The organism is Agarilytica rhodophyticola, from assembly GCF_002157225.2.
Classification (GTDB): Bacteria; Pseudomonadota; Gammaproteobacteria; order Pseudomonadales; family Cellvibrionaceae; genus Agarilytica; species Agarilytica rhodophyticola.
In genome coordinates this window covers 288,356-346,026 of the sequence record NZ_CP020038.1, presented here as the reverse complement: position 1 = coordinate 346,026, position 57,671 = coordinate 288,356, and the positions used below count along the sequence as shown (strand labels likewise).

At 40.1% G+C, this 57,671-nt stretch carries 51 protein-coding genes and 1 riboswitch (2 of these 52 running past the window's edge); of the genes, 19 read left to right on the top strand and 32 right to left on the bottom strand.

Annotated features, from left to right (window positions below; translation table 11 throughout):
* A protein-coding gene (locus BVC89_RS01480) for an amidohydrolase family protein (RefSeq protein WP_086929529.1) crosses the window boundary here: on the top strand, positions 1 to 2,133 show its 3' portion. It extends 1,212 nt beyond the left edge of the window; 2,133 of the gene's 3,345 nt are visible here — the last part of the coding sequence; the start codon falls outside the window, past its left edge; it ends in the stop codon at positions 2,131 to 2,133.
* A gap of 64 nt (positions 2,134 to 2,197) precedes the next feature.
* On the opposite strand, the gene BVC89_RS01475 is transcribed toward BVC89_RS01480, so the two are convergent.
* The 5 genes from BVC89_RS01475 to BVC89_RS01455 all read right to left on the bottom strand — a co-directional run bounded on the left by BVC89_RS01475 (position 2,198) and on the right by BVC89_RS01455 (position 8,137).
* Positions 2,198 to 2,593, bottom strand: a complete 396-nt coding sequence (locus BVC89_RS01475; protein ID WP_086929528.1) for a roadblock/LC7 domain-containing protein — start codon at positions 2,591 to 2,593, stop codon at positions 2,198 to 2,200.
* Positions 2,594 to 2,603: 10 nt separating this feature from the next.
* Positions 2,604 to 3,140, bottom strand: a complete 537-nt coding sequence (locus BVC89_RS01470; protein ID WP_086929527.1) for a GTP-binding protein — start codon at positions 3,138 to 3,140, stop codon at positions 2,604 to 2,606.
* Between the two features lie 5 nt (positions 3,141 to 3,145).
* Positions 3,146 to 3,874 (bottom strand): BLUF domain-containing protein, encoded by a 729-nt coding sequence (locus BVC89_RS01465; RefSeq protein ID WP_086929526.1) that lies wholly within the window; start codon positions 3,872 to 3,874, stop codon positions 3,146 to 3,148.
* A 49-nt stretch (positions 3,875 to 3,923) separates the two neighbouring features.
* On the bottom strand, positions 3,924 to 4,292 hold the full coding sequence (locus tag BVC89_RS01460; RefSeq protein ID WP_245929280.1) for a hypothetical protein: 369 nt from the start codon (positions 4,290 to 4,292) through the stop codon (positions 3,924 to 3,926).
* 908 nt (positions 4,293 to 5,200) lie between these two features.
* A complete protein-coding gene (locus BVC89_RS01455; RefSeq protein ID WP_087684104.1) occupies positions 5,201 to 8,137 on the bottom strand; it encodes a ricin-type beta-trefoil lectin domain protein in 2,937 nt (978 codons plus the stop codon).
* A gap of 604 nt (positions 8,138 to 8,741) precedes the next feature.
* Between BVC89_RS01455 and BVC89_RS01450 the strand changes: the two genes are divergently transcribed.
* Positions 8,742 to 9,113 (top strand): VOC family protein, encoded by a 372-nt coding sequence (locus BVC89_RS01450; RefSeq protein ID WP_216825070.1) that lies wholly within the window; start codon positions 8,742 to 8,744, stop codon positions 9,111 to 9,113.
* A 26-nt stretch (positions 9,114 to 9,139) separates the two neighbouring features.
* Entirely contained in the window at positions 9,140 to 9,865 is a 726-nt protein-coding gene (locus tag BVC89_RS01445; RefSeq protein ID WP_086929523.1) for a helix-turn-helix transcriptional regulator, read from the top strand.
* Here the strand turns inward: BVC89_RS01445 and BVC89_RS01440 are convergent.
* Positions 9,862 to 10,269 carry a rhodanese-like domain-containing protein gene (locus BVC89_RS01440; RefSeq protein WP_086929522.1) on the bottom strand — a complete coding sequence of 136 codons (408 nt, stop codon included), beginning with the start codon at positions 10,267 to 10,269 and terminating at the stop codon, positions 9,862 to 9,864. The two genes, BVC89_RS01445 and BVC89_RS01440, sit on opposite strands and share 4 nt — an antisense overlap.
* Before the next feature lie 120 nt (positions 10,270 to 10,389).
* Between BVC89_RS01440 and BVC89_RS01435 the strand changes: the two genes are divergently transcribed.
* From BVC89_RS01435 to BVC89_RS01420, 4 genes are read left to right on the top strand one after another with little or no spacing between them, the layout of a single operon-like run.
* Positions 10,390 to 11,346, top strand: a complete 957-nt coding sequence (locus BVC89_RS01435; protein ID WP_086929521.1) for a GlxA family transcriptional regulator — start codon at positions 10,390 to 10,392, stop codon at positions 11,344 to 11,346.
* A 30-nt stretch (positions 11,347 to 11,376) separates the two neighbouring features.
* On the top strand, positions 11,377 to 11,982 hold the full coding sequence (locus tag BVC89_RS01430) for a glutathione S-transferase (protein ID WP_086929520.1): 606 nt from the start codon (positions 11,377 to 11,379) through the stop codon (positions 11,980 to 11,982).
* Between the two features lie 36 nt (positions 11,983 to 12,018).
* A complete protein-coding gene (locus tag BVC89_RS01425) occupies positions 12,019 to 12,708 on the top strand; it encodes an alpha/beta fold hydrolase (RefSeq protein ID WP_086929519.1) in 690 nt (229 codons plus the stop codon).
* Between the two features lie 36 nt (positions 12,709 to 12,744).
* On the top strand, positions 12,745 to 13,512 hold the full coding sequence (locus BVC89_RS01420) for a polysaccharide deacetylase family protein (RefSeq protein ID WP_245929278.1): 768 nt from the start codon (positions 12,745 to 12,747) through the stop codon (positions 13,510 to 13,512).
* Positions 13,513 to 13,531: 19 nt separating this feature from the next.
* Here BVC89_RS01420 and BVC89_RS01415 read toward each other — a convergent pair whose 3' ends face one another.
* The 6 genes from BVC89_RS01415 to BVC89_RS01390 form a co-directional block, all read right to left on the bottom strand.
* Complete coding sequence (locus BVC89_RS01415) at positions 13,532 to 14,551, bottom strand: LPP20 family lipoprotein (RefSeq protein ID WP_158657737.1); 1,020 nt, start codon at positions 14,549 to 14,551, stop codon at positions 13,532 to 13,534.
* 22 nt (positions 14,552 to 14,573) lie between these two features.
* Positions 14,574 to 15,869 (bottom strand): COG3014 family protein, encoded by a 1,296-nt coding sequence (locus BVC89_RS01410; protein ID WP_086929516.1) that lies wholly within the window; start codon positions 15,867 to 15,869, stop codon positions 14,574 to 14,576.
* Positions 15,870 to 15,946: 77 nt separating this feature from the next.
* Positions 15,947 to 16,555 (bottom strand): penicillin-binding protein activator LpoB, encoded by a 609-nt coding sequence (locus tag BVC89_RS01405; RefSeq protein WP_173780721.1) that lies wholly within the window; start codon positions 16,553 to 16,555, stop codon positions 15,947 to 15,949.
* Positions 16,556 to 16,559: 4 nt separating this feature from the next.
* Complete coding sequence (locus BVC89_RS01400) at positions 16,560 to 17,132, bottom strand: LPP20 family lipoprotein (protein ID WP_158657736.1); 573 nt, start codon at positions 17,130 to 17,132, stop codon at positions 16,560 to 16,562.
* A 329-nt stretch (positions 17,133 to 17,461) separates the two neighbouring features.
* Positions 17,462 to 17,878, bottom strand: a complete 417-nt coding sequence (locus BVC89_RS01395; RefSeq protein ID WP_086929514.1) for a GNAT family N-acetyltransferase — start codon at positions 17,876 to 17,878, stop codon at positions 17,462 to 17,464.
* Positions 17,879 to 17,984: 106 nt separating this feature from the next.
* Positions 17,985 to 18,629 carry an FMN-binding negative transcriptional regulator gene (locus tag BVC89_RS01390; protein WP_086929513.1) on the bottom strand — a complete coding sequence of 215 codons (645 nt, stop codon included), beginning with the start codon at positions 18,627 to 18,629 and terminating at the stop codon, positions 17,985 to 17,987.
* Between the two features lie 178 nt (positions 18,630 to 18,807).
* Between BVC89_RS01390 and BVC89_RS01385 the strand changes: the two genes are divergently transcribed.
* The 4 genes from BVC89_RS01385 (at position 18,808) to BVC89_RS01370 (ending at position 23,371) form a co-directional block, all read left to right on the top strand.
* Positions 18,808 to 19,266: a YaiI/YqxD family protein gene (locus tag BVC89_RS01385; RefSeq protein ID WP_281260979.1), complete on the top strand. Its 459-nt coding sequence runs from the start codon at positions 18,808 to 18,810 to the stop codon at positions 19,264 to 19,266.
* A 165-nt stretch (positions 19,267 to 19,431) separates the two neighbouring features.
* Complete coding sequence (locus tag BVC89_RS01380; protein WP_173780720.1) at positions 19,432 to 19,860, top strand: type 2 periplasmic-binding domain-containing protein; 429 nt, start codon at positions 19,432 to 19,434, stop codon at positions 19,858 to 19,860.
* A gap of 14 nt (positions 19,861 to 19,874) precedes the next feature.
* A complete protein-coding gene (locus tag BVC89_RS01375) occupies positions 19,875 to 21,029 on the top strand; it encodes a porin (protein WP_086929512.1) in 1,155 nt (384 codons plus the stop codon).
* Between the two features lie 248 nt (positions 21,030 to 21,277).
* The gene (locus tag BVC89_RS01370) at positions 21,278 to 23,371 is read left to right on the top strand and encodes a hypothetical protein (protein WP_086929511.1); all 2,094 of its coding nucleotides are present in this window, start codon (positions 21,278 to 21,280) and stop codon (positions 23,369 to 23,371) included.
* 74 nt (positions 23,372 to 23,445) lie between these two features.
* Here the strand turns inward: BVC89_RS01370 and BVC89_RS01365 are convergent, their stop codons facing one another.
* The 6 genes from BVC89_RS01365 to BVC89_RS01340 form a co-directional block, all read right to left on the bottom strand.
* The gene (locus tag BVC89_RS01365; RefSeq protein ID WP_086929510.1) at positions 23,446 to 24,198 is read right to left on the bottom strand and encodes a choline/ethanolamine kinase family protein; all 753 of its coding nucleotides are present in this window, start codon (positions 24,196 to 24,198) and stop codon (positions 23,446 to 23,448) included.
* A complete protein-coding gene (pnuC, locus tag BVC89_RS01360) occupies positions 24,195 to 24,899 on the bottom strand; it encodes a nicotinamide riboside transporter PnuC (RefSeq protein ID WP_245929403.1) in 705 nt (234 codons plus the stop codon). The genes BVC89_RS01365 and pnuC overlap by 4 nt, the downstream gene beginning before the upstream one ends.
* Positions 24,900 to 24,901: 2 nt before the next feature.
* Positions 24,902 to 25,153 (bottom strand): YkoF family thiamine/hydroxymethylpyrimidine-binding protein, encoded by a 252-nt coding sequence (locus BVC89_RS01355; RefSeq protein ID WP_086929509.1) that lies wholly within the window; start codon positions 25,151 to 25,153, stop codon positions 24,902 to 24,904.
* A 52-nt stretch (positions 25,154 to 25,205) separates the two neighbouring features.
* A complete protein-coding gene (locus tag BVC89_RS01350; protein WP_245929276.1) occupies positions 25,206 to 27,392 on the bottom strand; it encodes a TonB-dependent receptor in 2,187 nt (728 codons plus the stop codon).
* A gap of 106 nt (positions 27,393 to 27,498) precedes the next feature.
* Positions 27,499 to 27,614: riboswitch (TPP riboswitch) on the bottom strand.
* A 68-nt stretch (positions 27,615 to 27,682) separates the two neighbouring features.
* Positions 27,683 to 28,063, bottom strand: coding sequence for a hypothetical protein (locus tag BVC89_RS01345; protein WP_158657735.1), 381 nt, complete (start codon positions 28,061 to 28,063; stop codon positions 27,683 to 27,685).
* A 162-nt stretch (positions 28,064 to 28,225) separates the two neighbouring features.
* A complete protein-coding gene (locus BVC89_RS01340; RefSeq protein WP_086929506.1) occupies positions 28,226 to 28,732 on the bottom strand; it encodes an Lrp/AsnC ligand binding domain-containing protein in 507 nt (168 codons plus the stop codon).
* A gap of 116 nt (positions 28,733 to 28,848) precedes the next feature.
* Here BVC89_RS01340 and ald point away from each other — a divergent pair, with 116 nt between their 5' ends.
* Positions 28,849 to 29,970, top strand: coding sequence for an alanine dehydrogenase (gene ald, locus BVC89_RS01335; protein ID WP_086929505.1), 1,122 nt, complete (start codon positions 28,849 to 28,851; stop codon positions 29,968 to 29,970).
* A gap of 127 nt (positions 29,971 to 30,097) precedes the next feature.
* On the opposite strand, the gene BVC89_RS01330 is transcribed toward ald, so the two are convergent.
* The 5 genes from BVC89_RS01330 to BVC89_RS01305 all read right to left on the bottom strand — a co-directional run bounded on the left by BVC89_RS01330 (position 30,098) and on the right by BVC89_RS01305 (position 40,248).
* Positions 30,098 to 31,645 carry a hypothetical protein gene (locus BVC89_RS01330; protein WP_086929504.1) on the bottom strand — a complete coding sequence of 516 codons (1,548 nt, stop codon included), beginning with the start codon at positions 31,643 to 31,645 and terminating at the stop codon, positions 30,098 to 30,100.
* 89 nt (positions 31,646 to 31,734) lie between these two features.
* On the bottom strand, positions 31,735 to 32,742 hold the full coding sequence (locus tag BVC89_RS01325; protein ID WP_086929503.1) for a hypothetical protein: 1,008 nt from the start codon (positions 32,740 to 32,742) through the stop codon (positions 31,735 to 31,737).
* Positions 32,743 to 33,086: 344 nt separating this feature from the next.
* Positions 33,087 to 37,856: a hypothetical protein gene (locus BVC89_RS01315; protein ID WP_086929501.1), complete on the bottom strand. Its 4,770-nt coding sequence runs from the start codon at positions 37,854 to 37,856 to the stop codon at positions 33,087 to 33,089.
* Positions 37,857 to 38,152: 296 nt separating this feature from the next.
* Positions 38,153 to 38,659 carry an Lrp/AsnC family transcriptional regulator gene (locus tag BVC89_RS01310; RefSeq protein WP_086929500.1) on the bottom strand — a complete coding sequence of 169 codons (507 nt, stop codon included), beginning with the start codon at positions 38,657 to 38,659 and terminating at the stop codon, positions 38,153 to 38,155.
* A 221-nt stretch (positions 38,660 to 38,880) separates the two neighbouring features.
* Positions 38,881 to 40,248 (bottom strand): aminotransferase family protein, encoded by a 1,368-nt coding sequence (locus BVC89_RS01305; protein WP_086929499.1) that lies wholly within the window; start codon positions 40,246 to 40,248, stop codon positions 38,881 to 38,883.
* A 553-nt stretch (positions 40,249 to 40,801) separates the two neighbouring features.
* On the opposite strand from BVC89_RS01305, the gene BVC89_RS01300 reads away from it, so the two are divergent.
* The 5 genes from BVC89_RS01300 (at position 40,802) to BVC89_RS01280 (ending at position 47,732) form a co-directional block, all read left to right on the top strand.
* Positions 40,802 to 42,016 carry a hydrolase gene (locus tag BVC89_RS01300; protein WP_086929498.1) on the top strand — a complete coding sequence of 405 codons (1,215 nt, stop codon included), beginning with the start codon at positions 40,802 to 40,804 and terminating at the stop codon, positions 42,014 to 42,016.
* A gap of 76 nt (positions 42,017 to 42,092) precedes the next feature.
* On the top strand, positions 42,093 to 43,100 hold the full coding sequence (locus BVC89_RS01295) for an arginine N-succinyltransferase (protein ID WP_086929497.1): 1,008 nt from the start codon (positions 42,093 to 42,095) through the stop codon (positions 43,098 to 43,100).
* Between the two features lie 15 nt (positions 43,101 to 43,115).
* Positions 43,116 to 44,573, top strand: coding sequence for a succinylglutamate-semialdehyde dehydrogenase (astD, locus tag BVC89_RS01290; RefSeq protein ID WP_086929496.1), 1,458 nt, complete (start codon positions 43,116 to 43,118; stop codon positions 44,571 to 44,573).
* Entirely contained in the window at positions 44,570 to 45,904 is a 1,335-nt protein-coding gene (astB, locus tag BVC89_RS01285; protein WP_086929495.1) for an N-succinylarginine dihydrolase, read from the top strand. Before astD ends, astB begins: the two co-directional genes overlap by 4 nt.
* 292 nt (positions 45,905 to 46,196) lie before the next feature.
* On the top strand, positions 46,197 to 47,732 hold the full coding sequence (locus BVC89_RS01280) for an OmpA family protein (RefSeq protein WP_086929494.1): 1,536 nt from the start codon (positions 46,197 to 46,199) through the stop codon (positions 47,730 to 47,732).
* Between the two features lie 65 nt (positions 47,733 to 47,797).
* Here BVC89_RS01280 and BVC89_RS01275 read toward each other — a convergent pair whose 3' ends face one another.
* From BVC89_RS01275 to BVC89_RS01235, 9 genes are all read right to left on the bottom strand, one after another.
* A complete protein-coding gene (locus BVC89_RS01275) occupies positions 47,798 to 48,580 on the bottom strand; it encodes a carbon-nitrogen hydrolase family protein (protein WP_086929493.1) in 783 nt (260 codons plus the stop codon).
* Positions 48,581 to 48,684: 104 nt separating this feature from the next.
* A complete protein-coding gene (locus tag BVC89_RS01270; protein ID WP_086929492.1) occupies positions 48,685 to 49,362 on the bottom strand; it encodes an SCO family protein in 678 nt (225 codons plus the stop codon).
* A 4-nt stretch (positions 49,363 to 49,366) separates the two neighbouring features.
* Positions 49,367 to 50,308: a heme o synthase gene (cyoE, locus tag BVC89_RS01265; RefSeq protein WP_086929491.1), complete on the bottom strand. Its 942-nt coding sequence runs from the start codon at positions 50,306 to 50,308 to the stop codon at positions 49,367 to 49,369.
* 39 nt (positions 50,309 to 50,347) lie between these two features.
* Positions 50,348 to 50,698, bottom strand: a complete 351-nt coding sequence (locus tag BVC89_RS01260) for a cytochrome C oxidase subunit IV family protein (protein ID WP_086929490.1) — start codon at positions 50,696 to 50,698, stop codon at positions 50,348 to 50,350.
* A 53-nt stretch (positions 50,699 to 50,751) separates the two neighbouring features.
* A complete protein-coding gene (locus BVC89_RS01255; protein ID WP_086929489.1) occupies positions 50,752 to 51,432 on the bottom strand; it encodes a heme-copper oxidase subunit III family protein in 681 nt (226 codons plus the stop codon).
* An 18-nt stretch (positions 51,433 to 51,450) separates the two neighbouring features.
* The gene (locus BVC89_RS01250) at positions 51,451 to 52,131 is read right to left on the bottom strand and encodes a cytochrome c oxidase subunit 3 (RefSeq protein ID WP_086929488.1); all 681 of its coding nucleotides are present in this window, start codon (positions 52,129 to 52,131) and stop codon (positions 51,451 to 51,453) included.
* A gap of 15 nt (positions 52,132 to 52,146) precedes the next feature.
* Positions 52,147 to 53,901, bottom strand: a complete 1,755-nt coding sequence (locus tag BVC89_RS01245; protein ID WP_086929487.1) for a cytochrome c oxidase subunit I — start codon at positions 53,899 to 53,901, stop codon at positions 52,147 to 52,149.
* Positions 53,902 to 53,997: 96 nt separating this feature from the next.
* A complete protein-coding gene (locus BVC89_RS01240; RefSeq protein WP_086929486.1) occupies positions 53,998 to 55,350 on the bottom strand; it encodes a c-type cytochrome in 1,353 nt (450 codons plus the stop codon).
* A 234-nt stretch (positions 55,351 to 55,584) separates the two neighbouring features.
* On the bottom strand, positions 55,585 to 56,139 hold the full coding sequence (locus tag BVC89_RS01235) for an NAD/FAD-utilizing enzyme (protein WP_086929485.1): 555 nt from the start codon (positions 56,137 to 56,139) through the stop codon (positions 55,585 to 55,587).
* 1,162 nt (positions 56,140 to 57,301) lie between these two features.
* Here BVC89_RS01235 and BVC89_RS01230 point away from each other — a divergent pair.
* Positions 57,302 to 57,625 (top strand): (2Fe-2S)-binding protein, encoded by a 324-nt coding sequence (locus BVC89_RS01230; protein WP_086929484.1) that lies wholly within the window; start codon positions 57,302 to 57,304, stop codon positions 57,623 to 57,625.
* Positions 57,603 to 57,671: the beginning of an NAD(P)/FAD-dependent oxidoreductase gene (locus BVC89_RS01225; protein WP_158657734.1), read on the top strand. Its footprint extends 1,368 nt past the window's final position; only the first 69 of its 1,437 coding nucleotides appear in the window; the start codon lies at positions 57,603 to 57,605; its stop codon lies off the right edge, out of view. The genes BVC89_RS01230 and BVC89_RS01225 overlap by 23 nt, the downstream gene beginning before the upstream one ends.

The window sequence follows — 57,671 nt, the reverse complement described above, 5'->3', positions numbered from 1 at the left end:
AATATCAGAACAGGTAAAGTGAAACGTTTAACAAATCAGAACCAACATGATGAATACTACCCTCGCTATTCTAACGATGGAAAGAAAATCGTCTATACCACTTGGAATGATGAAGATCTCGGCTCGATACGTGTAGTATCGTCTCGTGGCGGGAATGGCAAAATCATTAGTAAAAACCCTGGACATTATCTTGAGCCAAGTTTTTCAATCGATGGTAAAATGGTGACCTATAGAAAAGCTACAGGTGGTTATCTACTAAGTCCTAAGTGGTCTGTAGAGCCTGGTCTTTATGTAAATGACCTGGCAAGGAAAACACATACAAGAATAACCAAAGATGGCTTTGCGCCGCATTTCGCTGGAGATAACTCACGTGTATTTTTTACTACTAAAGTTTCTGGTACTGCCTATCCAGAAACACAGTTAGTCAGTGTAAACCTCAACGGAAAAGACAGGAAAGAACATCTTTACGGCGCAGACAAAGTCAGCGAATACCGTCTTTCTCACGATAGAAAATGGATTGCATTTGTCTATCAATATAATGCCTACATAGCTCCTTATACGGATACAGGCAAACGCCTAAAAATAGGCCCTAAAGAAAAATCTATTCCAGTAAAACAGGTATCGAGTAGAGCAGGGGAGTATCTTACGTGGCATCCGAATAATGAAACATTAAGCTGGTATCACGGCCCTTATTATTTCGAACGCAATTTACAAGATGCTTTCAATTTTATCCCAGGCTCACCTGAAACATTACCCGAGCCAGTTAAGAATGGTTTGAATTTATCATTTAAGCAGAAAGCTGATAAACCCTCAGGCTATAAAGCAATTGTGGGCGGTAAAGTCGTTACTATGCGCAACGCAGATCAAGAACAAGAAGTTATTGAAAATGCGGTTATTGTTATAAAAGACAATAAAATTGAACGCGTAGGAAAGGCAGAAGAAATACAAATACCTAAAGGAGCTCAAGTTGTAAACGCGGAAGGCAAAACGGTAATTCCAGGACTTGTGGATACCCATGCCCACGGCCCAATGGGCAGTAATGAAATTATCCCACGACAAAACTGGACCCAGTACGCTAACTTAGCTTTCGGTGTGACAACTATTCACGATCCTTCAAACGATACTACCGAGATTTTTTCTGCCGCCGAAATGCAAAAAGCAGGTTTAATTGTGGCGCCAAGAGTCTTCTCCACAGGTACAATTTTGTATGGTGCAGAAGCATTAGGCTATAAAGCTATTATTAATAGCTATGAAGATGCCCTATATCACCTACAGAGACTAAAAGATGTGGGGGCAATTTCTGTTAAAAGTTACAACCAACCACGACGAGATCAAAGACAACAAGTACTTGCAGCCGCGCGTGAACTAGAAATGATGGTTGTACCTGAAGGGGGCGGGAAGTATCAACAGAATATATCTATGCTTGTCGACGGTCATACGGGCTTAGAACATTCGTTACCTATTGCCAAAGGTTATGATGATTTAACCAAATTATGGTCTGCAACGAAATTCGGATACACTCCTACTTTTGTTGTTTCTTACGGTGGACTATCGGGCGAGGAATACTGGTACGATCGCACTGAAGTATGGAAAAATGAAAAGCTTATGCGTTATACACCAAACTTCTCAGTAGATAGTCGCTCTATTCGCCGTCAAACAGCTCCGGATAATCAATACAATCACTTTGAGGTTGCCAGCTACGCAAAAACACTGCGCGATAATGGTGTTGGCGTACATATAGGTGCTCACGGACAACGCGCAGGTTTGGCCGCTCACTGGGAGCTTTGGATGATGGAACAAGGGGGGTTCACACCTTGGGAGGCGTTACGAGGCGGTACGATCGACGGCGCTAAACATTTAGGTATGGACAAACAAATTGGCAGTATCGAAGCAGGCAAGGCCGCTGACTTAGTCATCATTGATGGCGATGTCTTAAGTGATTTACGCCTAAGTGAAAAAGTGGAATACACCATTATTAACGGCAGAGTTTACGAGTCGGACTCAATGAATGAGCTGGGCAGCAAAACAAAACGTTCGCCATTGTTTTTTGAGCAGGATAACGAAACCTTTATGCCGAAGGAAACTGCAGAGGCTTACGAAGAAAAATCCCACCGATATCACTGGGTCCATTAACAGACCCAAGAACAGAAGCGTTATTCACCACTCAGGTGGATAACGCCTCTATTTATTCTTTGATTTATTCTTTGATCGCAGAAATATCATCAGATAAACGCTTGATAGCAAATCGGGCTGTTGCCAACATCATATCGGCTTTAACAGCAATAGCGAGCACACAAGATAAATGTAAGTAACGAGTGCTAATAAACAAAATATGACCACCAGCGGTTTCTACTGTTGTCATTTGAAATTCTTGCTTAATAATTTTTTTAGCAGAAGCATTGCTCAAAGAACATAAAGAGCTAGCAATAGCTGCAACTTTATCTGATTCAATATCAAGCGTTTTGGCTGCAAAAGTCTTGATGCTAAAACCGTCCACAGTGCACAAACTAATTAATTGAATTTCACTGTGGCTAGCAGCTAATTTTTTTATACAATCAAGTAATTCAGGCTTTATTGTAATTTTGGTCTTCATGGTAAAGTAATTAACTAGAATATTTATTTATTGCATTAAAAGAGTGTAAGAGGCTCATGGCTGATGTTTTGTTTCTTGCATCAATATTTATAATAGGAGCAACTATATGGTGATGGTCTAGCATAGAGCGAATCTCGACTCCCAGAGCAACCAAATCTTCTTTATCTGCATTTTCACAGTGAGTAATACCGACAACACATGCCGTTTTCATTTTATGAGGGCAGAAAAATGACAATAGTTTATCTAGATTATTATAATTTGGTGATTCACCGAATTTGATAAGAAACAAGATTCCCCATAGTGACGTATTAACAAACTCCCAAAGGAAAGAATAACGTTCTTGGCCAGGAACCCCATACAGACCTAAGGCGGTATCATCCCCCAAGGTAATACGACCGTAATCAATACCAACCGTAGTAAATTGTTTGCCAATATCAATACTAGACTCAGCTTCTGTTTGAAGGGGGCTAATTTCACTTAGAGTATTAATGAGCTCCGTTTTACCTGCACCAATTTCTCCTACAATAGCCAGCTTTTTATAATTCATTCACCTTATCCAAGCCGCAAAAAATTCTTCATTTTTGAGTAAAAACTATCTGACGTGCTTGAGTGGCTATAATTTTGTTTATTAACAATACTACTCACACGTAAAATATCCAATGTATCGAACTGTTCTAAAATACCATCAAGTTCGTTTTTATTGCCGAATTCACCACTATTTACAATATCATCATAGGCGTGAGAACCGCTGGTTAAACGAGCACTCAATTCGATGACACCGGGAGATTGTTCGATATGATTGAAATCCGGCCAGGATATGAGCGTTATATGCTTACCGTCATATGAACTTTTATGGAATTCTTGATGGGGAAGAGACAAATCGTAAAAGGTATTAAGTAAGGAGAGTTGTTGGTTAGAGAATTTAGAAATAACACTCGAATACTTAGTAATAAACCTTTCAATCTCTTTATCTTTTTGTACAAGCGTCACTAAACGCATGCTTTTTTTCGCAAAAGACCTTTGCGAAATATCCATATCAATTAGCGTATGAATATCACTGTGACGTTTATCGGCCAGAATATTACGATAGAGTTGGTTAACTTCATTGTTACCACCTTCTATAATTTGAAGGTAAAAACTATTTTTAAATGCTAAAACACCCGTAATATCAAAACGCGAATTAAACTTACGAGCTCTCATATAAATATCTGAGAGCCCTTCAGGCACTGCTACACCATTTTTTTTACTAACAACCCTGCTGATATACATTATACATTTCATGGCTCATCCTTACATTAACAGTACCCATTGTTGGAGCCTAGCCTACTTGCTATATCGTCATATTTGCCTCAATTGACTTAACCTTATGACGAGCCAGAGCAAGATTAGATTTAACTTTATCAAGAACAAGATAAATGAATATACCTTCATGCTTCGCAGCTGGACGAATGATATGAAATTGTTCATCAAGTGTAATAAGAATGTCGTCAATACTGCCTTCAATACCGAGCGACTTCATAGTTTTCATTTTTGCTTTAACAACTTCAGAGTTACCTGCGGCCGCTAATTCTAAGTCCACACCGCTTCCCAAAGCTCCTAATGACATACCCGATGTATAGTCGACAACACACGCCCCCATCGCACCATCGATCGAAAGAAGCTCTTTTAAGCTGTCGTTTATATTGAGCATATTAGTCATATTATTACACCTATTTAAATTTCCTATGTTCTTAAGAGATTGATAAAGTTATAAACCGTAATATTTAAGCTGCTATATTCTACCGACCACTAACTTAGGTAAGATTTTAATTTTTAGTAAAATGCGTGCTTCACATATTTACATGACTCGCTCTTTTTTACTAAAAAGTTACTCCAAGTATGAATACTGTATAACAATTTTTTAAAAATTTAGTCTATCAATTTTCCTAAACTAAGCACTCACTAAAAGCTCTATAACTTAGTGAGCAAAATACTAATAATGGTCACAGTATTAAAAAAAAATGAACATTATTATGTAAATATCTCATACTTACTCGGTAGTATTAACCCTAGTTACTACGCGAATCATTTTATATCTAATACTTTATTTTGTATAGGCAGCTAAATATACCGCTACAATCAACACGCTATTGGTCATTTTTATTTCAGTAAGAATCGCTTTAAAAGAGTGCGTTTCAAACAAGAAGTTCAATAAACCTTCAACAAGTAGCGTTTAATGTAACATAATGTAAAAAATATTTTACGTAATTTTTTTAAAATGAGTAATAGGTAGTACCGTACTATGCACCACATATACCCTTATTCAAGCCATTATGTGCTTTTAAGTACCAAATAGAATGAACACTAGATTATTAGATAAATTCATACTTATGAATGATATTTTTGAAGAAAGCGTTGATAAGCAAAGTGCTTTGGTAAGAAGAAGTAAATCTATCAGTATAAATTCACATGTAAAACAAAAACGAAGTTTTCGATAAACACCTTAAAGTTAGAAGGATATTGCGCTAGTGGTACCATTTACAAAAGCTTAGTAACACTAGCACTAATTTAGAGCATTTATGTATTTTTAACACGTTATTTATTAAACCATTGCTTTAAAACCCCAAGTTACTGCAGTACTGCTCTCCAACGTTGGTTACTTCTGCCGTGATAATCCCAAATTGACACCTCAGAGCCATGGCTACTGCCATTAACGTCAATTACCTTATTTTGGTTCATACGAGATCTGAAAACACCGCCATCATAATCCCATTGTTGATTCATTCCACCATTACAATCCCATATTACAATTGTAGTATTGTTGTTTAAATTTCCATTAGGTATATCCATACACTTATTAGCATTCAAAGCACTTCTCACTGTGCCATCTTTGGGATTGTAATAAAAAAGCTGTGCTGGATGGTTATGACAATTTTCTAGTTTAAAGTAATTACCATTACGCGTGTCTCCATTATGTATATCTAGACAGCCATTTCCCATCGCTGTCCTAAAAGTAGTCCAAACATACACTTCTCTCTCAGATCTAAGTTCCCAGTCCTGATTCCAGTCACCATGGAAAGCGTACATCCACATACGGTTATCACCTTTTGAGCCATCAAGAACATACTGGCTATTTGCTTTATTACGTAACGCATAGCTATCGTAATTCCATTTACTCCAATCTTCGTTTTGACACTTGCGTAATAAAGCTTGTCCATGGTTTTGCGTTTGGCGGCTATCAAGACACAGTGTTTTATCAAGGCTAGCGGTGATATGGCCCGTGTTGTCGTCATAGATCCAACGCTGGTCAGCTTGTTTGTAATCGCAACTGGACTGTTGTACGCGAACACCAACTTTTAGGTTATCGTCGTTGCCGGGGACATCTACACACTTTTGAGAATGGCGGTTCACCATCACAACTTTTAAATCGAGAGGGTTATAGTAGTTATTGTCTGAATGAGCGAGCGCTCGCTCCCACATTTGTAAATATGCTTCAGTGGAATTCATAATCGACTCATAGATCCTCACCGAAGCTCTCTCACGGATATCTTGCAAATGGTCTGCTAGCATGCCAAAGTGAGCCATCCCTTCTTGGTTGTAATCTAAAACTCGATTACCCGATTTTTGCTTATTAAAAACCAACCCAAACTCACTTTCGAAAGGGTACTGCAAGGGGTTAATATGCACATCGTCACGCGGCCCAGGCTGGTTGCCCAAACCACTCATATCTGTTGCAAAGCTCACACCGTTTAAATAGGGTGTTGCCTCGACTTCGGTTAAATATTTATCAATAGAATTAGCAACAACATAAGCATTTTGATTATAAGGTGTAACAAAACCACCGACTTTAACTAAACGCTTAAAGTGGCTGTGCACACCGTTATCAGGTTTTACTGATAAATGACTGTGGCCTGAAATAATACCACTATAACCCCGAGCTTCGACAATATCTAAAATATTCTCAGCAGTCTTTTCGCTGGCATGATCAAGCTCGATCAACATTTTCATATCGATCATACGATTAATCAAATACACACCCAACTCGGATAAGCCTTGCTGATTACAATGCCCATGGGTTGTATCATAGGCCGGCGCATTACTAATGCCGTTGGCGATGTCACCTAAAATAGGAACATCATTAAGCAAAGGGAATCCAGGTTCCATTCGAGCCCCTTTTGTATCATCATCACAACGTTCGGTATCAAACAGATAACCTGCGGACAACCATTGCCCTACATTTAAAAAACCTCCTTCGATTTTCGCACCGCCAATTTTATTATCGAAGCGATGAGTAGGAAAAAAACCGCGTACTCCTAATTCATATACCTCTTGTAATTGTCGTTCAATTGTATGTCGAGTGCAGCCACCCTGTACTCCGCAATCAAATATTTCGGAAGCTTCGATACCCATTAGCACCGCTAGTTTGCCGTCGGCAATAACTTGTCTTGCTTGTTGGGGAGATAAAACAATGCGAAAAAAACCTTTACCTGGCCCTCCTGATTGTGCGTCGATATAGTCTTGCATCTGATAAAGACGACTAGCTTGCAAGCGAATACTATCCATTGCTTCACAACTATTAGCATTAATCCATGCAGCAGGATTAATTGTACTTTGCGCTACACACAGAACTTTATTTTCAACTAAGTGAGTTACCATCATTCTTAGGCCACCAAGATAAGCACGCTCAATCCACTTATAGTAGTAGCCCATATGGCTGACATCTTTATAGCTTGGCCAATAAGGGAAGTCTGGCCAGCCTCTTGTGTCATAGCGATTATTAATATCATCATAGGCAAAGATATTGCCAATTAAGTCTAGGGAGCCATTAGTACCGTGAATCTTTTCACTATCATCAAGCGCTTCAGTGACACCGAATCTGTGGAAGGGTTTACCGTGCATAAATTTACCTCCCATAAATTCATAAGAGGTAATATGTGTATGAGGGTCGATAAATCCTCTTATAGGCTGATCGATACTACCCTTTAGTACTTCTGGGTCACCAACCACATTAACTTCTATTTCCGGATAGTCTTTACAATCGGATGCAGGCTCTAAAATGAAATCAGTTTCACTATTTCTATTACTTGGATTGAGTAAATCAATGAAGTAAAAATTATTGGTGCTGTAGTTATGACGTAAAGTCCTATTCAAACCTATAACTTTAAAACGATATTGAAATTTCCCATTAGCTTTAGCGATTGCTTGAATGTACCACTCTGCAAATTTTCCGGGATAGGTTCCTGCGGTCGGATCAGCAGGTAAACGTGTTGCTAAATATCTACCCTTAGCGTTAGTTAACATAAAGTGTTTATAACGTGTGGGTTTAAAGAAAAATTTATCAGCATCATTAGAGTTCGTTGTTCTGAAGCCAAAGTTTTCACCATCATTTTCAATACCACCTGAGTGGTACTGTTTGACGTATTTATTAGATGTCGGAGACTTTATTACATAACAACCCTGAGCTAAATTATCGACAGCTTCAGACGCTGTCATTGCATATAGTTGTAAAGAGAAGACGGTTAACGAAAACAATGCAAAGACGGAAACAATTTTCTTTATTATCATCATCATATCCTCTGATTAGAATTTGGATCAAAAACATTACACCCACATAAAAAAAACAGGCCTTTATAATTTAAAAAATGATATGTATAGAAAAGAGCTTTAAACTAAGGGCAACCAGAAAAAATTACTACCTGGGCATCTCTAATTTGAATGCAGTTGAGCAAGAAATATATAATTGCTGACGAGAAAGACAAGACCCATGAGCAAAGATTAAAGCAATAAGAAGACCCTAAGATATTCCTTATAGCATAAGAAATTTAAAATTATATTTTTTTGGCGCCAAGACATTTATATCTCTTGGACTTAAACAATAAATTTCGATAAATTTTTGTATTTTATTAAAAGTTTTTAATAACGATAAATTATGGTCTTTCAATAGCTATCACGTTAACAATATATTTCTGATTGTAAAGCCATTAATCGCTAGGCATCTATGTGAAATTTATAATCAGCTAAGCTTTTTTGACCCAGCCACCAGCTATTAAAAAGCTACATCACAAGACGATTTCAATCACGACAATATACTCCTGACACCACGCTGTCAGGAGCATATGTGTAGAGTGCACCTACCAGTAAGGTACTACTTTTCATTTAGGAGCAAATTATGAATCACTTGATGACTTGGTGTGAAATCCCAGTTACCGACATGCCTCGAGCAAAAGACTTTTATTCGCAGATATTTGGCGTCAATTTTGTGGATGAAACTATGGAGGGTTATCATATGGCAATGTTCGATACTAAACCAGAGGAAGTATCTGGCGCTCTAGTTAAAGGGGCTAACTACATCCCAAATAGGGAAGCTACTGTTGTTTACTTAAACGGCGGTGAAGACCTTTCAGTAGCTTTGCAAAAAGCCCAAAAATATGGGGTTGAGGTTATAATACCTAAAACGCCAATAAAAGATGGAGAAAACGGTTACTTCGCACAGATGAGCGACAGTGAAGGCAACCGTATCGGTTTATACAGCCAGTCTTAGGCTGGTAAGAATCAGGGTATGCAAGTATGCGACGAGCAGATAGGCTTTTTCAAATCACTCAAATTTTGCGAAATCGTCGCAGTGTAACGGCAAAGTTTCTTGCCGAGCGACTTGAAGTATCTGAACGCACAATCTATCGCGATGTTCAGGACTTAAGCTTATCGGGTGTACCCATTGAAGGCGAAGCAGGTGTTGGTTATATGCTTCGCCATTCAATTGATATTCCGCCAATTATGTTTTCCAAGGTGGAAATACAAGCTTTGGCCCTTGGCGCAAGAATGGTGGAGACTTGGGGAGGGAAAGAGCTAGCTCAGGCGGCACTGTGTGCCATCGATAAAATTGAGGGCGCTTTGCCTGAAAATATTCGCCACTATACCAACCATAATCATCTTTATGCTTTTCCCTATAATTTTGAAGAGCCTATATTCACCAATATTGACCCGATACGACAGGCAATAAATGATAAATGCTGCATTGAATTCGATTACATACGTCAAGACGAAAGCCATAGCCGCCGCAAAATCAATCCTATCGCCCTTTATTTTTGGGGAAGGGTTTGGACGCTCACAGGTTGGTGCCACTTAAGAAATGACTTTCGTAATTTTAGAATCGACCGTATTGATCAACTGCTTACACTCGACGAGCACTATGTCGACCAGCCCGGTAAAACTCTTGATGACTACCTAAAAAAAGTAAGGCAACAGGACAAGTACGCCGACATAGCGAAAGACTACGAAAACGGCAACCTCTAGCTTCGCGATTTATCACCCACCAAGCTAAAGCCTTCATCTAACCATCCACATATGCCGCCAATCATTTTTTTTACGGGTCGTTTTAGCTTGGCTAAACGAATCGCCGCCTTCTCGGTAGCATTACAGTGTGGCCCTGCACAATAAACGACAAATAGTATATCCGGATCAAACTCTTGTAATGCTTGCTCATTAATTCGCGAATGAGGCAAACTAATTGCGCTTTCAATATGACCTTCAAGGAATAAAGCCTCACCCCTTACATCAAGTAGAATAAAGTCTTTGCGGCCGTTGGTAATCGCATGATGCACATCCCAGCAATCGGTCTCGTAAGCAAGTAGAGCCTCGAAGTAAGCAAGCGCTTGCACACTTTCTGCCGCTTCAAATCTAGATACAGCTGATACCATATTTTTCTCCTATCCATAATGTTAGTGATAGGAAAATTATCATCGAAAATAATGAAAGTGGGGAGTGGCTTAAAAGACAATATTCATTAATAATAAGCCAAAACTCTGTGAGCTATTTTCATGAGACATATTGCTATTCTGACATATGACGGTTTCTCTACATTTGAGTTTGGCTGTGCGATAGAGTTATTTCTCCTAGCAAGACCCGATATACCAAAATGGTACACAGGGCAAGTTGTCACCTTTGCCTCCTCACCATTGAGAGCGACCGGAGGAATCTCAGTAGAAGCAATACATATTAGAGATTTACATACATTTGATATGTTAATTATTCCTAGCTGGCCGACAACAACAAATACATTACTTACAGACACACAAAAAAACAGTATCTATCAATTTGTAAGACAGGGTCATAGAGTCATTTCTTTTTGCTCCGGAGCCTTTTTGCTTGCTGAGTTAGGGTTATTAGATGGGCGTCGTGCAATAACACATTGGCAGTATGAAGAGATATTTAAACAGCGTTTTCCTAATGTACATTATGTAGACAACGTATTATATCTATACGATAACAACCTTGGTTGCTCGGCGGGAAGCGCTGCCGCTATTGATTTAGGTATGGAAGTGATTCGCCAAGATTTCGGCTACGAAGTAGCCAATAAAGTTGCGCGCAGAATGGTTATGCCTCCACATCGCACTGGGGGACAGTCACAGTTTGTTGGTACACCGGTCAACAAAAACCCTAGTAGCTTCGCAAAAACTCTCGACTGGGCGACACAGCAACTTTCCAATGACGTTACGGTGGAAGATATGGCTACTAAGGCGAATATGTCGCGTAGATCTTTCGACCGGCACTTCCGTAACGCTTTGGATATGAGCCCTTTGCAGTGGTTGGTTCAACAAAAACTTAAATGTGCTCAGCAGCTCTTAGAGTCTTCCCAAAAACCCATTGAAATCATCGCCCTTGAATCAGGATTTAAAAATGCACTGACTTTAAGGCATAATTTTAATAAGTGTCTTGGTATCACCCCCACTCAATACAGGCAACAATTTAGTTTTAATGCGTCTAAGCAAAAATGACAAAATGATAGAATCAAGAGGACTGTAGATATGAAAATAATTGGCACCCTTGACTCACCTTTCGTGAGACGAACACTCGTCAGCTTTGAAACACTAGGCATAGAATTCGAACATCAATGGCTCTCTGTTCTTACCAACGTCGATGAATTTAAAAAAGTTAACCCTGTGGTAAAAGCTCCGACATTGGTTTGTAGTGATGGCGAAATATTAATGGATTCTAATATGATCATCCAATATGGAGAACAAGTACTAGCTAAGCGTAGCCTAATGCCCGAAGCCAGCAAATACAGAACTGCACTACAAAGCATCGCCCTGGCCTTAACCGCAAACGAGAAGACAGTTCAAATTGTATATGAAACGAGGATTCGGCCAGAAGAAAAACGCCATGACCCCTGGCTAGATAGAGTCAAACAACAACTAGAGTGCGCTTACGACGGCTTACATAAAATTTATAGTGCTCGCGCTGAAGATCATATACCAACATTCACTCAAGATGATATTACTGTTGCAACAGCTTGGCGCTTTACTCAGTTTATCGCCAATGACGTAATTCTTGCCGAAAAATATCCTGCATTAGTGAAATTATCTGAATTTATGGAAGCTACAGAGATTTTCAAGAAATACTCGGGTCAATAAGTTGCTTATTTTATTTGCTTTAAAAAGGTTGTCGCTATGAGCACTAACACTCCTGTTTACGCACTACCAGGTACTATGTGTGATGAACGTTTATGGGACTCACTAGAGACTACCTTTGATGTAAAACATATCTCTATTCCCAGTAAAAATAACATCGACGATATTGTAGATGACATTGTAGCGCTAATCCCAAGTGAACCTATATATTTAATGGGCTTCTCATTGGGGGGGTATTTGGCTAGCGCTTTATGCAGTGCATATCCAGCACGAATTAAAAAACTATGTGTAATAGCAAACTCTCCAGCTTCCTTACCTGAGTTTGAAATAAAACAACGTCGACAGTTGCTTAATATTATAGAAAAGTATGGCTACTCGGGTATTCCTAAAAGTAAAATTGCATCAATGTTGCATACTAGCAATAAAGATAATCAACAATTGCATAAAATAATTAGCGATATGGATAATAGCTTTGGGGCAACTGCACTGATACAACAGCTAAAAGCTACCAGTGAACGACAAGATTTAGTCACAGTCTTAACTAATATCACAACACCAATATATTTTATTCACGGAGAAGAAGATAATCTCGTTAATACAAATATTTTAAGACAGTTGACACAGTCGAGACCTTCAATTAAACAATCTATAGCAAAAAACTCAGGACATATGCTACCCCTGGAAAATCCTAAATTTTTATCACAAGAACTTAATAAATGGTTTACATAAATACGGCGATTCAAAGTCTATAATATGGTAATAAAGATGAAAGCTTACCTTTTGATATTGATACTTTTCATTTCTTACAGTATTGCCTATGCCGATGAAAAATTTAAATGGCCAAAAGGTGAGACCTCGGCAATTAGCCTTTCTTACGATGACAGTTTAGATAGTCAATTAGACAACGCTTTACCTGCATTAAATAAGTATCAATTACGTGCATCTTTTTATGTAGTTTCTAGTGCTAGATCTATGCAGCAACGCTTAGAAGAATGGCGAGAAGTTCCTATACATGGTCACGAATTGGGTAACCATACTGTCTATCATTCCTGTCGCGGTTCCTTACCTAACAGAGGTTGGGTTGACTCAGATAATGACTTAGATAAACGCTCACCGGAAGAATTAAAAAAAGAAGTCATACTGGCTAATACATTTTTACAAGCGCTAGATGGCAAAGCGAAAAGGACATTTACAGTTCCTTGTGGAGATACACTAGCAGGAGGAAAAGATTATCTTACTGAAATCAAAGATTTATTTGTCGCTATAAAAGGGCAAGAAACAAGCAAAAAATTTGCTAATATCTGGATACCCTATAATGTCACTGGAAGAGAGTTAATTTCTCATATTAAAAGAAGTGCAAAAGAACATAAACTCATTAATATTATTTTTCATGGAGTAGGTGGTGATCACCTCCCTGTTTCAACAGCAGCTCACGAACAATTATTAAAGTACTTATCAGAAAACCGCGGTATTTATTGGGTAGATTCCTATATTAATATTATGGAGTATGTGAACAAACACCGGGAGAGTTAATAGTATTAACTCTCCACTGCTAATTATTGGCTTCCATTAATGCGATCATTTTTAATTTTAGCTCATTACTTAGTAGAAATTTTGCTTTTTCAATAACACGTAAATCAGTTAATACTCTTTCCGTAGAGGCGACTTTAAAATTCCATTCGTGCCCGCCTAAACTGGATTTGTCTTCGCCCACCAGATCGATAACCAAGTTTGCTTTTTGGTAGAACCAGCCTCGCTGTGGAGGTAGTTCCGTAGAATTTAAAGTAGCTCTAATAGTATATTCTCCCTCGGATAATACATCGAAACCTTGGTTCGCCAGTACATTAGACAAAGCTTGCTGCATTTTCTCCGCTTGCTCACCTGTTGCCACTACTTGTATTGAGATTTGCGAAAGTAATTGTGCATGATCCACTTTCATGCGCTCCAAATCCCATATAGGAGCAACACCACTTCCAGTACTGGAAATAACTTTAAGTTTTTTATTCAGGCGATAACGTCGCTGTTGTAAAGTGAGCGCATCACTTGATAAGCGAATTTTCCTAAATAAAGATGACGATTTTTTTAGCAAATTAATTTGTTCGCGAGTTGCGTTGTCGATTTGCTCTATTTCTGTACGCAACGACATTGCTGTCTTTAAACGAGGCAAAACAGCCAAGGCATAGATTCTGCGGCTAGTCCCATCTTTCCATACTTCGGCAATTTCAGCGCCCTCCAGTAATTGTCTGGTCTTGGCACTTATCTCTTGCTCGATGGATGTTGAGTTAAAATCATGCGTCTCTTGGTTAAAAGTGCTACGATCATAGGAAGATTTGTCAACCGACCTTGCATTTATTTCCACACTAAATATTTTGGCTATTTCTGCTCTCGCACGAGATTTAGCTTCTCTTATAGTATCGGCTTCACCCATCCCTATAAGAAACTTCTTTCTGGAATAATCTTCAGCTTCGCCAAACACCCACTTTGGAGGTTCGCTATTTGCTTTCGAACCTTGGCTAGAACAGCCAGAGCAAGCAATACAAATAATTACAAGGATAAAAAGGTGTTTAAACATAATTTTTTCCGTCGACAAAATTTTAGCCATCAGGTCTAAACCAGCTAAATGATAAAAATTTAGTTCTATTAGGTTCAATAACAACATCATCAATTGTATGACGATCAATTAGAACACCGCGCTCATTCAACACTTTTAATGATATAGAGTAAGTGCCTGGCAATAAATGTCTAGCAGAGAGCTGAATATTGTTAGGAAGAGTTCGCCAATTACGAATATCCGCTTCATCGAATATTGCTCCAACAATATTTACCAAGCCACCTAAAATTTCATGTTCTTCTTCCGCTTCCTTGGTTACAGCTCTGCGAGCAATATTTCTTGAAATTGCACGCATGGTTAGTTCAGGCAACTGTTTTTCTAAATCATTTATAGCAATGCTTTCAATATCGGCTAAAGTATCACTCAGCCATGTGCCTTGCTCGCTAATTGTTGCTTCAAAATATACATTTTGGACGTTACGCCTTTGATAGTAAGGAAGTGACAAGCGATACCATTGCCCGGAAGAAGGATCAATCACTGACTCACTTATTTGTTCCTTTACAGGTGCAAAATCTACATTGTAAAAGATAACAAGCTGGCTGTTGCTGTCGTTAAGATTCTGTTTAGGCAAATCAAACTCTTGCTGCCATCGCATAGCTTCATCATCTAAGCCAACAATATGGGCTAAATTCACCAAGCGATACCGTAAATCTCTAGGTATCGCTTCATCTGTTTGCTTATAATTTTGGTAGGCCTGTCGATAAGCAATTAAGGCGTTGTCATGTTCATTTAGCGATTCGAAAATAAGACCCGAAACATAACGTGCTGCTGCAGACGCCAAATAATGGCCTTTCTGATTAAGAGTTTTTAACGCTAAATCAACCTGCATTAACTCTACTCGAGCAGAATCTGGCTGGTTGATCGCCAAAAAATTCATAATCTGGTACATGTGGAGAAATAACTTCTCGTAAACTGTGGCCTTATACGATCTTAACTGCTCCGTTAGTGTATAGGCAGCGATACTCTCCGTAATACTTACAGGGTCTAAAATCCCAATATACTTCTTGGCCCGTTCAAAGGCACTAATACTTTCTTGGTAATTCCCCATATAGTGTAGGATCATGCCACGGTTTAACTCATATAAAGCTCTGTTATTGTAAAAGCGATTCAACTTCTCCAATGAGGCAAGCGCGGCTTCATTCTGCTGAGCTCTTAACTGCGACTCTACATCTACAAAAACATCCTGCTGTAAATGAGCGCAGGCAGAACAAAAAAAAGTAAGCCCTAAAAATTTTAACACTTTAAGAATACTTCCGACTAAACCTTCCTTAAATTGCATAATATCATTCGTGCTTACAGGTGAATCAGATAACTACCTAAGATGTATTAACCCCGAACCTCTTATAGATACCTCTATTAATAACGTACTTTGCGTTTTTGAACTAATTTTTTAATTTTCTTTTGACCAATCCACACAGTGCGATTATCGGCCATACTCACCAATTTTAGATCTGTTTGGTAGTACACTACTTGTTGTTTCGCAGCCGCATCAACAATAGTGTTAATACTACCTATCATCATGTAATCGGCACCGAGTTCTTGTCCCATCGCATTACGTGTTCGCTCAGATGCATTTAAATCCTGATCAGCTCGTTCATCACGGATTTGACTACGCTCTTGACTATTAGCAACAAATGTCACTTCTCCCGAATTAGTAATTTCTCGTTCAATATCATTAATAAAAGTCTTAACACTAATATGTTCGTGACTTAAATTTCTAACTGTCCCTACGATAACCGCCGGTATATTTCCGTGCCGAGAAATATGCTGCTCAACCCAGGGACGACTCAGCATATCATCTACCATTTCCTTCGATACTAGTCTCGAATCGGTGTCATTCCAACTACCACTGAGATCTCGTACCTCTTCCACATCAATTCTTTGAACAGTTGGAGTACTGCTGCAGCCTGCAAGCAACGCGGCCGAAAATATAGTAAAAATACTTAACTTATAAACTAGACGCATTACTTTATTTATTCCTCTCGGCCATGGTGTCAAAAATGCTATCAGCTTTCTGCTCAATATAGGATTTCAATTTGGCATCCATATCTTTTGCTGAAGCAGCAATCGTCTTAAATTTCTTCATATCTAATTCAGCCAGGCTGTAAACAATGCCTGTACGTTTATCTTTCCAACGTGCAATAATTTCCACGCCAATGAGATCTATTTCTGTAATATTCTTAATCGTGTTACTTGTCGCCTGTTCATTTATTGTATCGTCAGTATCAGATATGGCGGCGGAATAATCATTGGCAACAACATTCATATACGAACTAAAAATTTGCGCTACTTCAGCACGTGCGCGATTATCAGCAGTAGATCTTTGCAAAAATTCATCATTAATGGATGCAGCGGTGCCAACACCTCGAAAAAACCGTTTGCCTCCATCATTTAAGGCTTGTTTGCCTTCATTAACCCAATCTGGAGCACCTCGAATTCCAAGGTCACTTTTAACAACAGTTCGCGAACTACAGGCGGCAAGAACTATGCAAACCATGCATAAAAAACTTAAAGATAAGCATTTTAAGTAGTGCTGTGTCATGTACATCTATCCTTTGTATTAATTAATCAAGAATGAGGCGTTTAGGATACAACCTCTATGAATAGACTTTCTTACTATATCCCAGCATCGTACTGAAAGTGGATACAATGATAAAGAGTATAAATGATAGTAAAACTAGATGAATACTTCCTGAACGGGGAGATAATATTAACCTAATGCTACAGGAAGGAACAAACTGAATGAAACAAAAGCGTAAAGCTATTTACCTATTAACCTGGCAGCTTGATTTTAAGAAGCTTACACGTGTCTATCAACACGCAGCGGCGCATCCATGCACCGCTATTAACCCGACATACACAGCTGCCAGGTTAATAGATAATGCGGGTGTTACGTTCTAATACCCAACAACGAGGATTATGTTCATAACCAATAGCTTCATAATATGTATTCGCAGAAGGCGCTGCCAGTAAAATTAATTTACATTCTTCTCCTAATTGTTGCTGGGTAAGAGCCTGCAGTTGCTTACCAATACCTGCTTTTTGATGGCTCTTGCTAACTGCCAAATCCGACAAATAGCAAGCGTAATGAAAGTCCGTCACACTGCGAGCAATACCCACAAGCTGCTCTTTATCCCAAGCACTGACAATAAGATTACTGTTTTTAATCATTCCTTCCATACATTTCTGGTTTCCAACAGGACGACGATCACCTAGGGTGGAACTATTCAATAATGTAACAAACTGCTCGGTCTGTATGGGAGCATTAATTTTGTAATCAATTTCCATTGTGCTGTACCTTTCTGCCGTATCTTTCTAGTGTACTTATTGGTTATATCTATGCCAGCGCATGTTGATATGTCCTGTTCTGATGCTATCTCCATGCTGGAAGCTATTAGCACTCATTCACTGTGTACTTTTGTATCAATCTTGCCATAGACTGAAATTGCTCGCTTTCTTTAGCGGACAAGCCTTTAATAACACCTGTTTGATTTTGTTCTGGTTGGTTTTGGCTCAATTTCCATTGGCCACTTATAGATGTTATGGAAATTTCTATACCAACCACCGCCGGTAGCATTTTTTGAATGTAATCTAATGGGGCATCCGATACAGACCATGGCTGCTTTTCACTGCGCTCATGTTCTCGGCTAAGGCTGTCGATCATACTATGAATCCATTCCCTCTCCTTAACAAATGAAATAACTCCCTTCACATGCACGGCGATATAATTCCATGTTGGCACCGCTTTACCTGTCTCATGCTTAGTGGGGTAATGATTGGGTGAGATATAGCAATGAGGGCCATTAAACACCACTAACGCCTCAGCCTGATCAGGTACTTCTTGCCAAAGTGGATTGGCGCGAGCAATATGTCCATGAAGCGCATCTTTGCCGCCGCTAGTTTCAGAGAGAAGCATGGGAATATGATTCGCATTCAATCCATGTTCAGAATGAGTAATCAAAGTGGCAAATGGATATTCACGTATTACTCCCTTGAGTAGATCCATATCTTGTTGTCGAAATTTTTTGGGTATATGCACGATTTCTCCTTACCTTAAGGCTTGTTGACAGCATCAGGGGCAATAACTACCATGGCCCAACGTTGCATAGAGATTATGACAAAGCAAACTCACTGGTACTAGCAGATCTTTGTTACCGAGATTAGGCTATTTGCAGGCTCTTAAAAACTACCGATACAGATAGGGAAAAATAAATATAGTGGCAAATTCTACGAGTATTTGGGTCGATGCAGACGCTTGTCCAGCTGTGATACGTGATATGCTTTATCGTGCATCACAACGCACCAAGGTGCCCGTTACATTTGTTTCTAATCATGGAATTAAGCTTCCTAATTCTCCCTACGTAAAAACTTTACAAGTGGAAAAAGGATTTGATATTGCCGATAATGAAATAGTAAAACGCGTCAAGTCCGGAGACCTTGTTATTACAAGCGATATTCCCTTGGCAGCTGACGTTATAGATAAAGGCTGCATTGCTTTAAGCTCAAGAGGGGAGCTTTTCACAAAAGACAATATCAAAGGACGGCTAAACATGCGTGACTTTCTAGAAACCATGCGTTCTAGCGGCGTTCATACCGGTGGGCCGCCCCCACTTAGCCAAAGTGATCGACAAAATTTTGCCAATAAGCTTGATCGCTATCTTGCGAAAGTCTGCTAACGCATCCTACCCCCTCTTTTTTACCACTCAAAAATAATATCTATCACTAGCTTTATCTTTTAAAAAGCACATATAAATTCGCTCATTTCTAAAAAAAAATTAAATCGTTGCTATATTAATTATTGAATTGGCAACGAACTTACTAATTCCTGTAGGGCGAACAAAATGCATATAACAACCATATTAAAAAATATCAGCGCAACCTTAATTGGTTGTTTCCTAACTGTATCAGCAATGGCGGAGTTGGTAATTGTTGTCCACCCAAGCAATGACGCCACCATAGATATGAAGTCAACACAACGTATATTTCTAGGCAAAGCCAAGAAGTTTTCCAATAGCAAAGAGGCTATTCCTATTAATCAAGTAGAGGGAAGTCCGACGCGAGATACATTTGATACCACCGTACTAAACCGATCATCAAATCAGGTATCAGCTTACTGGTCGAAACTGGTGTTCACAGGCAAGGGAATTCCCCCGAAAGAGGTGGATAACGATGCTGCGGTAATTGCATTAATTGCCAACAATCAAAATGCTATCGGCTATGTGGATAGCAGTGCTGTCAATGACACTGTAAAAGCCATCCCGCTGCAATAAGAGGAGTAACAACAATGAAGAAGCTAATTTCTATAGCCTTACTAACCGCTGTAGCCTCCAGCGTGAACGCCCAAGTTCGCATTAATGGCTTTGCTAATTTGGTCGGCGGCATAACCAGCTCAGACGATACATTATATGATTACAATGACAGTATCGGTTTTACCCCAGACAGTCTTTTTGCAGTACAAGTCAGCGGTGATGTAGATGAAAGTATAAGCGCCACAGGCCAAATTGTTGCATACGGTGAAGATGATTATGACGCTAGATTTATATGGGCGTATATGACCTACGAAGCCACTGATAATCTGCAGGTTAGCGCGGGTCGTTTTCGGGTGCCACTGTTTACTTATTCTGCAACACTCGATGTTGGCTATTCCTACCACTGGATTACTCCCCCCGAATCGGTCTATGACGTAGCCTTCAATAATATGGATGGCTTTAGAATAAGCTATAACACCTATGCTGGTGACTGGGAATACGAGGCCCAGCTTACTGCTGGCGACCTTGACTTACCCTCTGACTTCGGTGGTCTTACAACCAACTTTGAATTGGAAAATCTAACCACCGTTTCTTTTAAAGCCCAGCGAGATTGGCTAACATTAAGAGCCGTTTACGGCCGAGCAAAGACAACATTTTTATTCGGCGCATTCGAACCTTTACTAGGGGCACTTGCCAGTACAGGTAATGCAGCTTTAGCCGAGGATATTCGCGTGAGCAAGGACTCAGGGACTTTTATCGGTGGAGGCATTGATATAGATTTATCCAGCTGGTTTCTCAGCGGCGAATATACCTATATCACCACCGATGACTCAGTTTTTCCTGAAACCACTGCATTTTATCTCACCAGTGGCATTAGATTGGGTAAATTCACTCCCCACATCACCTTCGAAGACTTTGAAGACGAGCCGGAAATGCTTAGTGCAGTGAACGACATACCTTTGGGAACCCTTGTGCCTCTAGGACCAGGCGGAACCAATGTGGAGCTGAGAGCAGCGACGCTGGCTACCCTTGGTAGTTTTGCTGATGAGCGCACAGCACTATCTATCGGTGTACGTTACGACTGGAGAAACAACATTGCTCTTAAACTGCAATACACCAAACAAGACGACGATCTCAACGATGCTAACGACGCCAATTTAGTCCGCTTTGCTATCAATTACATATTTTAGTGAACTGAAAAAAACCTTGTAAAGCCGAGCTACAATAATGCTCGGCTTTATTGTTGTAGATATCTAGTAATTACTTATAACAGACTAAAAATCTTTATCATCAGCACTATTCATAGGCTTACTAGGAGCTATCAACAGCACCTAAGACCACAAGTATCAATTCAGTGAACAAAACTATATTATTCCTATCAGCTTAAGCATTGAAAACTCAAGAACTGATCACGTTTTAAACAAGCAGGAAAAGTAAGATGAAAAAATGGATACTCATTGTCGCTATTCTAAGCGCTGCAGGTGTCGTCGGATGGCAAGTTGGTAAAAACACTCAGGCAAGCTCAGGCTCTGAATTACTTCACTACATACCCGCAGATACGATTTACTATTTTGGAGGCGAAAGTAATAAAGAACTGGCAAACTTTTTGAGCAAATTCCCACTTATGGGAGGATATACACCATCTCAAAGCCAGCAAATGGAAGAAGCCTTTGAATTATTTGCAGGTCAGGACGCTGCTAGTATTAAATTTTTTACCCATTTAATTAAGCAGTATGTCGATACTACTGACGGTACTTTTGGTGCATTTGCAGACTTCACAGGCTTAGCGAGAACAGGGCCTTTTGTGCTATACAGCCACGGTATGGCACCAGTTTTTCGAATGAAACTCGCAAACTCTGACACTCTTAACCAAATGCTCGAGCAAGCTTCTACTGAAAGTGGGTGGCAATATGAAGAAGTTATCATAGACCAGCATAAGGTACGTGTATGGCCTTTAAATGAGGCCGACAAAAAGGCTACGTTACAACAGCTAGCTATCACCATAGTCGATAATGTGGTAACGGCAACGCTATTGGCGGCTTCGGACGATGAAGCAACTAAGAAAGAGCGTTTGGCTATGACAAAGCCTGAACAATCTATAGCACAAAGCGGCGAGATCGAAGCCATTAAAAAGCGATATAAGTATACAGATGACTTCATCTTGTTTTTCAATCTACAGCGTATTGCACGCGGTATATTATGGCCAGAAAAAAATAGCTTCGGGCAACAAATACAACAGTATTTTTCAAGTGATATTACTGAAGTGTTAAAAGAGAACACCACAGAAGTATGCCGCCAAGAGTACGACCAATTTATCTCAGCAATTCCTCGTATCACTGCAGGCTATCGCTCAACACAAGTTAACGGCGAATCCTTAGATCTTTCCTACCATGGCATACTGGAAATCGACCACGAATTTACAACAACACATTTACAAAAAATGCGTGGACATATACCACAACATACTCTTAAGTCAGACGACAAACTGTTTGGCTTAGGTATCGGCTTTGATGTCAGCAACGCACCTCCAGCATTAACCGCTCTATGGAACGCCTTTATTACAACTGAATTTAAGTGCAACACACTTGTGTATGCACAAAATCAAGTAAAACAAGGAAACCCTGCACTACTAGCTATGGCGACGGGTCTAGTACAAGGTATTCAAGGGGTTGGGGCATCGCTCTATAGCGTTAAGTGGGAAGAGGGTTCAGATTATCCAAGCGATGCGTCTGCACTTCTTAGTATTGCCGCAAAAGACCCTCAAACCATCGTTGCTTTAACAAGTATGGTGCCTTTCCTCAGTTCAGTCTCCATCCCAACAGATGGCACAGCAACCGATATCGTTCTACCAATGATGCCACCCACTATCGAAATTAAGGCCGCAATAAAGGGGCAGCATATTGTTGTATACGCCGGACAACAAGCTCAAAAGGTCGCAGAAAGCTTGGCAAACGAAACTCTAGAGCCAAATGGGATTTATGGTTTAAGCGCCAACTACCGCAAATTTGCTGAAGTGCTCGATAACCCTATCAGTAGTTTTGGTCAGGCTGGCTGTATAGCTCAACAAGAATTTATCCAGTTAATGGATAGCAGCCCAATGGACTTTAATTTTATTATGGATGCCGAAAAAAATGGCCTTTCCATGTTTGGTGATATGACGATGAGTCGACCTAAACTGCACGACTTAAATCTTGTTGGGGAGTATTCTTTACAACGTCTAAACGAAAGCTGCAAATGGGAAAAAGCAGGTAATGAAAGTGTCCAACAAGATGGTAGTGGCGGCTACGTAGAAAAAGACGATGCCGGCAAATGTGAGCTATATAAAACTGGGTATAAATGGAGAAAAACCCATAATCAAATCATCATGGATACTCATATGGAAAAAACACGCGAGAGCTGTGATGACGAATGGGAAGACGCACAAAGCCAAGTCTATACATGCTATCTACTTAATGTTAGCGACAAACAGTTTGACTGTATCTATGATGCTGGAACCGAGGATGCGACACTTTACCGTTATACTCGTAAATAAACCGTCTTACTCGTAAAGAAATGATAGGTGATTAGGCAGGTCTAGAACCGATCTAATCACCTCCTATAAAAGTTCTAACGAATTTCCCACCATAGCTTATCCAACCAAGATATAATGTTTCTAGCCATTTGATATTTCGCTTTATATATATTTTTCCGGCTATGTTTTATAACAAAATAATCATCTAGCGCAGCAATACCTAGCCCGGCATATTCCCAGTCAATTATTTTTATGCCATTGTTAGTTTCAATGATATTTTCTGCAACAAGATCATGATGGGTAAGAACTCTATTTTTATGTAACCTTTCATACAGTTTCAACTGTTTATTAAATAAGTCCCAGTCTCTTTGGTAAGGAGCCGTATTGCCACCTTGCAATTTAAACTTGTGCCAATAGCTATTTAAATAACTGTGGTAAGAGAAAGATGCAATATCTATAGCTACAGAGCGGTATTTAGCAATAACATCCATAAGTCTTTGATGTTGTTCAGCCTGGAGAAAGTCTTTATCTGTCCAGACTCGGCCATCGATAAATTCAAATACAGCAAAGTTCATCGCCTTTGACCAATACACGATTTTCGGTGCAATATTCAATGAACGTATTGATTGCAGAATATGATATTCGTGTCGGCGATTAATACCTAATGTTTTTGAGTCTGGATGATTCAGTCTTAAAATTACCGCCGATGCCCTATCACCCACAAGGTAAGAGCGGTTGGTGTAACCACTACTAATTTTTTCGAGTACTGTTGGCTTTTTAGAAAAAGGAGACTGCCAATTGCGCCACGTATCTAACGCTTGTTCTAGGCGCATCTGATAAGAACTCATGATGAGATAGGCTCAGCAACTATTTTATTCTCTTCATTATAAATTTTTTTCCAAACAAAATAGCCATAAATCACCATACCAACATAAATGATGAATAAACCTGCCGTCGGATATAAACCGCGTTCAATGTAGACAAATACCGCAACAGAATCGATTACAATCCAATACAACCAATTTTCGAGAATTTTTTTTGCCACCATATATGTAGTTAATACACTTCCCCAGGTGGTAAACGAATCTAAAAATGGCCAGGCTGCGGCAGTATTCTTACTTAGAAAAAAACCTGATACGCCACTAATAACAAGCACAGAACTAATTGCTAATACATGCATTGACCAGGGCCAATTAGAAATTTTTAAGGTGTTTTTTATTTGTTCATCGGCTATTGATGTAACACTAGCTGCCTCAACTCCATTGTTGATACTATTATTTTCTTGATTTTTTGAGCGCCACATCCACCAGCCGTAGATGGCCATAAGCATATAATAGACCTGCAATAATGAATCCATTACTAAACTTACATCCCAAAATAAAAATATATAAATAATTGTACTTATCAATGCCGCAGGCCAACACCAATTATTTTCTTTCATAGCCAAAGCTAAGTAGGCAATGGCTAGAAAAACTGCTAACAACTCCCAAGCTGACTTGGCTAGGTAGAAAGCAAAGAAATTATCAATAAAAGAAAAAAAGTCCATCATCACTACTTTAAAGCTTCATAGCCGGGCAAAAATTTTGCGACAAAGACGCTACGACCAAACTGCTGATGGCTCCATGCCATAGTCTCTTTCAAAACATCCATAACATGCTCATATTCGCCCATCAAAATAGTAGCCGTTGGAAAGGTCTGTATCTTAATATCATCGAAGCTATTAAGGTGTTCAATAGTTTTCTTTATTGGCGTTAAATAAGATTCGTTAAATGGATAAAGAGTTAGTTCAACACTTAGTATCATTACACTATTCCTCAATGGAAAACCTGTTTAAAAATCCAACATACGCCATAGCTTATTCAAAGTTAAGTGTGGCGCTAATACCAATAACGCGAGGAGCACCAAGTTGATAATAGGGTTCTGTTTGATAAAAGTTTTGCGGATTATTACCAAAACTACCAAAACCTCGAATAATGGTATCTTCATCAGTTAAATTGCGCCCCCAAAGTGCCAATTGCCAAGAATCTCGCTGATAAGTTAGCCGAGTATTCCACAGAACATAAGATTCTGTTTGCTCTTCATGCCTTGCTGACAAGAAAAAGCTATCTTTAGCTTCTGCATCAATACGCCATGACAAATAGGGCAACACATCAAATTCCACTCCCACAGCAGCTTGATAACTAGGTGCGTGGGGCTGCTCTCGTCCTTCTAAATCCACTGGAGTCCCTGTATCAGCGTTGGCATTGGCGTGACTAAAATTTAAAAAATCACGAAACTCAGTTTCCAATAAACCAAGGTTGACCCAACTACGAGTACGCTCATTAATATAGTAGTTTACTTCTAATTCCAAACCATAGTTAACACCTGCAGCTGCATTACCAATAAAATCAGTAAAAGAGCAAGGACAATCACCGTTAACTTCACCAGAATCTCGGCTGGTGACTAAAGATTGCCGTACTTGGATATCGTCTCTATCTTGATAAAACAAACTTATTTGAGAATCGAGCTTACCACTTAGCCAAGTAGCTTTATGGCCAAGTTCGAAATTCCACATAAACTCGGTATCAAAAATAATAGGGATTAAATCGTTTCCGCTAGCATCTAGGGGACCTGGAATATTATTACCACCAGCTTTATAGCCACGAGAAACAAGACCGTAAAATAAATGATCTTCTATACCGCGATATTCAAGTGCAAGTTTACCGCCAGCAAAATCTTCATTATTTTCGATAACATTATTATTGCTATCAGAATAATCGGCTTTACGTGTCTCGGCACGAAGTCCAACAATCAACGATAGAGTATCGCCTAAGGGCACACCCAATTGTCCATAGGCCGCTATATTTTTGGTTTCGAAATTACTTCCAAATAGCGTAATTTCGGGATTAACAATAGGGCCGTAAAAGCTATCACCATTAGGATCGTTATTGGTGTAGGTCCTCAGCAAATCCACATCTTGCGCACGATAATAAATACCGGATACCCAAGATAGCTCACCTTCATCAGAGTTTGATACTAAACGTGAATCGAGAGAAATATTTTTATTATCCCGCTGATAATTGTCAAAGGTAGAATACTGAAAGAAAGCACAGGAGGAATCTATTGCGCAAACGGTTCGAAAACTCCAGTCCTCGTCAAAACCGTATTCTAAGTCGGAATCCGCAGCACTTAGGTTGGTTTCCCACTTAAAACTGTCAAAGCCTGCATAATCAAGCCCCAAAGCCAATGCCCGAGTATTAACACGGTCGTGGCCGGGTTGATCTGTGATCGTTTGACGATTACTTTCATAACTAAAAGCATCATAACCGTTGTCGGCATCAACAATATAACTTGTGAACTTAATCAACGTATCATCATTAGCCTGCCAATGTAGCTTAGTGCGGATTGTTGTCTCGTCAATATTCTCAGTATTGTCACGATTTAAATGAACATTAGAGGTATAACCATCACTTTGATTTTTTGATAGCGCGATACGCATGGAAATATCATCGCTGACAGGGCCACTAATCACTTGCTCATATTGGCGAGTATTAAACTCTCCGAGTGCTAAACGAAGGCTGCCTCCAGACTCAGAAGGATCTTGCGAGACTATGTTAATTAATCCAGCTAAAGCGTTAGCACCGTACAAAGTGCCTTGAGGACCACGCAACACTTCAACTTGTTTTATATCTAGAGTTGTAGCGGCGCCACCAACCCCGGTAAAATCAATACCGTCAATGATCAATCCTACCGAAGGGTTAATAGGGTCGACAAACTGACTACGTTCCCCGATACCTCGAATTTGAAAGAAACGACCACGGGAAGCACCAGAGGAAAAATTAACATTAGGGATAATATTTAATACATCTTCCAAATGACTCGCTTCACGAGCACGCAATTGAGCCTGTCCAATAATACTGACGCTTGTAGCAGTATCTAACACAGTCTTTTCATGAAACTCGGCATTCACCACCACTTCTTCTAGGGGTTTTTCCTGATAAGCTGCCAAGGCAGATCCGGCGGTAAATAAAGTAATTGCAGGTAATGTTCGATAAAATTTCAAGGATGGCCCTCGGTTTGTCAACAAAAAGACCCGGAGAGCAGCAGTTTGATAAGCTAAAGAAGCACCGCGTTAACGGCCACTCGTGCGCCGTTATTAAAAAAGGATGGCTGATCTTAAATCCTATCCCTACGCCAGAATTAACCGGATCAGGTTCAAAGGGTTTGAATGCTTATTCATCTCAGGCGAATACACTATGTAAAGACGCCACCCCTCAGGAGTAGCTGATTTTAACTTTTTGTTATTAACCTAGCAATCAAAAACCAGCATAGCTGTACGAGGTTTTTTGAGTTTCAACGTTTCTTTATAGAATCAGCCCGCGAAGATGTTGAGCCCACACGACGCCAAGCTTCATATTCTTCACCATTACGCCAGGTTACGCCGATGTACTCTTCCCAGTGATCGCCACTGTTACTATTGTTACCATTGCTAATACGGTAACGGTAACGACCACCACCACAACCTCCTGCACCAAAAGCCATTTGGCAAACCTTTAACACAATATATTCTCCGTCATAGCTAAAACCATCTTCAAGATTTTTGCATGTACCCATAAACTGCTTTGGCACAGAAAATATGTTTACTAAAGACTCTTTGCCCGCTACCTGTTTGATTGTAAATACCGAACATCCCTTGGAAAAATACTGTACGTCACCAACTTTGAGCTGTGACATATTCACCCTGGAAACACCACTTGGAATAAAAGTACGCTTTAAATCCTGAGCTATGTCTTTAAGCTGATATAGGAAATATCCTGCAACACATATCAGCAGTAGCAAAGAAAAGAAGATAGCCAATAAGAAGTATTTTATAAATTTAACTTTTTTGCTTGGCATTTACTTACGTGGGACATGAATATGCATAGTTTCTTTAACTTCCTCCATTACCACATAACTGGTGGATTCTTGCACTCCAGGCAAGGTGAGCAAAGTATCACCAAGAAAGTCTCGGTATGCTCTCATATCAGCAACACGGGCTTTTATCAGATAGTCGAAATTACCGGATACCAAATAACATTCTTGCACTTCATCTAGTGCCGCTGCAGCGCGCTTAAACTCGGCAAATATATCTTGCGACGTTCTCGATAGGCGGATTTGCACAAATACCACTAACGCCGCTCTTAGTGCCGCCGGGTCAAGTATAGCAGTGAAGCCCTTGATCACCCCTTGGCGCTCTAATTTCTTAACACGCTCCATGCAAGGAGTAGTGGTTAAACCGACACGGCGAGCTAGTTCCGAATAGGTGATACGCCCCTCCCGTTGTAGTTCGCGTAAGATATTACGGTCAATCTTACTGAGGTTTACACCATCAAGACTCTCATTAGTAGGTATTTTTTCTGTCATTTGTAGTTTTATTAGTTAATTTTTCTGAATAATTACAATATTAGAGAAATAATTCTTTTTGGCAACAATTATAATTTTTGCGTTCGTAAAACATACAATATTGGGAGGCTTAGGCCATGTTAATCGGTGTACCTAAAGAGATTAAAAACCATGAATACCGTGTCGGTTTGACGCCTGCCGGTGTACAAGAACTAACTGAAGCTGGTCATGATGTCATTATTCAGACTATGGCCGGAGACGCCATCGGTTTTATTGACAATGACTACGTTGCAGCAGGAGCAGAAATTGTAGGCAGCGCAGAAGAAGTATTTGAACGCGCTCAGATGATTGTAAAGGTGAAAGAGCCACAGCCAAATGAATGCAAAATGCTACGAGCTGAACAGACGCTTTTCACATACTTACACTTGGCCCCAGACCCAGAACAAGCCAAATTACTACTCGCCTCAGGTGCAACCTGTATCGCTTATGAGACAGTAACTGACGCTAATGGCGGCTTACCACTACTAGCGCCAATGAGTGAAGTAGCCGGACGTATGTCAATACAAGCAGCGGCTCATACGCTAGAAAAAGCCCAAGGTGGCCGCGGTGTGCTGTTAGGTGGTGTGCCAGGTGTTGAGTCCGCTAAAGTTGTTGTTATTGGTGGCGGCGTCGTTGGACTTCACGCAGCCCGAATGGCAATGGGCCTTGGCGCAGATGTCACTATATTAGATCGCTCCTTACCACGCTTAAAGCAAATAGACGAAATGTTCGATGGCCGCATCAAAACACTTTTCTCTAATAAAGCCACTATCGAACAACAAATTAGTGATGCCGACGCAGTTATCGGTGCAGTCTTAATTCCTGGAGCAGCGGCCCCTAAACTTGTTACTCGTGAAATGCTAAAAGGAATGAAAAAAGATACAGTTCTTGTGGATGTGGCAATTGACCAAGGTGGTTGTTTTGAAACAAGCCGCGCAACCACTCACGAAGAACCTACCTACGTCGTAGATGGCATTATTCATTACTGTGTTGCTAATATTCCTGGCGCAGTTGCACGAACCTCAACGTTAGCATTAACAAACGCTACACTTCCTTTTGTCGTAGCGTTAGCTAATAAAGGCAGCAAACAGGCCATGATGGACGACGTGCATCTATGCAATGGTTTGAATGTTTATAAAGGTATTTATACCTGCAAAGCTGTGGCAGACGCTTTAGACAGCGAATATGTCGAGCCGATGACTGCACTTAAAGAAAAGTAAATTATCTTAGGCTCTGCTAGAGCTGAAAGTAAAAAACCACGCTCTAAGAGTGTGGTTTTTTTATCTTCGCCTTATCCTGTCTTTAAAAATTTTCGCTGTATGCTAAGGCGTGTTAATAATGATGCAATCATATATTTAGCTGTAGTATATGCTGCTTAAACCTATTTAAAATCTCCTTCGCTTCTCTGCTTCTTTTAAATGGTACAATCTCGCCACTACTTTCTGTAATATTTCTGTTAGAGAAAGCTTTAGACCTCAATAAATTACCTATTATATTTATTTGTGCTTCTTGCTTTTTATCGCCTCTTGACGCAATAAAAGAGCCTTCAAGACCAAGCTGCTTGGCTTCAGCTAGAGTAATCGGTGGCATATTCTTTGGATTTAACATCCATAATCCAGAGTTTTCTATGCTTGGTGCGGAAGAAAATACAGACTTTTGTCCCAACAATGTATTTTCACTAAAATTTTTAAAATGGGATCGCGCACTTTCCATAAACACATAATCAGTCACCGCAGCTAAGCTTTCCCCGTACTCAGCAAGGATAAGTTGTTGAAATATTGGAAAATCCTTAACAAGAGATTTTTCTTTTTCGCTAAGGTCTTCTTGCAGCTTATTGGACATTATTCCAATATTTCTTTCTAATCTAGGCATTGCTCGTAGAAAAATAAAGCTTTCTGAAGCCTTATCACCCAACGCAGCTTTTATTTTATTTGTTGAGTTTAGCTTGGTTTTAAACGTAACCTGATATTGATCCAAAATTTTCTCTAGTGCCTGCGCTATATTGGCTATATTCTTGTCCTCAGTATTATGGCTTTTGGAAAAAAATTCTCTCAATTTATGGATTTTTCCTCTCTCAGATCTAGATACACTCAACAGACTACTCTCGCCATATATATTTGCACCTGAGGGTATTCGGTATTCTCTTGTCGGAGTTTTATCTAGCAAAGAGTTTTCAGTTTGCAAACCAAAGTCTTTATAGAAGCATGGAGAGAGTGCAAACTTAGTTTTACCTTTAGAGTTTTCTGTCACACATATATCAGAGACTAGAGTCAACAAGCGTAATACATCACTACGCATCCAAGGGCTTACCATTTCATCCACAATATCAATTGCTTTGTTAAATATATCAAAGTGACGATCAGTAATAGCACCATCTTTTCTGAAATCGCTAAATCTCTCTCTCAATATATTCGTAGACAGAATATCGATCTGTTTTTGCCCATTAGATGTTATATTTCCACTTAGTATTTTCCGAGTAGCAAGAGGTACACTATCATTTTCTACCCATAGTTGAACTTTCCCCTTGTATCCACTTACTATATCTCGATTCAATTCTTGTAAGCATTGATGAATTTTTTTAGCATACTCTTTTTGAGAAACTGATGATTCTTTGTCACCTTCCTTTTCACCCATACGTAAAAAAATCATATTCATTGTTTGAATCTGATTCGATTTTTTTTCTCGTATAGGATACAAATACCCAGAACTTCCTTTATGAGTTCTTTGTACTGGGTTGGCAGTATCGTGTTTAACAACGCTAAGGGCTAGAAGAGAATTAGCATTTGGTAGAAGGGAACTACTGCTTCTAGCACAAGTAAAAGCGGGCCTTTCGCCTTTACTATTGATATTAGAGATTAAGTTGGGCTGTAAAAAATTATTACTAACAGTCGTCATTACGCAAACCCTTCGTGAACATTTAGGCCCTAAGCGCTATTTAGTAGGTCATTCATAGAGAGAAAAATAAGCACATATTGTTCTTTCCACTACGATCTAAAATGTGTTCCAGGTTTTTGACTACGCGCAACGTCGGCAAGACCGGCGCTTTCTTTTCCAAGTTTAATCATTGTCTCAGCTTTATTGGGTGGCACTTTCATCATTTTGGAATAAACTTGTGTCGCTAAACTATTTAACGCTTTTTCGGCTGGTTTTATCCCTGCACCTCGAGCATAGCTTTTTGCTAATGCATAAAAAGCGACTATCGTAGTTAAACTACCTATTAATGGCTCGGCATCATCCCAATTGTGTTTTTCAAGATTAAGTCCCATATCGTTAGCGGCCCCTTTGACTTTATCCATAAAAGCTTCATCATAAGTGGCTTTATAAGTCGCTACACCTAAACCTGTTGCTGCGCCAATACCTACTGCAGCTGCCGCTGTATTTATTCCTGCCTGTAGCTTATCGATAAGCTTATGTGCAGCTTCTGACTTCTCTGCTGTTTGTGATGCACTCCATCCATTTTTAGTGGCTGCCTCATTAAGCAGCTTCTTTAAAGCATCAGTCCTACTAGGGTTACTTTCACTGATAATAGGCCCAAGTTCCTTGATATTAATACCTAGTTCTTCTATTTTACCTAACACCTCATCCAAGGTTCTACTCAGTTTCTCTGTTTGCACTTCAAGCCTTTCTAGTTTTGCTGCCTGTGTTTCTAGCTTTTGCAATGCCTTCGTTTCCATTGGACTGGTTTGACGAATGCCTTGGGCCAAGGTATTGCTAATAGGCTTAGTTGTTTGATGCAGTGGCTCATTACCAATAAGTTCTTTTATAGATACAAACTTATTAGGCTGAGATTTACCAACCGTCCCTCTACTTAGCTGCTCGCCCCCTTCCATAAGTTGTTTTATAGATAATAAATTCGACTGCGCTTTGCCAAATGTAGCTGGCTTCGACACTGATTTTGCCGCCGCGTCCGCTATGCTGCTATTAGATTTAATAGCTTGGTTTACTACTCCCTGCAGCAGTTGCTGCGCACCCCGTCTTATAGGAAAAGTCATTGCAACCTCAATCGTTGAATTAATTATTACTAAATGTCGTTTATATAGAACCTGTCAATCATAAGTAGACAGATATCAAAACTTGTTCGTCATTAATTTCGACAATATTGCATATTATCAACCGTTTTGCCCAATCATTGCTTGGCGCACAAATATAAAAACATGAATATTGTCATCCTGTTACTCAGTCAGAAGAAGATTAATAAACTATTTACAACAATTGAACTCAAGATACCTATTAACGCATTTGATAATTTTTCTACTCCTATGCTAGAGGCGGCCTGTTATATTCTTTTACTTCAAAATTGGAAACAATATTTTTCTATGTTGACACTATGGAGTGCCTAACCCTTTAAATAGCCTGTAAGCTTAAAATGCGTTCGAAAATGATTACCTATGATAGGCATGGAGTAATTAGGGAGATCGCTCCGATTTTTGAGCGCATGAATGATACCGGTTTTATTTTTTTTCACCCAATTCTTAAGCTCAGATTGATTTTCATCTGCAACATTTGCCACCACATCATATAATAGCGATTTTGAATTATTATTAGTAAAAAGCGTGGGATCATATTCGCCACTCACTATTTTCAAAGCCATTCTAGTCGCGTCTGGCGTTCCTCTATTTGAAAAAGTCTCCAACATATCTTGTTGGAAACGTCTTTCCAATATTTTTTGAGTTACGACATTGTTATCTTTAGTATTAAATTTAACTAAGTCACGAAACATGTCATTAGGAACCTGACTAGTAAACGGAGTTTCACTTCTAGAGTACTTTTGAGTCCATAAGTTAGCTGCATATTGAACACTTTTTAATACTTTATTTGCCTGCCTATGCTGCTCGGCACCTGAACCAAAATTGGCATAACTTTGGGCCAGCAAGTTAAGTACCTGCTTAAATTCAGCTTTGCTACTACTCTGATCAAGTAAAAATTTAAAGAAAGAAAAGTCAGCTTTTTCAATAAAATTTTTAGGCGAATTTCTAAGAAGCTCCATATTAGTTTGCATAGCAAGTGTAGTAGTAAGCGCAAGGTCTTCCTCGGCCATTAACTTTTTAAATACATTTGTATCTACATTTTCTATAAAAGCTTCAGGCGCTTTTTGTGCAAATGCTATAAAGCCGGGTAGGGTCGTCGCTTTGCGTTCAAGGAAGTGCTTAAGAGTCAAGGCTTCCATATTATTGTGCTCTTCGCTTTTGTTCATCAACTTCAATAATGAAAGAGCACCGGCTTTTTTATCGCCCAATGATTTAAGCGCACGATATACCACGTCCGGTATTTTTTCATCGTCACTGCGAATCTGCTGCTGGACAATCTGCTCCAGTGCCTTTTCTGCTAATACTTTTTCTGAATCAACGCGACTACTATCTTGCTGAATATAGAGCTCAAGACCATTACTGTCCTGTCTAATTAGTTTTCTTAATATATTATCTAAAAGCGTAGTATCCATATCCAACGCACTTGCGTAAGATCCTACAAGTTGCATAAGACTAGTGATATTTTCTATCGGCTGATTCTTTTTTGAAATTGTCGTCAGCACTTTATCTAGAAGGAACATCTGTGCTCTTAAGGCCTCATTGGAGGCGTGTTTGTCGCGCAACCCTAGTTGGGCCAGCAGTGCCGGCGCACTTTCCTGCTGCTGTGTGGATGAGAGCGTATCCCAGACCTTATTCGCCTGCGGCCATTGTTGATCGACGCTAAATACCTGCAACTGCTGTTGACGAAGTTTGCCCAGCATAGACGGGTCTGCCGCTGTCACGGTGTTCTTTATTTGCGTGCCTGTCTTGTTAACGCCGGTCTTGTTAACGCCTCTCTGGGTAACGGAGGGATGGGTAAGCGTATTGATGGCATTGGCCAGGGCTTGGCTGTAGCCAAAACGCACACCCGTATCCATGGTGCTAAGCTCATGATGGCTCAACCATGTATCGCCCTGATGCTCGGCTTCTAGTAACAGGCGAGCAGCCACAAGGGGAGCATTGGCATCATGGCTGTTTTTGGGCTGTGCCATCAGCGCTGATCGATTTTCCCACACAGCTTCGGCTACGGCTTGGGTATTTGCCTGGGCGAATGTGCTCGATGGCTTACTGAGAAGATGTTTGGCAATAAATGCTACATCTTGCGCTGCAATAGCGTCTTGGGTCTGTGCCTTAATGCGGTGTTGCTCGGTGTTCTCCCTTCCTTGAGCTGGCTTGGATAAGCGTTTTCTGAGTAAGCCATAATCACGTTTTGATAAACGTGACATCCTATCTCCAGTGCTATCATTGGAGCCGCTAGATGCAGAGCTTTCTAGGCTCGGCTCATGGCTGTCTAACATCTTGAAAAACGCGTGAAGATCATCGGCGCCCATGCGCCTGCCAGGCACAAGCGCTGGTCGATCCATCATAATCGAGGCCAGCAGTTTAGCGGCACTGGGGGAACGCGTGATATCTGCCAGCAAGCGGCTATCATGGGCCAAATCCTCGCCGATCTGATGGGTGTTCTTATCGCTTAGGCGTCCGTACTCAGCCAACACTCCCGGCCAATGCTTGTGATTGGCCATAAAGCTCATACGCTGGCGACGTAACACATCCTGGCGCGGCACGTCATGGCTGTTATCGATCATGTCCTGCAAATGGCTACTTAAGGTCTTTTCCATTTTCTGTGACAGCTTAGGATAGAGTCCTTCTAATTCTCGGTGACGCCACATCTCATCTAATTGCGCAGGCGGCAACGCAGACAATCCCTGGGTGATCAGCTTCAATGCGCCATTGAGACGACCTTGGCGGCTTTTACCATAAGCACTGAAATCTTGTTCACCTAGCCGGTTCATCCCCTGCGCAAGTAAGGCATGGCTGGCCTGCTTATCTCGGGTAATACTCAATTTCCCTAAGGCCTGGCCCGCACTTTTCCAGTCCTCCTTCGCCACAGCCGCGTCTAATTGGCGCAGGCCAAGCTGCGAGCGGTAGCTGCGAACCAAGCTTGCCACGGCTGAATGGGGCTCGCACTTAAGTTCGGATAACACATGCTCCAACGCCCCATGATCCACGTCTTCGGGTAACTGTCGCGGCAGTCGATGAGCCAATTGTTGTAGGGCCGCATCCTCGGGATGCTTCGCGGCGGCTATTACGATCGGCAACAACGAGGACGGTGCTTTTGGCTCCACGGCATGGGCCAAGGCTTTCCAGTCAGTGGCCGCGATGGCATCTACGGGTTGGCTTAGTAAGCGCGCAAGCGCGCCCTGCTGTTGGGCTTCATCCGCGTCGGCGCCTCCGAGAAAGTGTTGCACTGCATGCAACATAAACAGACTCATATCCTCATCGATTGTGCGCCCTTCGCGCTTATCTTCAGCACTGTAATGACGCAACAAGGGCACCAATTGCAACACCATGATCATGCGTTCGTCGGATGCCACGTCCAGGTGCCCAAGTTCAGGCATCGACTCGGGACTCATCAAGTATGTCGCCATTTTAAAGACATCATCATGAGACAAGTGAGGCTTGTCTAAGCGGCAGAAAAATTCCTGAATCTCGGGAGATAAATCGATCGCCTCCAAAACACTAAGAATCCTTGGGTGATTGTCTTCTTTATCTAGAAAATCCCCGTTATAGACGTTGCCGAGTAGCCGTGCCACATCTCCCTTATCATTAAGGGGCGTTTGATAAATAGAGGTCACGTACGGCAATACTTCTTTATTGAGCCGTGTTCGGATGGTGTCCAGTGCCGTATCTGCCTGGGTTTGTAATGCCGCGACGCTGAGCCCCTGCTGCTCAAGCCCATGGGCTAAATACTTAAAATGACGCTGCACCGCCGGCACTTGGCTATCTTGCATATCGGTGAGAGCTTGCATCCCGCCCACGATAGATTTCACCACATCAAACTTGGTCGGGTTGTTATTGACCAAAAAGCCCGCAACAGGATGGGTGGATTGAATGGCTTTGCCCGCCTTTACATTGCGTTTGTTACGGCGCTGGAGATTATCTTCTTTAAAAAAGTCGACATTAAAATAATCCAGTACTTTTTTCGCTTCTGGGCTGAGGTAGTCCACCTGGCGAATCTTGCCATCGGCAGTATTGAAATGCAGGGAGGTAGAATGGGCAGTGCAATCAAAGGACACTTCTACATTTTGTGGGCGAACAATGGCGATATCGATAGGTTTGCTATGCTCAGAGTCTTGTTGATTGAGGGCGAATTTAAATAAACCTTCACCAAACTTGGTACTGTGGGTACACAAGTCAAAGACCTTGTCATAGCCAATCAGGGTCAAAGGCTCTTTAATCAAGTCATCTGGAGAGATGGACTCCACCAACCACTGGCCGACAAGGGTTTTCAAACGATGAATATTCTCAGGACTATCAAAAGGTACAAAACCTGCCTCGACGAAGCCTTTAAGAATAATCTTCAAGTCCAGATCATTGGCACGCTCATAATCTTTCGTCAGAGCGTAACCACCGGTACCGTGCAGCTCGGCTTGGGCGGCTTTGGGAAAGCCTGCCACCAGTGTCTCAATATTAGGGGCGCGACTATGATCATAGAGCTGACCTAAAAAGAATTGTGCATAAGCCGTCGCCTCCCGAGTCACGCCTCTTTTGGTCAGGGTTTTGTCCCCTGCAATCTGCTGGATGATTTCCTTATGCAAGGGAGTTTCTTTCAATCGTTCGAGCACTTGTTCGTCATCCAGCATCTTTGCCAAATTATGAGCGCCAATAGAAACCCGAAAAGGTAAGTCAGTAAAAACATCTTTTTTAACTTGCTGATCCAGGTGATCAGATAAAGGGGTCTTGGTCGCCGTGGACACCACCTCTAATAATGCTGCCCGCCCTCCGGCGACACGGTCGAGCATGGCACGCCCTTGACTGTGCTGCTCATCGGACAAGCGTGCTTTGGGCAGTGTCAGCTGATGAGGTGATGGCGGCGGCATATCGGCGCTGCGATGCGTTGGAACTGGCGATGATTTTGAGGACGGCTTGGGCGCATGGGGATAAGATGCCACAAGCGACTCTGCCATCGTCTGACTCAATACCGGCCTCATAGAATGACTGCGCCGCAAAGACACCTTCCCCTGCGGCTGCGCGGTCAGATCACCAATATCCACCATCGGCAAAGAATGAAACTTGCCCAGACTCGCTTCGCTTTTCATTTATCCTCTTGAACGAGTTAATACAAATCAAAAATATCGGATTTGAGGTATTAGCCAATACTTTAGTGATAAAAGGGAAAATGGAGTTCGTCATTAAATGAGGCAGGCAATGCAAAGAAAAGTGACATTAGGAGATTTTTAAGACACAAGAGGGTATAGGTTCGATAAATAAGCCAAAGGTTTTAGCTTATTTCAGCCCTAGCTTTTCAAAACCTCTCCATACCAATTCGATGGTATTAGTTACTATCGAATTGATGAGAGATACAAAACTATAAAGATAATATCGAGAGTTTTACTCAAGCAGGATTAAAGCTTTGTCGGCTCATAAGCTCTTTCAATGGATAGCCGGTAAAGACTTTACTTTGCTTCATAATCACGTGAGTACTGATGTTGGAAATCTCAGGACAATCTTGGATAAGAGAATTGGTCAACATCATATAACGTGTCATGTGTGTACACGCAAAACGAATAATGAAATCACAACTACCACTGACGGTATAAGCCTCTAAAGCTTCTGGCAAGCCGGCAACGCGACGTTCTAACATACCAAAAGCGTCAGGCGAGTGGCTACTAAGTGACACTGTCGCAATACATTGCACAGGCGCACACAAACGTTCGATATTTAAGCGCCCTGTAAAGCCCGATACCCATTCATCAGTAATCAAACGTTGTAAACGTTGGTGACACGCACTGGGAGATAGATTCACATGTTCAGCTAATTCTTTATTGGTCATTCGACCTTCAGATTGAAGAGTTTCGAGTATGCGTAAATCTAAACGATCGAGGTTTTTCGAGCTCGTCATTCACTATAGCCTCTTAAAATAGTTAGTGAGGTATTTATAATAATTCTGTATAACTTTTATATACTCTGTATTACGTTTAGCGGGCCAATGCCATCAAAGTTAATTTTAAACAGTTTTTTACAAAGTAGGTACACAAGAAAAATAATTATTATAAATCATACACTTACAAAATAAGAGGCACCACCGGTACAAATCTAATACAGGTGGTGATCCGCCCAAATTTAATTCAGCTCGTCGATTCCAATACGCAAAGCATTAATAAGAGATGAAACTTCAGATGTCGAAAAGTTAAGCGGTGGAGAAATAGCAATAGAGCCAACACTAGGCAGAGGTCTGACGATAACGCCCTCTTGGCGCACGCGCTGCGCCACTTTAAGGGGCCATTTCAAGCTTGGCTCAGGCAATTTGCGAGCAGCTTTATTTTCGACTAATTGAATGCCAGCTAACATGCCTCGACCACGAATTTCACCTACATGAGGATGATTGGCAAAAGCATTACGCAGTTGACTGTGTAGAAAAGCACCTTGGCTTTTTGCATGATCAACAAGTCCTTCTTGCTCAATGATATTAATGTTAGCTAAGCCGACAGCTGCTCCAACAGGGTGCCCACTGTAGGTATAGCCGTGGAAAAATCCACCGAGAGTTTCCGAGCCTCCTTTCAAAACTTCCCAAATTGCATCGGAAATCATCGCAATAGACATTGGGAAATAACCACTAGTGACGCCTTTTGCTGAGCTCAACATGTCCGGCTCCAAATCTAGTAAAGGAGAACCAAACCAGCTACCTAAGCGACCGAATCCGCACACAACTTCATCGGCAACTAAGAGGATATTATTTTCTTTAAGTAGTTTTTTAAGACGAGGATAATAGTCTGCAGGAGGCTCAATAATACCACCAGCAGCCATTATGGGTTCGGCGAAGAAAGCTGCAATAGTATCAGCTCCTTCACGCTCAATTAAAGCTTCGATATTACCAATTAAGCGATTACAGAATTCTTGTTCACTTTCATTCTCACGCGCACGAGTATAATAGTGAGGGCAATCTGTATGAACGATAAAATCTAAAGGAATAGGGTAGTTTTTATGGAAATTACCCAAGCCTGTTAAGCCAGCCGTGCTAATTGAGGTACCATGATATGCTTGTTCACGAGCTATTATTTTAACCTTTTCTGGCTTACCAAGTAAGCTGTGATAATGCCAAGCAATTTTGATAAGAGTATCATTAGCATCACTTCCCGATGAGCCAAAAAACACTTTTCCCATGCCTTTAGGTGCATACTTAAATAACTTTTCAGCAAGTAACACTTGCCAGGGATTAGAGGCATTAGAAAAGGTGTGATAAAAGGCAAGTTGGTCTGCGGCTTCTTTCATAAACTGAGTTAGCTCCATGCGACCATAACCAACATTAACGCACCACAGCCCAGCGATTGCATCTAGTAACTTATTCCCTTCAGCATCCTGAATATAAGACCCCTTACCCGAAGTGATCATTTGAGGTCCATTTTCAACCAACGCACTAATGGAAGAAGCAGGGTGCAAAATCAATTCAGGGTCTCTCTCAATCAAGCTTTTAATTTGAGCTAAATCCATAACTATCCTCTTATTATCATCAAGTGATTTTCATCTGTTATAGCGAGCTGTGGCTCAAGATGAGTAACATGATTATGGAAAAAAGTAAGCAGTTTCATCACTTAAGCTCTTGGGGTATTCGCTGTGTTTCTATTACCCTATTCTAGGCCTGCAAGACAAAATAAAATCTTTTATTTATTAAGATAGTCGAACAAAATGCATTGGTATAAAGATGGCTTCTAATATGAGCGATGCGCTTTTGCATCAAAAAAGTGCCCCGAATAAAATTCTATATTTTCTTATTATTCCATAACATCTTTAGCATAACGCCCGTCAGAATAGAATTACTCAATAACTTTTCAATTTAGCATTGCTATAGATCAAAAGAGCTATTAAATGACGCAATGAAGACAAATTTTATATGCTTAGCAAGCGGTTCATAACAAATCCTATGAGCAATAAGGCCAATAAGACAGTAACGCTAATCATTTAAATAAAAGTTTCAGCTGTAACAATTTGTATCTCTTATACTCTGTTCGAAGGCTAATTAAATACTGATTACACATCCTCAAATATGCTTGAACTTAACGAACAAGAAAAACAGCTTCTCTCCTCCATTGAACCGCGACACTCATCGATGGTTGAGACAACACGACGTCTTGCAGACATTAACTCTGGTAGCTTTAATCCGGCAGGAATAAATGCAGTTAATCAAGAGTTTGTCTCCATATTCTCTCCTTTGAGTGACACCCATAAAACATTAACGCTCGAAACTATTCCTCTTGTTCAAGAAGACGGGCAAGTAAAAAACTTTGAAACAAGCCAGATGCAGCTATTTTCTGCGCGTCCTGAGGCACCCCTGCAAATTCTTTGCACCGGTCATAGTGATACAGTATTTCCCATAGATAGTGAGTTCCAAAAAACTTGGATTGAAGGCAATCATCTAAGAGGCCCAGGTGTCGCTGACATGAAAGGAGGCTTAGTTATTCTTTCTGAAGCACTCAGAGCAATTCACCATTCTCCCTTCAAAGATCAAGTAGGATTTACCGTTGCAATCTCCCCTGACGAAGAAATCGGCTCACCGTCATCTGCTGCAGAATTAACAAAATTAGCGAAGAAAGCGGATTATGGTCTAGTCTACGAGCCGGCATTATCAGATGGCACACTTGCAGGAGCTCGTAAAGGTAGCGGCAATTTCACTGTTGTATGCCATGGCAAAAGTGTTCACGCTGGACGAGACTTTTTCTCTGGCCGCAACGCTCTTACTGCAATTGCTCGACTTGCGATTATGCTGGAAGAGCTAAGCGACGAAGCACAAGGGATTTCAGTTAATATTGGTAAATTCTCCGGTGGCGGCGCGGTTAATGTAGTGCCCGACTTAGGCATATGCCGCTTTAATGTGCGCGTACAAGATCCACAGCAGCAAACATATGTAGAAGAGAAAATTCACGCGTATATAGAACAAGTGGAACAGAAAAGTGGATGTAAATTTAAACTACACGGTAATTTTAATCGCCCACCTAAACCTGTGAATGAAAGACAACAAAGCATGTTCGATCTACTTAAGATGTGTGGCCAACAATTAGATATTGATATTGCCTTTAAAGCGACAGGAGGTTGTTGCGAAGGAAACAATCTTGCAGCAGCAGGGCTAGTTAATATCGACACTTTAGGTGTTCGAGGTGGAGCAATACATAGTGAGGATGAATTTGCCTGCTTAGATAGTTTTGTTGAAAGAGCACAACTTTCTGCCCTACTTATTGCTAAGCTCTGCAGTAAGCAAGCTTAATAAAACCAAAGTTTTACCCCCATTATAATAGCTACATTTGGCAATGTAGCTATTAATAAAAAATTGGAAAGATTTTATGCTGATTATCAGACAAGTTGAAGTAAGTGATCTGGAAGACTTACTTGCCCTAGCCAACAAAGCAGGAAAAGGAATGACATCTCTACCGACATCGGAAGAGGCTCTCAGCAAAAAAATTAATAACTCTAGAGAAAGTTTTTCGTCTACTAAAAGCCATAAGGATGACTTTTTCTTCTTAGCTCTGGAAGATACACAAAAAGGAAAGGTTATTGGTACTGCAAGTGTTCATGCACGAACAGGAAGTCGCCAGGCTTTTTATGCCTACCGTGTTATGCCCGTTACCCATTATTCCCACTCTCTTGAAAAACAAGTACGGGCCGAGCTATTACATCTAACCAATGACTATACCGACCACTCCGAAGTAGGCTCTTTGTTTGTCGATCCGGATTATCGCGGTAACGGTCGCTGGCTAGCGACTTCACGTTACCTTTTAATGGGGCAATTTCCCGAAAGATTTGCTAAGCATGTTATTGCAGAGCTTAGAGGCATTGTCGATGAAGACGGAATCAGCCCGTTTTGGGAATCGATTGGTCGCAACTTCTTCCACATGGAATACGGCGAAGCCGACGCATTATGTGGTACAGGGTCAAATCAGTTTATTACTGAGCTAATGCCAAAGCACCCTATTTATACATGTTTTTTATCGCAAGATGCACAAAGCGCTATAGGTACGCCAAATAAAGACAGTAAAAGAGCAATGGAGTTTTTGCAAGATGAAGGCTATGACTACGAAAATGTCGTTGATATTTTTGATGGTGGGCCAATTATGCGAGCAAAAATTAAAAATATTAAAAGTGTTCGCAGTATAGCCACTCATACAGCGATTACTAATCCCAATGCATCGCTGACAGATGAAACTTTAATAGCTAATACGACATTAAATAATTTTCGAGTTGTTAAGAGCCAATTTACACATGGTGATAGCAATGATGTTATTTTACCCCAAGAAAGTTTTGAGGCGCTTCAAATAAAACCTGGCGATACTATTCGTCTGATTCAAGAGTAAATGAGGTAGTTTTAAATGTACAGTACACTTATCGATAATGAATGGATTGAAGGTGAAGGCTACGAACTAGTGTCCAGCACACCTGACGAAAGCCAGGTATTGTGGCAGAAAACAACCTCTTCAACACAACAAGTAATAAAAGCCGTTGCATCTGCTAAGGCTGCCCAATACAAATGGGCAAATACACCACTGCCAGAGCGTATTAAAATCATAGAAAAATTCGCTGAAATATTAAATGCAGAGAAAAATGAAATAGCACAGGTTATTTCTCAAGAAAATGGCAAGCCTATGTGGGAGGCACTAACAGAGGTGGGTGCAATGGCAAATAAAGTTGCCATTAGTATTAAAGCACAAGATGAGCGAGCGGGTTCTCGAACACATAATAATTTTTCTCTCGCACATCATGCCCATGGTGTGATGGCTGTTTTTGGCCCATTTAATTTTCCAGGCCATTTACCCAACGGGCACATTGTCCCAGCGCTGCTTGCAGGTAACAGTATTGTTTTCAAGCCATCAGAACTTACACCACTCACTGCCGAAGTCACTGTAAAAGCCTGGATCAAGGCAGGCTTGCCTGCTGGTGTTATTAATTTAATTCAAGGCGCCAGAGAAGTGGGAGAGGCTTTAGTTAAAAGTGATATTGATGGTGTATTATTCACAGGCTCATACAATACAGGGAAAATAATTCACCAACAGCTAGCAGGAAAGCCCGAAATTATGTTGGCCTTGGAAATGGGTGGCAACAATGCTTTTATTGCAAGCCAAGTGGAAGATATAGAGCTTGCAGCTAATACACTGTTACACAGCGCATTTTTAAGTGCCGGACAACGTTGTACATGTACTCGTCGGCTTATACTAGTGGAGTCTGAAAACTCCGATGTTCTTATTGAAAAACTTATAGCGGCTTGTAACAGAATTATTATTGGTAACAACAACCAACAAGACCCCTTTATGGGGCCAGTTATTAATCGTTCTGCAGCAGAAAAGCTATTACAGGTACAAGAAGAGTTGTTATCGTCGGGTGCTCAGGCTCTTAAGAAAATGGAAGCCGTTGACGAAACACTTGTGTATTTGTCTCCTGGTATTTTGGACGTTAGTAATGTTGAAAATATTCCAGACGACGAATATTTTGGCCCGCTACTTCAAGTCTATCGTGTAAAAGATATTGACGAAGCGATAAAACTCGCTAATGCAACGCGCTTTGGTTTAGCTGCAGGTATTATCAGCGACAATCCAGCAGAACAAGAAAAATTCAGACAACATATTAAAGCTGGTGTTGTCAGTGTTAATTTACCCACCGCAGGAGCCTCTAGCGAGTTACCTTTTGGTGGTGTCGGTGCAAGTGGCAATCACCGCCCCAGTGCTTATTATGCTGCCGATTACTGCGCTTGGCCCCAAGCCATTAGCCAAGGCGATAGTACTAAAAACCAAGCACAAAATATTGACTTAGAAAATGTAAGAGGGCTGCGATGAAATTTTATGAAGCTAATTTCGATGGATTAATCGGCCCTAATCATAATTATGCAGGACTCGCTGCAGGTAATTTAGCATCGGTTAAGAATGCCAAACATGTCTCCCAGCCTAAACAAGCAGCATTAGAAGGCCTGGAGAAAATGCGAACACTGTTGCGTTTGGGTTATAAGCAAGGTTTTTTGCTACCGCAGCAACGTCCACGTTTAGATATTTTACGTAATCTTGGCTTCTCGGGTAGCGACAGCGAAATAATAAATAAAGTTGCCAAGCAACAGCCAAACTTCTTGCCCTTAATATACTCAGCCTCATCTATGTGGGCAGCAAACGCAGCGACAGTAACACCTTCTCCTGATAGTGAAGATGGCCGCGTACACTTAACTCCGGCAAATTTATTAACCACTAATCATCGCTCAATAGAACACACTGAAACATTTAAGTGCCTAAATACAGTATTTTCCAATAGCGAACACTTTGCTGTTCATGAGGCACTCCACTCCCATACTGAGTTTGCCGATGAGGGTGCCGCTAATCACACGCGTTTATGCTCGTCCTACGACTCTAAAGGCGTTGGTTTATTTGTCTATGGACGCGATGGTCAATCACACACGCAGCGCTTTCCTGCCCGCCAAACATTGCACGCTAGCAAGGCGATAGCGAGACAACATGGTATAGAACAGACGGCAAAATTCTTACTGCAACATCCGGATGTTATCGACGCTGGCGCATTCCACAATGATGTGGTTGCCGTAGGTAACGGCCCTCTGTTATTTTTCCACCAAGAAGCCTTCGATACTAATCAGCAGAGCGAAATTTTTACACAACTAGTAGAACAGCTACCTTTTCAAGCGCTAGAGGTTTCATCTAAGGATGTCAGTATTGAAGATGCGATTAGTAGCTACTTATTTAACAGTCAGCTATTGGCAAGCCCCGATGGCGATATGACAAAAATGTGCCTAATTGCACCGACCGAATGCCGAGATAACGCAGCTGTAAATAATTACTTATCAACCCTGATGGAGGATAAGAGCCAACCTATCCGAGAGGTACATTTCGTCGATGTCAGACAAAGTATGAGTAACGGCGGTGGGCCAGCTTGTTTGCGTTTGCGTGTCGTGTTAAGTGACAAAGAAATTGCAGCAGTTAACCCGACATTTATACTAAACGAAGGGCAAATAAATAAATTACAAACCTGGGTGAAAACTTATTACCGAGATGAAATAGCACCTGCCGACTTAGCAGACCCAAGCTTGATGGATGATTGTTATCGCGCACTTGATGCACTTACCCAGCTATTACAATTAGGTAGCTACTACGACTTTCAGCAAGTATAGTATCGACTACTTATTTCATATTTAAGAAATTATTTATCACCAGTCTATGCAAAAATAATTAATATTTTTGCATAGCGCTTGGCCATGAGATTCTTATTTTTTAATTTCATTAAATAAATATTTTCCATACACTAGTATTACATTTGTCTACTCTTGCTTTAGTTATTAGAAACAGAATACAAACCGCTTTGACAGCTTAATTATTATAGCTATTTATAAATTTTCCTGGACATAAACTTACCCTGCAAGGTAATTTAGACCTAACGTTAATAGTTAAAGGAGTTGTGTGATAATGACGGTTCTGACTGATCTAACTAATAAGCGACTCAAGTTAGTTCTGAATATTTCAGGAAAAATGCAACAATTTATACTTACCTGTCTTTTAATATTATTATCCAATGGGATAATGGCTAAAGATCATCCTTTACTTAAGGCATATCCTGGATCTAAAGAATACACCTCTCGTTTTACCGAATACGAGCCTTTTATCTTCCCTATAGGTGAAATGACAGGATCAGATAAACCCTATACTTTTAAGTCACTTTCTAAAACCGGGGATTTAACCCGCCACACCTATGTACTCAATGACGTCTCAAGTCTCAAAGTTTTTGAAAATTATCAACAAGCTCTAACCAGTGCGGGCTTTTCTTTACTCTACACATGTAAATTATCCGCCTGTGGAGATGATCAGCAAGCGGCCTATTTGGGTGGTTTAATAGCACCTGATAGCTCGGTGTATAACTATTATCACACGCCATACTATCTAGTAGCGGAAAAACAAGCCGCCAATAGTTCTGTTATTGTTACAGCTTTTATTGGTGGCTATGGGCAGGAGCTTAATATTCAGCAAGTAATACTTGAGGAAAAAGCCCTGCAATCAGACTTATTACACGTAAATACGGAGTATCTTAAAGAACTACCTCAGGTGAATAAACGAATCAGTGTTTCTGCAGAAGATCGGAAAATCGATCATCCCTTAATCAGCCGCTATCCAGGCTCTACTGTCAGAATACATAAAAAGACAGACTACGAATCCATTGAGCTACCTGTAAAAATTACCACTAACGCCGCAGGGAATAGCAATATAGAAAAGGCTTCACTAGTTGGCGATATTTATAAACATGACTATGAAATGCAACATGTCTCTACATTAAAAGTTTATCAAAATTATCGTCATGCAATAGAAAAGGCAAATTTCGATATTACATTTGAATGTCAGTTAGATAAGTGTGGTAATAAAGAAGCAATACAAAAACTTGGTGGCAGCCTTGCTATAGAAGGCAGTATTTATAATTCCAGTAATAAACCTTACTTTATATCTGCCAAAAAACCAGCGAAAAAGGGCGATATTTATTTTTCATTATATATCGGTGGCTATGGTAATGAAGTATCAATAAATCAAACTGTGGTAGAACTAGAGGCAAGCGAGGATGACTTAATTGAAGTTGACGCTGACAGTCTAAAACGAGATTTAGAGGTGAAAGGTAAAGCCTTACTCTATGGTATCTACTTCGATACAGATAAAGCTACGATAAAACCAGAATCGAAACCTACACTCGATGCTGTAGCAGAGCTACTTAATAAAGATAAGGCACTTCTATTATATGTTGTGGGTCATACCGACGACACCGGTGCATTGGCACATAATCAGCAGCTATCCTCACGACGGGCACAAGCGGTTGTTACCGCCTTAATATCAGATTATAAAATAAACCAACAGCGCCTAGTTTCAGCGGGTGTAGGGCCTTATGCACCAGAATCTAACAACACATCAAATGCCGGTAAGCGTTTAAATCGTCGAGTAGAATTGGTGAAGAGGTTAAAGTAATTTTCTTAAAGTTTTAAGACCCGTTATTGGTTCAGATACACTTTATTTACTCAGGCGCACTTTAGTTATTCTGGTACATAGCGCGGATAAGTATTTTTACTTTCCCGCGCAAACTCAAGATCTATACCGACAGTGGCAAATGGGTTATTTTCATCTGTTTGCGCCAAGATATTTCCTTCCGGGTCAACAACCCAAGCAAGGCCGCCACAATTAACCTTATCTCCTGGGGGACACCAGAGGTTGGAAGATAGGCAATAAGCTCCAGAACATACCGCCACAGCCTGCCCACCTGCTAGCCATTTATGAACTGAACCATGAGGCGTTGCCCTTGGTACACAAATCATGTCAGCTCGCAATGCACCATAGTGCCTCGACCACTCCATAAACCACATTTCTGTACATATTTGTACGCCAATGCGCATACCTAATGCACGTGCAATATCGAAGATCTTGGGGCCTCGTTGATACCATCTATGTTCCCAATAACCTTCCTCGTTAGGTAGGTAATATTTATCATGGAAAGCAAACGCTTCTTGATCCTCATCCCAAATATATGCCTGATTGCGTCGATTACCATCTTCTTTTGTAACTGGGCGGGTACCGACAACAGCCCTTGCTCCCAGAGCAGATAAATTAGCAATATGTTCATCATGATCCTTAACCGCCTTATTCCATCTTGTCACATCGACGTTATAATCTGCGGCCAACCATGAAGAAAAGCCCATCTCTGGTAACAATAGAAAATCAGAATCTTCACTTTTTATATGCTCAGCAAGATCATCGAGCTGCTTAACTAGAGGATTATCGTTATGGTTACGAGGGTCTATTTGGCAAACAGTAACTTTCATTTGGCTTATGATTTAACCTATTAATTAACTTGTCAGTATTCGATCTATAGAAACACCATCATATACAAAGAGCTAGCTGATGACTGTCATTATTAAAACCGTAGTTAATGTAACCCAAAGTAGGAGCGAATTGCCACATAATCACGATAAATGGTTTCGATTAGGAAGTTATGGATACCATGTTTGCTGGTTTCTGGTGTGAATATGGCCTGAAGTTTTCCCTCAGGATTTAATAGGTACAACATCACACCATGGCTGACACTGTATCCTTTATAGTCGTTTTCGGCTTCTTCTTGTGTGAGAGGTGTAATAAGTGAAGTTATTCCCAAACTTTTTTCAAAGGCGATATGGTTTGTCTCAGCATCCAATCGCCACGTCAATCCTAAAAAATCAGGACTAAAAAACGCAACATATTGTGCGAGACGTTCGACGGTATCTCGCTGAGGATCAATACTATAAAAAAGAATATTAAGATCTTGATATTTACCAAGCTCATGTAGTTTATTTTTCACTTGTGCTAGCTTGTTAAGCGTTGTCGGACAAATATCAGGGCAATCGGTAAAACCATAGGAAACTAGACTCCACTTACCTTTAAGGTTTGCATTTGTAAAATATTCATTATTGTGATTGAGCAAGGTGAAGTCTTCTAGGTCTCTAGCATTAGGAATAATAGTGCCTTGAATCTTAGGTGGTGATTTTGTTGTGAATAGCGTATGAACATTAACGCTTATGAAAGTTAATGAGCATAAAAAAATAACAAGTACAATCAGCTTATGTTTCATTGTTTTACATATTGATGTAGTGGTCGATAAGTAGGGCTGCAAACAAGTAAAACAAGTAATAAATTGAAACAAAGAAAGTCTGAATGGCTGTTTTTTCTTGAGTGAAAAATTTTAACTTTATTGAATAAAAAACAAACCATGCCCCCAAACTTATTGCACAAACAAAATAAAATAAGCCACTCATTTTAATAAAGTAAGGGATTAGGCTTACTACAAATAGTAATAATGTATAGAAAATGACATAGGACTTGGTGAACTCAATTCCATGTGTTACAGGTAACATAGGAACTTTAGCTTTACGATACTCTTCCACCCGGTCAATCGCTAAAGCCCAGAAATGTGCTGGTGTCCAAGTAAAAACAATCATCACTAATACAATGGCTTCGCGATCAATGCTATTAGTGACTGCTGTCCAGCCTAGTAATGGAGGAATTGCACCAGATAAGCCGCCAATAACAATATTCTGCGGTGTAGCATGTTTAAGATACATGGTATAGATAAACGCGTAACCCACTAGACCTGCCAGCGTTAATACTGCCGTTAAAAAATTTATAAATACGATCAACAACAACATGGATGTAGTAGCCATAACTACAGCAAAAAGAATCGCTTTGTAAGGATCTATTTTTCCTTGAGGGATGGGGCGACCTTGGGTTCTTAACATGAGAATGTCAATTTTCTCATCGACAATATGATTGACAACTGCTGCCGCGCAGGCGGCCAAACCAATGCCTAAAGTACCGACTAATAATATATCTATAGATACCCATGAAGGGGACGCCAAATGCATTCCGACAACTGCTGTAATCAAAAGTAACAATACTACTTTTGGTTTACATAGTTCCAAATATTGTTTAATTAAAGCAATATCTATTTTACTGAGCGCAGAGGTAACTACTAAAGGTGACGAGATAGAGGACTCTTTTGGTATTTTGCGCTCGTTCATGTGAATATACTCTTATTATTATATTGAAGTTCTCTTAATTTAATGATTACCCGGACTTGTAAAAACACTGTTGCTTTCAGAAAAGAAATTTAGCCTCGAAAGGTAAGTGTAATCACCTTCAATGGCCATCAAACCTATTAATACTAAAAGCACAACAGGCGGCAGCAATAAAAGATATTTTACCGCTGTACTTTCCCACTGCAAGTGCATAAAAATAGCCATTATCAATCCAGCTTTAATTAACATAAAGATAATAACAAGTGTCCATCTCATATATCCTTGTACCTGAAAGAAATCCACCAAGTAAGAAAAGGTACTCAGTACAAAAAGTAACACCCATATTTTAATATAAATGGCAAATGGATGTTGCTGATCTGATTCATCACTCATAGTGATCTCTCCGCTATACGAAATAGGCTTTTAATAGAACTAATGAACTCTCGTTACCACAGATAAAAGAAAGCAAAAATAAATACCCAAACGAGATCTACGAAATGCCAATACAAACCTGTAATTTCAACAATCGCATAGCCTTTTTTCTCGTAATCGCCTTTGCGTACCTTGTTAGCAACAATAGCTAAGTAAATAACTCCAGCACTCACATGCAGGCCATGAAACCCAGTAATCATAAAAAAGCTGGAGCCGAATTGTGCAGCGCCAAAAGGATTACTCCAGGGCCTAACACCTTCGGAGATCAACTTTGACCACTCAAAAGCCTGCATACCTACAAACATCGCGCCAAATAAGGCAGTAAGCATCATCAGCTGAGCTGCGCGCTTTTTATCACCTCGATAACCAAAGTTTACCGCCATAGCCATGGTGCCACTGCTAGTTATTAATACGAAAGTCATGATAGCAATAAGAATTAATGGCATGTTAACGCCAAAAATATCCAGAGCAAATACCAAGCTAGGGCTGGGCCAGGGATCTACAGCACCTATTCTTACTGTCATATACCCAGTCAAAAATATTGTAAAAATAAAGGTATCACCGAGCAGAAAGATCCACATCATCAATTTGCCCCAGTGCATATCAAATGTCTGCTTATCAGCAGACCAATCTCTCACCACACTTTGCCAACCACTTTGTGATAAGGAATCCTCATTTTTGTTTGTACTTTGCATAATAGTTACACCTATAAATCAATATCCACATAGAGCGGCTAGAGTTTTATACGTTTCGGGGGAGCTTGTCATTAAAGCAAATAGAGCTAACCAAATTACAAGTAAATAGTGCATATACTTGCTACATAAAATAAGGCTATTTAAAAGCCTTTGTTCGCTATTTTTAAGCCAGAACCTAACTACAACATGCAATAACACTAGTAACCCTCCTATTAAGTGAAGCGCATGCACAGTGGTAAAAACATAAAAATAACTATTGGCTGGATTTGAAGTAACATAAAAACCAAGGTCATAGAGATGTACACCCAACCATAATTGGGCGAATAGAAATTGTAACGTGAAGATCAAAGACAATAGTACGAATAATAACGCATACTTAACCTTTTCTTTTTTCAGAGCAAAAATAGCTAGTTGAATAAAAATGCTACTTATTACAAGAAGAGAAGTGTTAATCCACAAACGACTAGTATCGTAAAACGGCTGCCAGACATCTGCTGATAATGCCTTAAAGTCGGGATATTGAGATCGAGCTAAAAAAGTAACAATAAACAGCGTAAATAATACAGTAATAATCGCCAGCAACATATTGAGAGCTATTTGCTTGGCATGTAAGTCTGTTACTAGGGGAGACTCATACAACTCAGGACCAGTGTGCTTATCAATCCAAGGTTTTTCACTTAAAGTACGGAGTATAGCCATAATAATTTATACCCTTTATAAATTTTCACCTTCGGGGTTACCTTTAGTTTTTTCCAAGCTAGTATCTTGAGAAATAAAATCGGATTCTTCCCCTGGCACAGCGTAGTCGTATGCCCAGCGATGACATTCAGGCAACTGTTTTCCCCAGTTACCATGTTTTGGTGGCATCTCTGGTGTCTGCCACTCTAAAGATGCGGCCTTCCATGGATTTTTTTCAGATTTTTTACTACTTCTTAGGCTTACTATAATATTTATAATAAAAAACAGCTGAGCAAAGCCAACAATAATCGCAGCAATAGTAATACCAGCATTAAGAGATTGTGCAGATTCAGGGATGAAATCTGTGGTACCCATTGCATAATAGCGGCGAGGCACCCCAAGAAAGCCTAAATAGTGCATAGGCAGGTAAACAGCATAGGTGCCCAGGAATGTAATCCAAAAATGTAATTTCCCTAATGTTACATTGAACATCTTACCCGATGCCAAAGGAAACCAATGATAAATAGCGGCGAATAAAACCATGATAGGCGACACTCCCATCACCATATGAAAGTGAGCAACCACGAAATAAGTATCAGATAATGGTAAGTCAATAACAACATTACCCAAAAATAAGCCGGTTAGGCCTCCATGGGTGAAAGTAAAAATAAACCCTATGGAAAATAGCATCGGCACCGTCATTTGAATATTGCCTCGCCATAAGGTCAACACCCAGTTATAGACTTTTATGGCTGTGGGCACAGCAATAATTAATGTAGTGGTAGCAAAGAAAAAACCAAAAACAGGGTTCATACCACTAACATACATATGGTGAGCCCAAACAATAAAACTTAGACCACCGATAATGACAATTGCCCACACCATCATCCTATAGCCAAAAATACTTTTGCGCGCATGTACAGATAAAACGTCGGATACCATACCAAAGGCTGGCAGGGCAACAATATAGACTTCCGGATGCCCAAAGAACCAAAACAGATGCTGGAAAAGAATCGGACTACCACCGTTGTAATCCATTTGTTCTCCTAGAGAGACAATGGCAGGCATAAAGAAGCTGGTGGCTAATACTTTGTCGATTAACATCATGATTGCCGAAACCAGCAACGCGGGAAAAGCGAGTAGGCCAAGTATTGTAGCGACAAAAATCCCCCATATTGACAGAGGCATACGCATTAGAGTCATACCTCGCGTTCGCGCCTGTAAGATGGTGGTGACATAATTTAAGCCCCCCATCGTAAATGCAACAATAAATACCGCTAGCGACACAAGCATTAAAATAATACCAGCGTCATCTCCAGGAGTACCCTCCAAGATTGCTTGAGGCGGATATAGTGTCCAGCCTGCACCTGTGGGGCCACCAGGCACGAAGAAACTCGCCATTAAAATAATAACAGCCAATAAATATGTCCAGTAACTGAGCATATTAAGAAAAGGGAAAACCATATCCCTGGCACCAATCATCAGTGGAATTAGATAATTACCAAATCCTCCGAGTAGCAGCGCTGTTAATAAATAAATAACCATTATCATCCCATGCATGGTCACAAACTGTAAATAAGCATTAGGATTTATAAAATCAAATGTATCAGGAAAACCTAGTTGTAAGCGCATTAACCCCGAAAGCACAAGCGCCACAAGGCCCACAAATACAGCCGTAGTGCCATATTGAATGGCAATGACTTTATGATCTTGACTCCAAATATACTTAGTAATAAAGCTTTTCGGGTCGTGTAGCTCTTCTACTTGATCAGCGATTGCAATATATGCCATAAGTGATCCTCGATATGTAGCTAAGCGAATTTATGGTTAGCAATTTTGAGAGTAAATAAGAGCGATTAAACTAGTATTAATATAAAGTTTTTATTTCTACAATGTATTAAGATATGAAACTAGGTCATCCATGGCTTTTTCACTACTTAACATTTTTGCCATTAGAATCATTTGAGCACCGTAATTATCTTGCTCATGGCTGCCCCTATAGCCCAATTTAAAATTATTTAACTGCTGCTTGATATACCAGTCCTGTACGCCCGCTAAACGAGGCGCATTTAACGAAAACTTACCTTCACCTTTCTTGCCGTGACAAGCACCACAAGTTACGTAAAGCGAGCGACCTTTTTCTGGATTGCCTTCAATTGTGGCAACATGCTCTTGCTTAGGAAAAGTATTAATATATGCGACTACATCTTTAATCGCCTTATCATCTTGTAAAACAGCTGCCATGGCAGCCATCTGCTGACCGAAGCTATCGTCTTTATGGGTGCCACGAACTCCTTGCTTGTAGTATTGGAGTTGTCGAGTGAGATACCAGGAAAACTGACCATTTAAATTCGGTGCATGTAATGCAACATTACCCTCACCTTGTTGGCCATGGCAGGAACTACATACAGCATAGAGTGCTTGTCCGGCAATAGGATCACCTTTAGCACCATGTTGTGTTTGAGCAAATGTGGGCTGCAAATTAAGCCAGTCGTTAAAGTCTTGCTCGCTATCGACAATAACTTTGCCACGCATTGCATGATGGGCAATGCCACACAGCTCCATACATAGAATATCAAACTTGCCAACACGGGTAGGCTCAAACCATAAATAAGAAACTGTTCCTGGGACAAGATCCATTTTGACTCTAAACTGCGGTACAGCAAAATTATGTAAGACATCTTTAGATCGAAGTAAGACCTTTACCGGCCTATTAATGGGCAGATGAATTTCATTACTATCAACAATAATATCATCCTGTCCAGCTTCGTCCGTAGGATCTAAACCAAAAGGGTTTTCCTCAGAAATAAAACGTGCAGCCGTTTTCCCAAGCTGTTTATCTCCTCCCGGAAATCTGTATCCCCATTGCCACTGTTGGCCAACCACTTCTATTTCATCAGCATTATCTGGCACTGTAACAAAATCACCCCAGACAATTAAACCGGGAGCAAGCATAGCGGCAACACCAAGCGCAGTTATTACAGTAAGCCAGCCTTCTAACTTCTTATTTTCGGGCTGATAAAGTGATCGTTTATTTTTATCGTAGCGGTAGCGATAGACTACATAGGCAAGAAATAGGTTCACTGCGACGAAAACAATGCCGGTAACCCAGAAAGTAATATTAATAGTCAGGTCAATGTTATGCCAATTTGATGCAATAGGCGTAAACCACCATGGACTCATAAAGTGAAAAATAAGTGAGCCTATGACTAATGCCACCAATACAATCGCTAGTTTCATTATTATGTTCCTTAGCGCGTATAAAAAGGTGTATACAAAAAGATGCTTGTATAGAAAACTTGGATTATCTAGCTATATCGAGATCAACTACTTATTATTATCTTTATTTCGTCCATGAATATTGACATTAATTCCTTTGAAGAGTGTTCATATTAACTACGCTCAAGGCTGTTTATATTAGTTAAATTCAAGGTAACTCAAAATCTTTAACAACCGTTAATAAACACAATATTACTATGGCGCCCATGTCATAAACTTATTAAAACGCCTCTGAGTTCCTACAACCCAACCGGGAGAGCCATTTCCTGAGCCCGCTAACTTTAAATTGGGGTGGGTTTGAATAACTCGATTGACTATAGATTCTTGATCATCTTTGATATCAACAAAAAATACATGACTACCACTTTTTATAGCATCTTGAAACCTCGCGAGCTCACGGTTGGGTTTTTGAATTCCCCATAAACCGCCTTCCCAAGTGCAAAACCCCAAAAAAGCAATAGACAAAAACAGAGCAGGAGCCCAAGTATATTCTTCACTAATACCTGTCTGATAAGAAATAGAGAAAATAATAACTGCACCAACAATACCTATTATGAGGCCAAAAATACCCGAACGAATAACATCTTTCTTAGATATTGAATCTACCGCATGAAGATGATGAGTTTCTAGGTAGGCATCATCTTCACTTAGTACATGAATCTGCTCCGTATCAACACCCGAGTTTTCAAGCTCAACTTCTACTGACTCTAAATCTTTAAGATCGTCGCTAATATAGTAATGACGTTTCATATAACAACCTCTTACTGTTGTAACTTAGTTTATGACTTACATTTATAGTTATTTATTGCTTACATTCGCACTCTCATATATACGGCATAAAATTTTTGATAGACCAGCTGAAAAGAACGATGATATCGTTCGTTCAATATCTAAATTACAACTTATGACTTTACGACTAGACGAATATAGCCCTACTAAAAATTCGTTCTTAATCGATTTATTAGCTTCATTTGATTCAAGTATAACAATACCTTTTTCAAAGAAAAAAGCGTCCAAGAAACAATGGAAATGTATGTAGGATAGGTGTTTGTAATTTAAAGAAATATTAAAAAATTGAGTTATTCTTAATAGACATTAAAAGCCGTTTTTTGTGCTTCATTTCAAAAAATCTATATTCACAATATTACTAGAGTGTCTATACAATACTTGTTCTTTTCGCAAAAGAGTATTAAAAAATATACAATTTTTGATACTTAATCTCTTACCTTCACGCCTAAACATTCAAATTGACACAATATTCTTCAGTTTTACTCTTACGAGGATAATTTTTGGAGGGTGGTGTACTGGTAAGGTTCTTGGGGATGGCTATATCGATCATTACATGCTCTATTTAATACCCTTGGTTTAGACGCAATTTATAACAATTAGCCATCTATAGCATCAAACAACTAAGTTCTCTAACTGAAGCGGTTATATTTCACCCACCAATTTTGTCGTGAAAATAATATAAATAACACCTATTGCAACATAGTAAAAAATTTACCAATCATCATATTGGCATTTGTTTAACATCAATAAAAGGGTTTTTCATCATGTAAAACTGCGCGGAATAACCTGATAGGGAGAAAGGAAAATACCATAACCATACATTAGCGCTGATATATATTGCTCAGCAATAATAGTTAATCAAATAAATATTTAACACTTATTAACATAAATTACTATCAACAGGCTTTAGACAATATTCTTTTGTGATAATTTTTTTTTCACTTTTAGCTAGATTCACGCTCGTCGTATTTGGTCAATATTTTTTAAAGCGGGTTGAGATAATAAAGTAAAGTTAACTTAACTTGGTATCCAGGGAGATTTAATTGAAAATTTGATTAAAACTCGGCATCTAATAATAAAAACCAACACTCACTGTTATACAAAAAATAGAGATCATAGCAATATGGCCAGAGTTCACGATATTTATCCAATAGACGATGAATATGTCAATGTTAGTATCAACGGAGAAGAATACAAAGCGGCAAAGGGAGAAACTGTCTTATCCACTTTGATGTCTCACAACATCCAAACAATTCATACGAATGATCACAAAAAAAATACCGGAGCTTACTGCGGTATGGGAGTCTGTTTTTGTTGTCTGGTAAGTATCAATGGAACAGCAAAACAAAGAGCATGCCAAACCATTGTTGAAAGGGATATGGAAATAAAGACGCAATACAACCGTATTTATAATGGAGAGAAAGATGTCGAACAATGCTTATGTTAGAAGAGTTAAGGAAGAAGTTGTTATTGTCGGCGGAGGCTCTGCTGGA

Coding starts and splice junctions, on each gene's coding strand:
- BVC89_RS01455 (WP_087684104.1), bottom strand. CDS start 8,137: ATGATAATAAAGAAAATTGTTTCCGTCTTTGCATTGTTTTCGTTAACC.
- BVC89_RS01310 (WP_086929500.1), bottom strand. CDS start 38,659: ATGACGAGCTCGAAAAACCTCGATCGTTTAGATTTACGCATACTCGAA.
- BVC89_RS01370 (WP_086929511.1), top strand. CDS start 21,278: ATGAAAAAATGGATACTCATTGTCGCTATTCTAAGCGCTGCAGGTGTC.
- BVC89_RS01425 (WP_086929519.1), top strand. CDS start 12,019: ATGAGCACTAACACTCCTGTTTACGCACTACCAGGTACTATGTGTGAT.
- BVC89_RS01345 (WP_158657735.1), bottom strand. CDS start 28,063: ATGTCACAGCTCAAAGTTGGTGACGTACAGTATTTTTCCAAGGGATGT.
- BVC89_RS01420 (WP_245929278.1), top strand. CDS start 12,745: ATGAAAGCTTACCTTTTGATATTGATACTTTTCATTTCTTACAGTATT.
- BVC89_RS01240 (WP_086929486.1), bottom strand. CDS start 55,350: ATGAAACTAGCGATTGTATTGGTGGCATTAGTCATAGGCTCACTTATT.
- BVC89_RS01230 (WP_086929484.1), top strand. CDS start 57,302: ATGGCCAGAGTTCACGATATTTATCCAATAGACGATGAATATGTCAAT.
- BVC89_RS01405 (WP_173780721.1), bottom strand. CDS start 16,555: ATGCGTCTAGTTTATAAGTTAAGTATTTTTACTATATTTTCGGCCGCG.
- BVC89_RS01415 (WP_158657737.1), bottom strand. CDS start 14,551: ATGTTTAAACACCTTTTTATCCTTGTAATTATTTGTATTGCTTGCTCT.
- BVC89_RS01400 (WP_158657736.1), bottom strand. CDS start 17,132: ATGACACAGCACTACTTAAAATGCTTATCTTTAAGTTTTTTATGCATG.
- BVC89_RS01450 (WP_216825070.1), top strand. CDS start 8,742: ATGAATCACTTGATGACTTGGTGTGAAATCCCAGTTACCGACATGCCT.
- BVC89_RS01295 (WP_086929497.1), top strand. CDS start 42,093: ATGCTGATTATCAGACAAGTTGAAGTAAGTGATCTGGAAGACTTACTT.
- cyoE (WP_086929491.1), bottom strand. CDS start 50,308: ATGAACGAGCGCAAAATACCAAAAGAGTCCTCTATCTCGTCACCTTTA.
- BVC89_RS01375 (WP_086929512.1), top strand. CDS start 19,875: ATGAAGAAGCTAATTTCTATAGCCTTACTAACCGCTGTAGCCTCCAGC.
- BVC89_RS01395 (WP_086929514.1), bottom strand. CDS start 17,878: ATGGAAATTGATTACAAAATTAATGCTCCCATACAGACCGAGCAGTTT.
- BVC89_RS01275 (WP_086929493.1), bottom strand. CDS start 48,580: ATGAAAGTTACTGTTTGCCAAATAGACCCTCGTAACCATAACGATAAT.
- pnuC (WP_245929403.1), bottom strand. CDS start 24,899: ATGATGGACTTTTTTTCTTTTATTGATAATTTCTTTGCTTTCTACCTA.
- BVC89_RS01325 (WP_086929503.1), bottom strand. CDS start 32,742: ATGACTTTTCCTATAAGACGGGGTGCGCAGCAACTGCTGCAGGGAGTA.
- BVC89_RS01465 (WP_086929526.1), bottom strand. CDS start 3,874: ATGAAATGTATAATGTATATCAGCAGGGTTGTTAGTAAAAAAAATGGT.
- ald (WP_086929505.1), top strand. CDS start 28,849: ATGTTAATCGGTGTACCTAAAGAGATTAAAAACCATGAATACCGTGTC.
- BVC89_RS01305 (WP_086929499.1), bottom strand. CDS start 40,248: ATGGATTTAGCTCAAATTAAAAGCTTGATTGAGAGAGACCCTGAATTG.
- BVC89_RS01365 (WP_086929510.1), bottom strand. CDS start 24,198: ATGAGTTCTTATCAGATGCGCCTAGAACAAGCGTTAGATACGTGGCGC.
- BVC89_RS01470 (WP_086929527.1), bottom strand. CDS start 3,140: ATGAATTATAAAAAGCTGGCTATTGTAGGAGAAATTGGTGCAGGTAAA.
- BVC89_RS01280 (WP_086929494.1), top strand. CDS start 46,197: ATGACGGTTCTGACTGATCTAACTAATAAGCGACTCAAGTTAGTTCTG.
- astB (WP_086929495.1), top strand. CDS start 44,570: ATGAAATTTTATGAAGCTAATTTCGATGGATTAATCGGCCCTAATCAT.
- BVC89_RS01445 (WP_086929523.1), top strand. CDS start 9,140: ATGCGACGAGCAGATAGGCTTTTTCAAATCACTCAAATTTTGCGAAAT.
- BVC89_RS01270 (WP_086929492.1), bottom strand. CDS start 49,362: ATGAAACATAAGCTGATTGTACTTGTTATTTTTTTATGCTCATTAACT.
- BVC89_RS01460 (WP_245929280.1), bottom strand. CDS start 4,292: ATGACTAATATGCTCAATATAAACGACAGCTTAAAAGAGCTTCTTTCG.
- BVC89_RS01340 (WP_086929506.1), bottom strand. CDS start 28,732: ATGACAGAAAAAATACCTACTAATGAGAGTCTTGATGGTGTAAACCTC.
- BVC89_RS01300 (WP_086929498.1), top strand. CDS start 40,802: ATGCTTGAACTTAACGAACAAGAAAAACAGCTTCTCTCCTCCATTGAA.
- BVC89_RS01255 (WP_086929489.1), bottom strand. CDS start 51,432: ATGCAAAGTACAAACAAAAATGAGGATTCCTTATCACAAAGTGGTTGG.
- astD (WP_086929496.1), top strand. CDS start 43,116: ATGTACAGTACACTTATCGATAATGAATGGATTGAAGGTGAAGGCTAC.
- BVC89_RS01315 (WP_086929501.1), bottom strand. CDS start 37,856: ATGAAAAGCGAAGCGAGTCTGGGCAAGTTTCATTCTTTGCCGATGGTG.
- BVC89_RS01250 (WP_086929488.1), bottom strand. CDS start 52,131: ATGGCTATACTCCGTACTTTAAGTGAAAAACCTTGGATTGATAAGCAC.
- BVC89_RS01330 (WP_086929504.1), bottom strand. CDS start 31,645: ATGACGACTGTTAGTAATAATTTTTTACAGCCCAACTTAATCTCTAAT.
- BVC89_RS01475 (WP_086929528.1), bottom strand. CDS start 2,593: ATGAAGACCAAAATTACAATAAAGCCTGAATTACTTGATTGTATAAAA.
- BVC89_RS01260 (WP_086929490.1), bottom strand. CDS start 50,698: ATGAGTGATGAATCAGATCAGCAACATCCATTTGCCATTTATATTAAA.
- BVC89_RS01355 (WP_086929509.1), bottom strand. CDS start 25,153: ATGATACTAAGTGTTGAACTAACTCTTTATCCATTTAACGAATCTTAT.
- BVC89_RS01380 (WP_173780720.1), top strand. CDS start 19,432: ATGCATATAACAACCATATTAAAAAATATCAGCGCAACCTTAATTGGT.
- BVC89_RS01430 (WP_086929520.1), top strand. CDS start 11,377: ATGAAAATAATTGGCACCCTTGACTCACCTTTCGTGAGACGAACACTC.
- BVC89_RS01245 (WP_086929487.1), bottom strand. CDS start 53,901: ATGGCATATATTGCAATCGCTGATCAAGTAGAAGAGCTACACGACCCG.
- BVC89_RS01440 (WP_086929522.1), bottom strand. CDS start 10,269: ATGGTATCAGCTGTATCTAGATTTGAAGCGGCAGAAAGTGTGCAAGCG.
- BVC89_RS01410 (WP_086929516.1), bottom strand. CDS start 15,869: ATGCAATTTAAGGAAGGTTTAGTCGGAAGTATTCTTAAAGTGTTAAAA.
- BVC89_RS01235 (WP_086929485.1), bottom strand. CDS start 56,139: ATGAAACGTCATTACTATATTAGCGACGATCTTAAAGATTTAGAGTCA.
- BVC89_RS01435 (WP_086929521.1), top strand. CDS start 10,390: ATGAGACATATTGCTATTCTGACATATGACGGTTTCTCTACATTTGAG.